This window comes from Faecalibacterium sp. OF04-11AC (assembly GCF_003460645.1).
GTDB lineage: Bacteria > Bacillota > Clostridia > Oscillospirales > Ruminococcaceae > Faecalibacterium > Faecalibacterium prausnitzii_I.
On sequence record NZ_QTVP01000023.1, the window covers coordinates 1 to 41076 of the forward strand.

Sequence of the window (41076 nt, forward strand, 5' to 3'; positions counted from 1 at the left end):
ATCAAACTCTTTATAAATGATATTTAATCACTTTAAAGTGCTTAAATCTTGTTCGCTCAGCACGCAATCGCTTGCGTCCTGTGTGAATTACTTTGTTTGGAATTGTTTACCGTGTTTTTCCAACACGAAAATAGGTTCCGTTACAAGTTTTTCGATATTGTTCAATTTTCAAGGTCCTGTTAGCGCCTCAGCCGACCGGCTGACGACTTGATTATTTTACCACAGAAGTGATTTTTTGTCAAGCTCTTTTTTTAGAAGCTTTTGAACTTTCTGAACTTGGATGTTTCAAAATCTCTCAAATCTCTTTGGGATTTCTTAACGTCTATTGGTTCTTTTCAATGGCTTCTCGCTGAGGCTTTGGAAGTCATTCTTTTGCCTCAGCGCTTGGCGCTCACATATAGTACCACATTCAAGAGGCTTTGGCAAGTGTTTTTTACAAGTTTTTTCGTTTTTCTCGTCATTTGTATACAACGGACAGTTTTTCTCCCCGTCATCTTCTCATTTTTGACAGGTATCTTTCTTATTATAAATATAGGGCTCCAGGCACGCTTTTGCAGCGCACCGGAGCCCTTATTCCGCCCTTAGAAATAGCACTTGATCTGGAAACGATCTTCCTCGTCCTTTTTCTTTTCCACCACGATCCGCTCATGGTTGAAATCAAAGTGGACCGGCGTGCACAGCTCGGTGTTGCGGGTCAGGCGGAGAAGCTCTTGCACCCGCTTTTTCTCCTCTGGCACATAGAATAAGTAGCTGACGCCCTCTTTTTTGGCGCGGCCCGTGCGTCCAATACGGTGAGTGTAGTGCTCGTTATCACCGGGGACGTCATAGTTGATGACCGCATCCACGTTCGAAACATCAATGCCGCGGGCGCCACATCGGTGGCGACCAGGATGGCCAGTTTGCCGTCCCGGAAGTTCTGCATGATCTGGTTCCGCTCTTTCTGGGAGAGGTCGCCATGCAGGCAATCCACTGAGAAGCCCAGACGCGCCAGCTGATTGGCCAGCGTGGCCGTGTTGAACTTGGTATCGCAGAAGACCATGACACGCTTGTAGCCCTCACCAATGATGATCTGGGCCAGGTCAGAGAGCTTGTTGCGGCCGGAGGTCTCCAGCATGTACTGCGTGATTTTGGGCTGGCTCTCCTCTTTGGGCTGGACAGTGATCTCCTCGGCGTTGTTCTGGTACAGCCAGCCGATGTCCATGACCTCGCGGCTGATGGTGGCCGAGAACATGGAAAGGGATTTGCGGTTCTTCATCATCTCGATGATATGCCGGACATCCTTGTAAAAGCCCATGTTCAGCATCTCATCGGCCTCATCGAGGACGATCTGCGTCACATGGCTCAGGTCAATGTTGTGGTGCTTGTAATGGTCCATGAGGCGGCCCGGGGTCGCCACGACGATCTGGCAGCCCTCTGCCAGGCGCTTTGCCTGTTTTTCCATGTTAGCGCCGCCGTAGACGCAGGCCACTTCCACTTCCGGCATAAAATAGGTCAGCGCGGTGAGCTCCTCTGCGATCTGCTGGGCCAGCTCCCGGGTAGGAGCCATGATAACGGCCTGCGGGGCCTTGAGGGCGGCATCAATATGCTCTGCCACCGGAATGCCAAAGGCACAGGTCTTGCCCGTGCCGGTGGGTGCTTTGGCGATGACATCGCGGCCTGCCAGCATGACAGGGATGGTCTTTTCCTGGATCTCGGTCATCTCCGCAAAGCCCATCCGCTCCACGGCCTTGTGGATGGCCTCACTGCACTGTAATTCGCTGTACTGCATAGGTTTTGATTACTCCGTTCTGTTTTGGATTCTGTTATCATCAGTATATCATGAAAACCGCCGCTTGTCAGCAAAAAAGAGCCGCCTCCCGCCAAATACGGAAAAGCAGCTCTCTCATGCTCGGATGCTGGTAGATCAGGCAGTCTCCTCGACGCTCTTGGCAGCCTTGCCCACTTCAAGCTTCTGCTTGAAACGGCCGCTGGCCTTGAAACCGGGGATGGAGGTGGACTCCAAACGGCTGGACACCTTCGTCTTGGGGTTGGTGTAAGCCTTCGGCTTGCGGGGACGCATCTCAAAACGGCCAAAACCGGCAATGGTCACTTTCTCGTCTGCACGCAGGCAGTCGGCGATCTGATCAAACAAAGCGTCCATCGTGGTCTCGACCTGAGCTTCCGTAAAGCCGGTCTTGCGTGCCACGGTCTCAATCATCTGGGAACGAGTCATGTATCAATATCCTCCTGGAACGTCCAAAAGTAACGTCTTTTGGCAAATTTTGCGTTGTTGAGTATAACAAATGCGGGCCCTCTTTACGAGAGATTGCGCACAAAAGGTGTCTTTTTGCGCACGGCCCGCATTTGTACAGTTTGAATTGTGTAAATTCCTGCTTAATTTTTATGATACAGCGTTGCAATATCCACCAGCGGGATGTTCTTCATGCTGTGGTCGCTGCGCAGGCAGTTGACCAGAGCGTTGGCGGTATCCACGGCAGTGACGCAGGGGATGCTCAGCTCCACGGCCTTGCGGCGCAGGCGGACAGAATCGCGCTTGGGGTCGCGGCCCTTGGCACTGGTGGAGAACACATAGTCCACCAGGCCGCTCTGCAGCAGGTCCACGATGTTGGGGGCCTCGCCGGACATATTGCGCACCTCGTTGCAGGGCACCATGTGCTTGTTGAGCCATGCGCAGGTGCCGGAGGTGCCATAGAGCTTGTAACCCATGCTCTTGAGCTTCCAGGCGATATCCACAAACTCGGGCTTATCGCTGTCTTTCACCGTGAAGATGCAGCAGGAAGCCGGGCCGGGGGTCTTAAAGGTATAGCCCGCGCCAATGAGGCCCTTGAGCAGGGCATCGTGGTAGTTGGGGGCAATGCCCAGCACCTCGCCCGTGGACTTCATCTCAGGGCCAAACTGGGTGTCCACGCCGTGCAGTTTCTCAAAACTGAACACAGGCACCTTGACGGCCACATAGGGTGCGTTGGGGTGCAGACCGGTACCGTAGCCCATATCGGTCAGTTTCTCACCCAGGCAGCAGCGGACAGCCAGATCGACCATGGGCACGCCGGTGACCTTGGAGATGTACGGAACGGTACGGGAGGAACGGGGGTTGACCTCGATGACGTAGACCTTGCCGTTGGACACCGCATACTGGACGTTGACCAGACCCGTGACATGCAGCTCACGGGCAAAGCGGCCCGTGTAGTCCACCATGGTGTCGATCTCGGCCTGGGTCAGGTGCTGTGCCGGGTAGACACAGATGGAGTCGCCGGAGTGGACGCCCGTGCGCTCCACCTGCTCCATGATGCCCGGGATCAGGAAGTTTTCGCCATCGCAGATGGCGTCCACCTCGCACTCGGTGCCCAGAATGTACTTATCCAGCAGGACCGGGTGGTCCATGTCCACATGCTCGGTGATGACGCCCATGTACTCAATGACATCCGCCTTGGTGTAGGCCACGATCATGTTCTGGCCACCCAGGACGTAGGAGGGGCGCATCAGCACCGGCAGGCCGATCTCATCGGCAGCGGCCAGCGCCTCGTCCAGATTGAAAACGGTGCGGCCCGGGGCACGGGGGATCTTGCAGCGCTCCAGCAGCTCGTCAAAGCGTTCGCGGTCCTCGGCCTCGTCGATGGCGTCCGCCGGGGTGCCCAGAATGGGCAGGCCGATCTCGTCCATATGCTTGGCCAGCTTGATGGCCGTCTGGCCGCCGAACTGGACCACGCAGGCATCCGGCTTTTCGGTGGCAATGATATTGTCCACGCTCTCCGGGTTCAGCGGATCGAAATACAGGCGGTCGCCGGTATCAAAGTCGGTGGAGACCGTCTCGGGGTTATTGTTGACCAGGATGGCCTCACAGCCGTGCTTTTTCAGCGTCCAGACGCAGTGGACCGAGCAGTAGTCAAACTCGATGCCCTGACCAATGCGGATGGGGCCGGAACCAAAGACCAGCACTTTCTTCTTTTTGGGCTCGCCATTTGCAGCGGCCTTGGCCTCTTTTTCGGCAATGAACTCAGCGGCTTCGTTGTCGCCGTCATAGGTCGAATAGAAGTAAGGCGTATTGGCGGAGAACTCTGCTGCGCAGGTATCCACCATCTTGAAGCCTGCCCGGTAATTTTCTACGGGCAGGGCGTCCACCTCGGCCAGGCGCTTGATGGTCTTATCCTGGAAGCCATACTTCTTGGCTTCCTTATACTGGGCCTCGGTGAGGGTGCCATGGCACTTTTTCAGGCCGTTTTCCAGGTCGGCCAGGTGCTGCATCTTATCCAGGAACCACCAGTCGATCTTGGTGATCTTATAGATGGTCTCATGGTCGATGCCGCGCTTGAGGGCCTCGTAGACGCAGAAGACGCGCTCGGCATCCTGCACATGCATGTGGGCCACGATCTCGTCGTCGTCCAGCTCCTCAAAGGGCTTGTGGGTCAAAGTGTCCATGCCCAGCTCAATGGAGGAGACAGCTTTCATCATGGCAGCCTCAAAGCTGTTGCCGATGCTCATGACCTCGCCGGTAGCCATCATCTGGGTGCCCAGGGACTTATCGGCGTAAACGAACTTATCAAAGGGCCACTTCGGGTACTTGACCACGATGTAGTCCAGAGCCGGCTCAAAGCAGGCGCAGGTCTTGCCCGTGACATCGTTGGTGATCTCGTCCAGCGTATAGCCGATGGCGATCTTGGTAGCCACCTTGGCGATGGGATAGCCTGTGGCCTTGGAAGCCAGTGCGGAAGAGCGGGACACACGGGGGTTGACCTCGATGACGGCATAATCAAAGCTGTCGGGCTTCAGGGCAAACTGGCAGTTGCAGCCGCCCTCAATGCCCAGCTCGGTGATGATATCCAGAGCAGCGGTGCGCAGCATCTGATACTCGTGGTCGCTCAGGGTCTGGGAGGGTGCCACGACGACGGAGTCGCCGGTGTGGATGCCCACGGGGTCCAGGTTCTCCATGTTGCAGACGGTGATGACATTGCCCTTGTGGTCACGCATCACCTCATACTCGATCTCTTTCCAGCCAGCAATGCACTTTTCCACCAGGATCTGGTGGATGGGCGACAGACGCAGACCGTTGGTGCCGATCTCGATCAGCTTCTTGCGGGTCTCGCAGATGCCGCCGCCGGTGCCGCCCATGGTAAAGGCCGGACGGACGATGACCGGGTAGCCGATGCGGTCGGCGCAGGCCAGGGCATCCTCCAGCGTCTCGACGACTTCAGAGGGGATGATGGGCTGGTGCAGCTTCTCCATGGTCTCCTTGAAGAGCTCACGGTCCTCGGCGCGGTCAATGGTCTCGGGCTTGCAGGCCAGCAGACGGATGCCCGTGCGGTCCAGGTAACCGGAGCGGGCCAGCTCCATGGAGAGGTTCAGGCCCATCTGGCCGCCCAGATTGGGCAGCACGGAGTCCGGCTTTTCAAGATCCAGGATGCGCTCCACGACTTCGAGGGTCATGGGCTCAATGTAAACATGGTCGGCCACATCGGGGTCGGTCATGATGGTAGCGGGGTTGGAGTTGAGCAGGACCGTTTCAATGCCCTCTGCTTTCAGCGCGCGGCACGCCTGCGTACCGGAGTAATCGAACTCAGCGGCCTGACCGATGATGATGGGGCCGGAGCCGATGACCAGTACCTTTTTGATTCTGGGGTCCTTAGGCATTTCAGCGTGCCTCCTTTGCTGCTTTGACGTTGTTCAGGAAGCGGTCGAACAGGAATTCGGTGTCCTTGGGGCCGCCGTTTGCTTCCGGGTGGAACTGGACGGTAAAGCAGTTCCACTTCTTGTACTTGATGCCCTCGCAGGTGCCGTCGTTGGCGTTCACCTGGGCCACCTCGCCCATCTCGGCGGGCAGCTCTTCGCCCACCACGGCATAGCCGTGGTTCTGGCTGGTGATAAAGGTGCGGCCGGACTCAAAATCCGTCACAGGCTGGTTGGCACCGCGGTGGCCGTATTTCAGCTTCATGGTCTTGGCACCAGCAGCCAGCGCGCTGAGCTGGTGGCCCAGGCAGATGCCGAACGTCGGGATGCCCAGCTCAAAAATATGCTTCAGGTTCTCAATGACCTCCACGGGCTCGGCAGGGTCGCCAGGGCCATTGGAGAGCATGATGCCGTCCGGGTTCAGGGCCTTGACCTGCTCAGCGGTGGCAAAGGCAGGCATGACCGTGACCTTGCAGCCCCGCTTGACCAGACAGCGGACGATGTTCCGCTTGCAGCCGTAGTGCATCAGCACAATGTGGGTCTCACCCTTTTCGTTGTAGACCTCGGGCTCTGCACAGGTCACGCTCTTGACGGCGTCGGTGACAGCATAGGCGCGGATGGTCTCCAAGAGCTTGTCCGTCTCCGCCTGATTGGCAGGGTCGGCAGGGTCAAAGGTCGTCAGGATGGCACCGTTCATCACGCCGCTCTCCCGGATGACGCGGGTCAGGTGGCGGGTGTCGATGCCCTCGATGCCGATGGTATTGTTTTTCTTCAAAAAGCTGTCCAGCGTTTCCTCACAGCGCCAGTTGGAGGGCGTCTTGCAGGCTTCGCGAACAATATAGCCTTTGGCCCAGACACGGTCGGACTCCATATCATCCTTGTTCATGCCGTAGTTGCCAATAAGGGGGTAAGTCTGGGTGATGATCTGGCCATAGTAGCTGGGGTCGGTCAGCGTTTCCTCAAAGCCCACCATACCGGTAGCAAAAACGACCTCGCCCACGGTGACGCCCTCAGCGCCCACCGACTCGCCGCAAGACCATGCCGTTTGCCAAAAGAAGATATGCGTTCATAGAGGTACTCCTTTGTGCTTACAGGGTCTGCTTGGCTTCCTGCTTCATCTTGCGGCTGCCCAGGTGCACCAGGGGCAGCTTGCCCTCCTTGCAGATGGGGCACTCTTCGGGTGCATAGTTGGGCAGGTCCAGCTTGAGGGCGCTTGCCACGATGGGGATGGGAGACGGAGCCTCAGGCTTGGTGCGGTCCACCACGCAGGTAATGCCCACGCAGATGCCGCCGTTTTCCTCGATGACACGCTTGGTCTCCAGAGAGGAGATGCCGGTGGTGACCACGTCCTCAGCGATGAGGCACTTCTCACCCGGGTGGATGGCAAAGCGCTTCAGGGTCATCACATTGTCCACGCGCTCGGTAAAGATGGCGCGCTTGCCGGTCTGGCGGGCCAGCTCATAGGCATAGACGATACCGCCCATGGCAGGTCCCACGATGACGTCCACGTCCATCTCCTTGATCTTTTCCGCCACAGCCTTCATCGCCTCGGCGCAGCGGTCCGGATACTGCTGCAGGTAAGCCATCTGGCAGTACGCACTGGAATGGCGGCCGGAGGAGAGCAGGAAATGGCCCTCCAGGAACGCGTCACAGCTCTTCAAGATCTCAATTGCTTCACTCATTGTACTTCTCCCTCTCTGTTTGTTCAATGTGTTGTATTCTACGGTATTGTACCACGCTTTTGGTCGAAACGCAAATTTATTCATCTTTTATTTTGCTAAGATGCATATTTGCAGTTTGTATGCGTGTAGTTGGTGTTTTATTCAGCGTTGCGGGCGCAGCCGCGGATCTCCTCCAGCGTCTTCACGCCATGGGCATCCATCCAGGCGGCCATCTCTTCCGCAATGGTCTCCATGGCGCGGGGGTTGGCAAAGTTTGCTGCACCCACCTGCACCGCCGTGGCACCTGCCATGATGAATTCCAGCGCGTCTTTGCCCGTGGCAATGCCGCCCAGGCCGACGACGGGGATGTTCACAGCCCCCACCGCCTGCCAGACCATCCGCAAAGCGATGGGGCGCACCGCCGGGCCGGACAGGCCCGCAAAGATGTTGTTGAAGACGGGCTTGCGCTTTTCCAGATCAATGGCGCAGGCCTGGAACGTATTGGTCAGGCTGATGGCGTCGGCACCGGCTGCCTCCACAGCCTTGCACATCTCGGGGATGTTCTCGGCCTGGGGGCTCAGTTTGACCATCAGGGGCTTTTGCAGGCGTCGCGGACCATCCGCACCACCTCACCGGCAGCCTCGGCCTTGACGCCGTAGGCCATGCCGCCCACCTTGACATTGGGGCAGGAGATGTTCAGCTCGACGATGTCCACGCCGCTCTCGCTCAGCATGGCCGCGCCCTCGACGTACTCTTCCTCACTGTGGCCGCCCAGGTTGGCGATGGCCACCGTGCCGTATTTCTGCTTGAGTTCCAGCATCTCGTTCAGCTCCACATCAATGAAGTGCTGGACGCCGGGGTTCTGCAGACCGATGCTGTTGATAAGGCCGGAGGGGGTCTCCCACAGCCGCTCGCCCTTGTTGCCGTACTGGCCGTGCAGGGTCAGGCCCTTGCCCGAGATGCCGCCGATCTTGCTAAAATCCGCCAGCTCCTCGTACTCCACGCCGTAGCCCACGGTGCCGGAAGCACCGATGATGGGGCTGTTCATGGAAAAGCCCAGCAGGTTCGTTTTCAGGTCTGCCATCAGAACACCTCCGTTGCATCAAACACCGGGCCGTTTTTGCACACGCTCTTGCCCTCGCCGCTCTTGGTCTCGCAGGTGCAGCCCAGGCAGGCCCCGATGCCGCAGGCCATCTTTTTCTCCAGGCTCACAAAGCAGGGGGTGTGTTTCTCGGCGCAGAGGCGGGCGGCGTTCTTCATCATGACCGTGGGGCCGCAGACCAGCACCGCGTCATAATCCGCCGGGTCATACAGCTGGGTCACAAAGCCATGGAAGCCCACAGCGCCCGTGTCGGTCGAGACTTTGACGAGGTTTGCAATGGAGCGGTACTCCTCCATGCAGTAGGGCTTGTCCCGGAAGCCGAAAAACACATCCGGTTTGCAGCCCGCCGCCGCCAGCTCCCGCGCCACCTGATACATGGGCGCGGTGCCGATGCCGCCGCCCACGACGGCGAATTTTTTGTAAGTTTTGGTCAGGCTTTCCACATCAAAGCCGTTGCCCATGGGGCCGGTCAGCTGGAAGCTGTCGCCCTCTTTCAGGGCTGCCAGCTTGTGGGTACCCTCACCGATGACCTGATACAGGAACTCCACCGTCTGGGTCTCGGGCTCCCACTTGTGGACGCTGATGGGCCGGGAGAGGAACGGAGCCTCGTCGGCACCCCAGGCCCGCAGGGTGAAGAACTGGCCCGCATGGGGCGCATGGTCGCGGTCCGGCCAGAGGACACGGAGCAGACGGATGTCGTCCGCGATCACCTCATGGCGCAGGACAGTGGCCTCACAGCAGGCTGCACGCATGGGCAATGGCCTCCTTCATGTTCACGCACTCATTGTAAGCAGCCTCGTCAAAGGCAGTGCCGGGCTGCTTCTTGTAAGCCAGCAGGATGCCGCGGCTGGAGTTGACCACGCCGCCGTTGCCCTTGCTCAGGTACTGGGCAATGTCCTCGGCCTTGCCGCCCTGGGCACCGTAGCCGGGGATGAGGAAGAAGCTGTCCTGATACTTGGCGCGGATCTCGGTGGCCTCCTCAATGTGGGTGCCGCCGATGACCAGACCGATGGAGGAGTAGCCATGCTCGCCCATGTAGTCCTTGCCCAGAGCGTTCAGCTTGTCACCCACCAGGTCATAAACGTGACGGCCATCGGCCAGCTTCTCGTACTCAAAGTCCTTGGCACCGCCGTTGGAAGTGCGGCAGAGCACGAACATGCCCTTGCCCTGCTTTTCGGCATAGGGCAGGTAGGGGCTGATGGAATCCAGGCCCATGTAGGGAGCCAGCGTCACGAAATCGGCCTCAAAGTCCCCGGTGAAGTGGCCCATGGCATACATCTCGGCCGTCTTGGCAATATCGCCGCGCTTGATATCCGCGATGACGGGGATGCCTGCCTCGCGGACAGCTTTCAGGGTCTCGGCGTAGGCTTTCAGGCCCTCCAGGCCCAGGGACTCGTAGTAAGCGATCTGCACTTTATAGCAGCCCGCTACCGCCTTGGTGGCGTCGATGAGCTTTTTGTTGAAGCGGACGATGTTCTCGCCCTTGGACAGGGTGCTATCCACAAAATCAGCGGGCAGGTAGCTGAAATCGGTATCCAGACCCACGCAGACCGGGCCCCGGGCCTCTACTGCCTCGTACAGCTTATCCATGTTCGTCATAATTGGTTCCTCCATACTCTTATATATAAATGAATCTACTAAACTGGGTCACTCCGCCTGATAGGTCAGCTTTCCGCCCTTGACGGTGGCGTACACCTTGCCGTACAGCTCGGCTCCATCAAACGGGGTGTTGTGGGATTTGGAGTGCAGCTTGTCCTTGTCCACCGTATAGGGGTGCTCCAGATCCACCAGCACAAAGTCGCCGTCGTAGCCCGGCTCCAGCTGACCCTTGGCCAGGCCCAGAATTTCTGCCGGGCGGGTGCTCATCAGGTGGACCAGCAGCTCCAGCGGCAGGCCCTCCTCTTTGCAGAGCTTGGTATAGCAGACGCCGAACGCCGTCTCGCTGCCCACCATACCGGCCATGCCTTTCAGCTTGTCCTCCTCGGAGTGGGGCGCGTGATCGGTGGAAATGGCGTCCACCACACCGGCCCGGATGGCGTCCACCAGTGCCTGCACATCGTCCGCCGTCCGGATAGGCGGGTTGACGCGGTAATCGCAGACATCGTTGGTGAACCACAGGTGGTGGGGCGTCACCTCGCAGGTAACGGGAGCGCCGTGCAGCTTTGCCATCTGGATGGCCTCGATGGCGCCCCGGGTGGAAACGTGGCACATGTGGAGCTTGGTCTGGTAATACTCGCTCAGCCAGCAGTTGCGGACCGTCTCCAGATCCTCGGCCAGTCGGTAGTCCCAGGGGCTGATCTCCATATCCTCGGCGTGGCTCATCACCGTGATGTCCCGCTGGGTGCAGATGGCGAATGCCCGGGCCATGGTGGCGTTGTCCTGCACGCCGTGGCCGTCCTCGGTGATGAACTTCACGCTGGCGGGCAGGGTCTTCAGGTGGTCCAGCGTCTTGCCGTCAAAGTCCTTGGTGATGGAGACGGTCTGGTTCACATCGCACAGGCCGATTTCGGCGGCTTTCTGTTCCACCATCTCAGCCTGTGCCGCCGAGGAGCAGACGGGCTTGGTGTTGGGCATCAGGTTCACGAACGTGTAACCGCCTGCCGCAGCCGCCCGGCTGCCGGTCTCGATGTCCTCTTTGTACTCAAAGCCCGGGGTGCGCCAGTGACAGTGCAGATCTACAAAGGCAGGCAGCACCGTCAGGCCGCCTGCATCGAGGACGGTCTCGCCCTCACCGGCCAGCGCGCTCAGATCCTGGCCGACGGCAGCGATCTTGCCGTCCCGAATGTAGATTTCGAGGGGGTGCCCCTCGGTGTTCACAGCATTGATGAGCAGCATCTCAATTTACCTCCCTGTTTCGGTTTCAATGGGCGGACTGCCCGCGGACGGGCAAAAAAAAAGAACTTTTCCACAGCGGAAAAGTTCAAAATGCGAAAAAAGGAAACAACGAACCCACAGCAAAAACGGCTGCAAACTGCTTTTTCAGTTTTGCGCGCATCATTTTAGCCTGCATCGTGTTTTCTCCTTTTAAGTTTGCGATTTATTTCGATATATTTTATCATAGAAACGCAAAATGTGTCAATGCTTCTGCGCTTTTTTCCTGTAAAAAGGTTTGCCGCTCATTGCCCGGATTTTTAGCTACTCTACCGAAAATCCACCACGCTCCCCCGCCGGGCAGGCAAACCGCAAAAAATCCGGTCTAATTCCTACCATTTCACTGTACATTAAAGTTCACCTGTGCTATTATAAAGGAGCACAAAAGAGAGGGCCGCCAAGAGACGGGCGGCGTTGCATTGGGAACATTGTATATAAAGGAGGGCTCTTCCATGAGCTTATTGGAGGACGCGCGCAACATCCAGCGCAAAGACCCCGCCGCGCGCAACGTGCTGGAGGTCATTCTGCTCTACCCCGGTTTCCATATTCTGGTGTATCACCGGGTAGCGCACTGGCTGTATGAGCACAAGCACTTTTTCCTGGCCCGGTGGGTCAGCCAGCATGGCCGCCACAAGACGGGCATTGAGATCCACCCTGGTGCCAAGATCGGCAAGTGCCTGTTCATCGACCACGGTATGGGCATCGTCTTTGGCGAGACCACCGAGATCGGCGACAACTGCACCATCTACCACGGTGTGACTCTGGGCGGCACCGGCAAGGACACCGGCAAGCGCCACCCCACCCTGGGCAACAACGTCCTCATCGGCGCGGGCACCAAGGTGCTGGGCCCCGTCTTCATCGGCGATAACGCCCGTGTGGGTGCCGGCAGCGTGGTGCTGCGCAACCTGCCCGCCAACTGCACCGCCGTGGGCGTCCCCGCCGAGGTGGTCCGCATCAACAACAAGGCCATCGTCCCCTCGGACGACCTCGACCAGCAGGATCTGCCCGATGTCACCGCCCAGCGCCTCACCGAGCTGGACCGCCGCATCAGCGCCATCGAGCGCGCCGCCCAGGGCGACACTCCCCCTACCGCCGAGCAGCTGGCCAAACGCCGGAAGAATTGACCCTTATTTTAAGATGCAAAAAGCAGGTACGTCTGAGTTTCCTCAAACGTACCTGCTTTTGTTGTTTCCGCTTATTTACAGCCTGTGGTGCACAGTTCTTTTACTTTTTGAGCCGCAGTCTGCACCAGCTGGCTGACGGGCCCCTCCGGCACGCCGACCACGAAGTTCTCGCAGTGGTTCACCGGGATGAGCACCCGCTTGGCGTCCGCCTGGCAGATGGCCGCCGCCATGGCGGGAGTGATCTCGCCCAGCAGGGCATCCGCAATGACGATACCGATGGGCCCCACGATGATGTCCGCGCGGCGGGCGTTGACCACCACGGCATTCTCGCCGGTAGCCGCCCGGGCGGCACCCGCCTTGAGCATGGCCGAAGCGGCCATGCTGTTGGTGCCCACGGCGGTCAGTTCCACCTCCGGGCAGAGGGCCGTGATGGCCGTCACCAGCTGACGGCCCAGCCCGCCGCCCTGTCCATCAATGACCAGCACCCGCATGGCTTAGAAGTCGATCTCTTCCAGCCGCAGCAGGGCCAGAATGTAGATCTTCAGGGCCTCCAGCAGCTTGTCGATGGGAGCGGACTCATTGGCACCGTGCATCGGGCCGCCGAACTCGGGGATGGGCAGCTCCGCGTGCTCCGGGCCAAAGCTGACGGCATAGGGGAAGTGGCGGGCATAGGTGCCGCCGCCCATGGTAAACGGGGTGGCGTGGTCGCCCGTCACCTCATTGTAGGTGTCGATGCAGGCCTTGATGGCGGGGGTGTCCGCCTCGATGTAGAACGGCTTGTTCACGCCGATGTCGGTCAGCTCAGCACCGCTGCCAATGGCAGCCTTGATCTGCTTCTCGATGGTCTCGCCGTCGGTACAGGTGGGGAAACGGCTGTCCAGCGTTTGGACGATGCGGCCATTCTCCATATAAACACGCCCGCCAATGATGGTCAGGGGGCCAAAGGGGCCATCAGCACACTGGATGCCCAGGCCCTCACCGGCCGTGGAGCTGTGCAGTTTCTGGATGGCTTTCAGGTACTCGCGCTCGGCGTCATTGCAGAGGTTATTGTCCAGCAGGTAGTTGACCACCAGCCCAATGGCGTTCACAGTACCCTCCGGCATAGCGGCGTGGCCGCTCTTGCCCCAGCCGCGGATACGGACGCCGTTGCCCTCCGGCTCCAGCGTGATGTTGGGGGCATTGCTCAGTTTGGTGATATCGGTCTCCACCAGAGCGCTGGCACGGTCCGGCACCGCGTTGTTGGCGACACCGCCCACAAACTCCTTGATCTCGCCATTGCACACCGGGCTGACCAGCTTGCCGTTGAACTGGCCTTTCTCACCGTTGCAGACGGGGAACTCCGCGTCCGGGGTAAAGCAGAAGACGGGAGCTTTGTAGTGCTCCAGATAGTAGTCCACATCGCGCATGTGGGTCTCTTCGTTGTCGCCGACGAGGGCGCGGATGGGATAGCGCAGGGAGACCCCCTCCTCCTTGAGGAACTTCAGGGCATACAGGGTCGCCACCATGGGGCCCTTATCGTCTGCCACGCCGCGGCCGATCATGTAGTTGTCCTTGATCTGCATGGTAAAGGGGTCTGCCGTCCAGCCATTGCCCTCAGGCACCACGTCCACATGGCAGATGGTTGCCAGATACTTTTCCGGGTCCGCGCCCGCCAGCTCGGCATAGCCGATGTGATTTTCACAGTTGCGGGTGGCAAAGCCCATGCCTGCCGCCAGCTCCAGGGTCTTATCCAGGGCTGCACGGGGGCCCACGCCGTAGGGAGCACCCTCCGCGGGCTCACCCTCCACGCTGTTGATGGCAACGAGGGCTGCAATGTCCTGCAAGATCTGTTCTTTGTTCGCCGCAATAAACGCGTCGATCTTCTGGTTCAATGCCTGATCCATGTTGGTTCGTCCTTTCTTTGTCGTAAGCGACACATCGTACTCATTCTAGCATATTTCATAGCAGATTGCTAGTCATTTCACTGCAAAAAGCGTGCTCACAGCTCCCAGCAGCCCGGCGCTGGCCAGACCCATGATGATGCCCGCCAGCAGCACGCCGCCCATGCAGGCAATGAGCACATCTTTAAACTTCATATCCAGGATGGAGCCCGCCAGCGTACCGGTCCAGGCACCGGTGCCCGGCAGCGGGATGCCCACAAACAGCAGCAGCGCCACCACCAGGCCACGCCCGGCCTTGGCTTCCAGCGCGCGGCCGCCCTTTTCTCCCTTGTTGATGCAGAAGCGGCAGAACGGCCCGATGACCGGCTTGTGATAGCCCCAAATGAGGAACTTGCGGGCAAACAGGTAGATGAACGGCACCGGGATCATGTTGCCCACCACGCAGACGAGGTAGGTGGGCAGGATGGGCAGGCCCAGCCCCAGTCCCACCGGGATGGCACCGCGCAGCTCGACGAGCGGGAACATCGAGATCAGGAAGGCCAGAATGTAATTCTTTATCATAAAAATACTCCTTGTTTACAGGTCAATGACCAGCTCCACCGGGCAGTGATCCGAGCCAAACACCTCGTTGTGAATCTCCGCCACTTTGATCTTATCGGCAACGCGGTTGGAGACAATAAAATAGTCGATCCGCCAGCCCGCGTTCTTCTCCCGGGCATGGAAACGGTAGCTCCACCAGCTGTACTTTACCTCGTCCGGGTGGAGGGCACGGAAACTGTCCGTAAAACCAGCCGCCAACAGCTCGGTCATCTTGGCCCGCTCCTGGTCGGTAAAGCCGGCGCTCATCCGGTTGGTCTTGGCGTTCTTGATATCAATTTCGGTATGAGCCACATTCAGGTCGCCGCAGAGGATGACCGGCTTTTTTGCGTCCAGCCCCAACAGGTAGGCCCGGAAATCGTCTTCCCACTGCATCCGGTAATCCAGCCGCTTGAGGCCGTCCTGGCTGTTGGGGGTGTAGCAGTTGACAAGATAGAACTCCGGATATTCCAGCGTCAGCACCCGGCCCTCGTGGTCATGCTGGTCGATGCCAATGCCCGTCGTCACGGCCAGCGGCTGGGTCCTGCACCAGCAGGCCGTGCCGCTGTAGCCCTTTTTCTCCGCCGAGTAAGTATATTCTGTGTAGCCTTCCGGCGCAAAATCCGCCTGGCCCGGCTGCATCTTGGTCTCCTGTACCGAAAAAACGTCGGCATCCAGCGCGGCAAAGCTTGCGGCGAAATCGTGGGTCAGGCAGGCCCGTAGGCCATTGACGTTCCAGCTGATGAGTTTCATGTCCGTTGCTCCAATCTGTAATTTTTCACGTTGTGGTTACGCAATGTATTTCGTTTTCCAGACGCCGCTGCGGAACCGCAGCACAAAGCAGACCACGCGGCAGACCCAGTCCACCACCATGGCGATCCAGACACCAATGGCACCCAGCCCCATATGCACGCCGATGAGGTAGCTGAAACCCAGCCGCCAGATGGCCATGCTGAAGATGGAGGTCACCATGGTAAATTTCACGTCGTTGGCGGCACGCAGGGCGTTTGGCAGCACAAACGAGGCCGGCCAGAGCAGGATCGCAAACCCGGCGTGGATCTGCACCAGCAGGATGGCCAGCTGCATCGTTGCACCGGACAGCGCATAGATGCTTACGATTTGCGGCAGGAACAGCAGAATGGCCCCGTTGAACACGCCCATGGCGATGTAGGCCCAGACCAGCAGCTTTTTGGTGTAGTACACGGCCTGCTCACTGTCGCCCGCACCGATGCAGCGGCCCACCACCGTGATCATGGCAAGCCCCAGGGCCTTGCCCGGGATGCAGCCCATGCCGTCCAGGTTGTTGGCCACAGCGTTGGCGGCGATCTGCACCGTGCCAAAGGTGGAGATCATGCTCACCACCAGGATGCGCCCGGCCTCGAACAGGCTGTTCTCAAAGGCAGACGGGATGCCGATGCCCAGGATGCGCTTTGCCATGCTGCCGTCCAGCCGGAGGGTCTTCGGCACGGTGAGGGCGTGGCCTTTCTGGTAGCAGCGGGCCAGAATGAGGGCCGCCGCCACCACGCGGGAAATGACGCTGGGCCAGGCAACACCGTCCACTCCCATTTTCAGGCCAAAGATGCAGACCGCGTTGCCCACGATATTGATGATGTTCATGAGCACACTGATCTGCATGGAAATTTTGGAGTTGCCCATACTGCGGAAGAGGGCCGCGCCCGCATTGTACAGCGCCAAAAAGGGGTAGCTCAGGGCCGTGATCTTTAAGTACAGCACGCCCGCGTCCAGCACGTCAGCTTCAATGGACCCATAGCAGAGCCGGAGCATGGGCCGGGCCAGCACAAAGCAGAACAGCGCCACACCCGCGCCCAGCAGTGCGCTGAGCAGGATGAGCTGGCCGGAGCTTGCGTCGGCCTTTTTCTGTTCCCGTGCTCCCAGATACTGGCTCACCACCACCGCGCCGCCGGTGGCCAGTGCCGCAAACAGCACGATGATGAGGTTGTTGATCATATCCACCAGGCTGACACCCGAGATGGCCGCCTCGCCGCAGCGGGACACCATCATGGTATCCGCCATGCCCACTGTCACTTCCAGCAGCTGCTCCACCAGCAGCGGCCCCACCAGCAGCAACAACTCCCGCTGGCTGAATAAAAGCTCTCGCCCGCCAAAGAGCGGCGCTTTTGTACTTTGTTTCGTTTTTTCCCCCATGGGTTTTGTTCCCTCTAAAATATGCTCTCTGATTTTATGCAATACAGGTTTATCTTAGCACAGCGCCCGGTGCTTGTAAAGCGCTGGATGCATCTTCCCACTGCAAAGCCCGCCCGGCTTTTGAGGTACATGGCTCCCCGCCGGGAGTGCTGTTCCCCACGCGCCGCTTTCCCCGGTCACTCTTTGCAACATTTTATGGAAAAGTGTGATTTTTCTACTTCTGTAAGAAAAATTTTTCAAAAACCTCTTGCATTTTTCCGTCAAGCGTGCTATTGTTGTATCCAACAGGACAGACTGTTGAACACAACGTTCCATCCCTGTTTCTGTGTTCTTTCTTCTTTCTTATATATTGCTATTTTCTTCATTTACCTTCTTATCATTTACCCTGTTGTCCCCCGTAGGGACAAAGAAAAGCGATGGCCTACCTGCAAGGGCCATCGCTTTTTCTTTTTGCATTTTTATTGGAAATAAAACCTCTCAGGCCGCGCTTTGGCGCGTCCAGCCGTCCTCCCTTTGTCGCTAGCGCGACATCTCCCTCCGGCCGGAGGGAGTCATTCCGATCAGGGGAGCCAAATTGCGGAATCACAAGTTTTCAAATGCCGTGCGCACGTCGCCGGAGAAGTAGAGGGTTCCCAGTGCACACACCGGGCCATCCCCGCCCAACGCCACGGCCCGGGCCACGCCTGCTTCAATGCTGGGAGCCGCCTCGGCTTTGCAGCCCCGGGCACGGATATGCCCGGCCAGCGTCTCGGCGGGCATCGCGCGGGGAGTGTGGGCCGCTACCGTTACAAACCGCTTTGCCAGCGGGGCCAGCAGGGCCAGCATCTCGTCCACATCCTTGTCTGCCATGATGCTCACCAGGAAGACGAACTTTTCGCCGGGGAAGCGGTCTTTCAGGCTCTGCACCGTGGCCCGCATCCCGTGGGCGTTGTGGCTGCCGTCCAGCAAAAACGGCGGGGTATGCCGCAGCAGCTCAAAGCGGCCCGGCCAGCTCACCGTTTCCAGACCCCTGCGGATGGCCTCTTCCGGGATGTTCCATCCCCTGCCCCGCAGCACCCGCAAGGCCGTGATGGCCACGGCCGCGTTCCGCGGCTGGTAGCTGCCGATGAGGGGCAGCTTCACGCCATCAAGGCCATCAAAATCAAAGGTCACGGCATCCAGATCACCGCCGTCGATCTTCAGCTTTCCAAAATCCACGACGGTCAGCGGAGCATTCTGCTCCCGCGCCACCCGGGCGATCACCGCATCGGCTTCCGGCACGCCGCCGTAGCTCACCACCGGGCTCCCCGGTTTGATGATGCCCGCCTTGGCCGCGGCAATGTCCGCGATGGTGGGGCCCAGCTCTTTCACATGGTCCATGCCCAGCGCCGTGATGACCGCGCACTCCGGCGGGTCAATGACATTGGTGGAGTCCAGCGTGCCGCCCAGACCCACCTCCAGCACCACGATGTCACAGTGCCGCTCGGCAAAGTAAAGCATTCCCAGTGCCGTGATGATCTCAAACTCGGTGGGCACATCGGCCATGGCATCAGCGGCTGGCTGGATCTTCTCCACCAGCCGCACCAACTCCTCGTCCGGGATCTGCTGGCCGTTGACCTGGATCCGCTCATTGAAGCGGTTGATGAACGGCGAGGTGTACAGGCCCACGCGGTACCCGGCCGCCTGCAAACAGGAGGCCAGCATGGCGGCAGTGCTGCCCTTGCCGTTGGTGCCCGCCACATGGATAAACCGGAGTTGTTTGTGCGGGTCGCCCAGCGCCGCCAGCAGAGTACGGGTACGGGTCAGACCGGGTTTGTGGCCCGCCCACTGCACCGCGTGGATGTATTCCAATGCCGATTCGTAATTCATACCATAAGCCTTCTTTACTTTTTCACTGCTGCCATCACAGCCTTATTCTCCATCAGCAGCCGGAGCAGCACGGTGTTCACCGCCGTCAGGATCAGCGCGTTGGGGACACGGGCTGCCAGCACGCTCCAGGCGTAGCCATAAAAAATGTGGAGCGCCAGCGAGTTGATCACGATAGAGCCCACCACATGGGCCGCCACCACACTGAGCAGGAGCCGCTGGCCAAGCCGCAGAGTGTGAGGCAGAGTCTGCCAGAGCCAGCCGCCTACCAGGCCGATGGAGGCCGCCCCCAGCGTGATGAGCGGGTTGATGGCGTAGCCCGCCAGGATACCGCCGATCATATCCGCCAGCGCACCCACGGCAAAACCTGCCCCGGGCCCGAACACGATGCCCGCCAGCAGCACGGGCAGGCTGCCCAGGTTGAACCGGACAAAGCCCGTTGAGATGCTCAGCACCCGGCTGAACACGATGCTCATGGCGATGAGCAGGGCCAGCACTGTCAGGGTGCGGGTTGAATTTTTTGTGCTTTTCATATCAATTGTCCTCCCTTAGTAAAAAGGAATCTTTCTGGAGAGGACGTTAAAAATAAAGCGCCCTCCCGTGTGACAAACCGCACAAAGGAGGGCGTGAATCCAACAAGTTTCACTTCCAGGCACTGAGCCGCAAGCGGCCCGCGCCTGCACCCAAGTCCATGCAGCAGCGGGATGCAGGCCATGCACCGCGGGTCGCCCTTCGTCCGCAGCACAACTCCCCGTTGATGCGGCACTTAACGCACATGGCCTTACTCTGTTGATACTGTTATTATATGCCTTTTTCCGTGGCTTTTCAACCACACGGTGCATCACATTTGCTAAAATGTATCGCACATTTTTAGCAGATGTGCTTAGTGGTCTTTCTTTTTCCCGCCAAACGTGATAAGATGGGACTAACATGTGATAAGAAAGGACGTTCTCTATGAAATTCAATGAGATGACCTATACCCGCCCCGACATCGACGCTTTGCTGGCCGAGTGCAAGCAGCTGGCCGCCAAGGCTGCTGCCGCTGACAGCGACGAAGCCATTGTCGAGACCTACTATGAGCAGAGCCGCGCCTTTGCCGATTACACCACGGCCTCCAACCTGGCCAACATCCACTACACCTGCGACACCCGTGACGCCTACTGGAAAGCCGAGCAGGATTTCTTTGACGCCAACGGGCCTGCTGTCTCCAACGCCAGCGTGGAGATCAGCCGCGCGTTCCTCTCCAACCCCCATGTGGACGCCCTGACCAAAGCTCTGGGCACTACCTGCGTGGCCGGTATGAAGAACGCCGTGCTGGGCATGGACGAGCGGACGCTGGACCTGCAGAAAGAGTACAACGCCCTCGTCAGCCAGTACCAGCAGATCTACGGCGGCGCTCTGGTGGAACTGGACGGCAAGCAGCTCACCATCCCCCAGCTGGGCCCCTACAAGGAGAGCCTGGACGCCAAGACCCGCCGGGCCGCCTATGAGGCTGAGGCCGGTTACTTCGACGCCCACCGCGCCGAGCTGGACGAGCTGTACACCAAGATCGTCAAAAACCTCAACGCTCAGGCCAAGCTCATGGGCTACCACGATTACAGTGAGCTCTCCTATGTGCGCATGAACCGCATTGGCTACAGCCCCGAGGAGATCCAGCGCTTCCGCGACCAGGTGGCCCACGACGTGGTCCCCGAGCTGCAGAAAGTGATTGCCCTCAAGGCCAAGCGGACGGGTATCGAGCACCCCACGTTCTGTGATCTGCCCGTCTCGTTCAAGGACGGCAACCCCAAGCCCATCGAGGGCTATGATGCCCGGATGGCCGCTGCCCGCACCATGTACCATGAGTTGAGCCCCGAGACGGCCGAGTTCATCGACTTCATGCAGGACAATGAGCTGTTTGACGTGGAGAGCCGCCCCGGCAAGATGAACGGCGGCTATATGACCAGCCTGCCCAGATACAAAGCCCCCTTTATCTTTGCCAACTGGAACGGCACCTCCGCTGATGTGGACGTGCTGACCCATGAGTGCGGCCACGCTTTTGAGGGCTACGTGGCCGAGCGGGACCCCCATGTCCCCGCCGACCTCGAGTGCCCCGGCATGGAGAGTGCTGAGATCCACTCCATGGCCATGGAGTTTCTCACCGCGCCCTGGCACAAGCTGCTGTTTGGCAAGGACGTGGATAAATACGCCCTGCAGCATGCAGAGGACAGCTTCCTCTTCCTGGCTTACGGCTGCATCGTGGACGAGTTCCAGCACAAGATGTACCAGAACCCGGACCTGACCCCCGACGAGCGGAACGCCGTCTGGCTGGAGCTGGAGCACAAATACCGCCCCTGGGTGGATTTTGACAACTTGCCGTTCTATGGCCGTGGTGCCGGCTGGCAGCGTCAGCTCCACATCTATGAGTGCCCGTTCTATTATATCGATTACTGCCTGTCCACCATGGCTGCCCTGCAGTTCTTCCTGCTCAGCCTCAAGGACCACAAGGATGCATGGCAGCGCTATCTCAAGCTGGTGCGCCGGGCCGGTCTGGCCAGCTACACCGAGCTGTGCGAGACTGCCGGCCTGAAAGTGCCGTTCACGGATGGCTCCATCAAGGCCATTGCCCAGGAGATGGGCCAGTGGATCGCCGCGCATCAGGTCTGATATTGACGCGCCGCTCCAAATCCGTTATTATAATAGGTAGAAAAACAGCCTACCGGGCGTAAAAGGAGCGGTATTGCTATGGCAGAAAAAGAAATCAAAGGCATCAAAAAGTTTCTGGAAGAATTCAAAGCCTTTGCCATGCGCGGCAACGTGCTGGACATGGCAGTTGGTGTGGTCATCGGCTCGGCGTTCACAGCCATCGTGAACTCTCTGGTCAATGATATCATCAACCCCGCCATCGGCCTGTTCTTCAATGCGGACTTCTCGAATGTCGGCATCCACATTGGCGATGTGACCATCGGCGTCGGCTCGTTCATCAACGCCATCATCAATTTCCTCATCGTGGCATTTGTGCTGTTCATGGTCATCAAGGCCGTCAACGCCCTGCACAAAAAGCCCGCCGAGCCCGAGGCCCCGGCAGAGCCCACCACCAAGGTGTGCCCCCTACTGCCAGAGCGAAATCGCCATCAAGGCAGTCCGCTGCCCCCACTGCACCACCAAGCTCGAGGGCTTCCCGGAGATCAACGACTGATTTCAACATGCAAAAAATCCGTTGTGGAAAACCACAACGGATTTTTTCTTTCTGCTTTTTTACTGGACGCTGGTCAGCTCCGCCAGCTTGTGATAGATCTCGGTGTTATCAAAGGCACCGCGGAATTTCTCAGAGCCAACACCCTTGGCATAGATGTTGACCGAAGCGCCGGTGTGGGCATAGGTGGTGTGGTCCATGCCCGCGCAAAGCTTTGGTAAAACTGGCGCGGCATTTTGCGGCCCAGTGTAAAGAACAGGAAAGGTGTGTAAAAAAACAGCCCCCGGAACTGGTTCCCGGGGGTTGTCATTTTATCTTATGATCTTACGCGTTGTACTTTTCTTCGTCGAGCAGACCCTCGCTCTTGGCCACACAGATGCAGGAAGTCGCGTCACCCACCACGTTCAGGGAGGTGACCAGCATCTCGATGGGACGGTTGATGGCCAGGATCAGGGAGTAGGCCAGCAGGGCCTTGTCATTGACGAAGCCCACACCGGACAGGATGGTGAAGAGGATGACAGCCCCCGCGCCGGGAGCGGCAGGCGTGCCCACCGAGGCCAGCAGAGCCAGCAGGGCGATGACCACCAGCTCCATGGGCGTGAGGTCGTAGCCCGCGCAGCCCGCGATGAAGACCGTGGCGATCACCTGCATGATGGCGGTGCCATCCATGTTGATGGTCATGCCCAGGGGCAGGACAAAGGAAGCAATGGAATCATCCACGCCCATGTCCTCGGTGCAGACTTTGATGCTCAGGGGCAGGGTGGCCGCACTGGAAGAAGTGGAGAAACCGAAGACCGCCACATTCGCGATCTTCTTGATGAACGTGAACGGGTTCAGCTTTGCGCCCACCGCCACGATGGTCGGGTAGCCCACCAGCAGGAACACGAACAGCAGGATCACGGTGGTCACCACATAGACCAGCGCCGGCTTGAGGTAATCCACGCCGTAGATGGCAAAGGTACGGGTCAGCAGCACAAAGACTGCAAACGGTGCAAACTTGGTGACGACGAAGTTCAGGAAAACGACCACCACGTCGTTCACTTCCCCCATCAGGCGGCGCATGGTGGCGGTACGGCTCTCGCCCAGCACATTCATGCTCAGGCCGGTGGCTATCGCCAGGAAAACGGAAGAAAGCACCGCGCCGTTGCTGCCAAAGGCCGTGATGATGTTGGAAGGAATGATGTTCAGCACCACATTCAGAGGGTTGGAGCCGGTAGAACCGGAGGCCTCGGCCAGGCCCTCGATGTGTGCATTGAACAGGCCCATGGAGAACGTGGTATAGCCCACAACGCCTGCCAGCAGCAGTGCCAGAAAAGAACTCAGCAGGAACCAGAAAAGGGTCTTGGAAGCAATACGTCCCATGGTACGGGTATCCGAGATGCTGCCAATGGCCAGCGAGATGGAGGTGAACACCATCGGGATGATGACCAGCTGCAGTGCCTTGATGAACAACTGCCCGATGATATAGAAGATGCCGAACGCCTGCTCGGCTCCCTCTGCCGTGATATCCTGGAACAGCAGATCGTTGATGGTCTTCCAGAGTGCACTGTTGCCGGAAGCATTCAGCTTCTCACGCAGCATCATGAACGCAAAGCCCGCGACAAGGCCGCAAACCAGCGACACTGCCATTTTCTTTGCCAGTGCCGCGCCGCTGTTATTCTTATTATTTTCCATACGTCTCCTCACTTGTTTCCTCATAAAATCGTGTGTTTCGTACGCATTCGATTCATGATACCACACGCCTTTGTTGGATGCAAGGCTGCAACGCAAGTTTTTGTTAAACTTTTTGAAATAGTATTACTTTTGTGTTTTCTTTCGTTCCGCTCTTTCCCCGAGGTACTTTGACTTTCTCGCGCGGGTCCTCGCAAAAAAGCAATTGACAGCCCGCCCGGAATCCGGTACACTGAGAACAGAATAGCGTCGTTTTGTGTCAAAGATAGCGTCGTTTTGTGTCAAAGCCGCCCCGTTCCCGTCTTGATCAAGGAGTGTGCCGCTTATGAAGTCCCGCTCGTTTGTTCTGCAAGCCTGTGCCGTGGGTGTTGTCACGGCCGCCCTCCTTCTGACCGCCTGCGGCGGCCTGGGCGGCGGGTATTCTTACCCGTATTATCCGCCGTACCAGCCCTCCCACTCTTCCGGCAGTGCTTCAGACAGCAGCGGCAGTTCCAGCAGCACGCCCGAGAGCTCCAGCTCGGAAAGCAGTTCTGAGGAGCCCAGCTCCCCGGCATCTTCGGAGCCGCCCGCGCCCTCGGAACCGGAGCTGACACCGGAACAGCGGCTGGCCCTCTACCGGAGCGAGGTACTGCAATTGCTCAACACCGGGCGCACCATTCCATTTTCCGCACCGGCTTCCACCCTGTCCGACGCCGCGCAAACCCGTGCAGAGGAGCTGCAGCAGACGGGCAGGCTCTCCCACAAACGCCCCAATGGCAAAGATTACACTTCTCTCCTGCCCGGGAGCAATCTTCCCGGCTTTGTTTCCAAGGAATTATACGCATCCGGCCAGTCCACCCCTGCCGAGTTCGTTTCACACTTGAAGACCTGCCGCAGCGGTGTTGACTGGGAAACGATCCTCGATACGCAGTACACACAGATCGGCATCGGCTACGCCGTGGATGCCGACGGCGTGCCCTATTGGGAGCTGCTGCTCCTCAATGGCTGATAAGCGCAAAAACTCCCCTCTGCTTCCTGCGAGAAGATTTGATATGCTCCCCCTAGAGTAGACAGAGTAAAAACAAAACTCTGAATACTCTGGGGGTATTTTCATATCAAAAAAGAACCAATCACTATCCCTACAAACAAAAAACAAACAAAAAAGCCGCTTACCCTTTCAGGTAAACGGCCTTACGTTTGGTGAAAAGGCACTCTGGCAAGCACTGTGTCCCCGGTAGACATTCCTACTGGTCTAGGACCCGCGGGCTAAGCAACAGCCCACTGGGCTGATTGCTTACGGTGCTTCGCACCGCCGCCCTGTTCGAGTCCCTAATTCTCCACGCACAGACTTACGAACGAGAATACAACAAAAAAGAGCCACCAACCAAAGTTGGTGACTCACGTTTGGTGGAGAATTAGGGACTCGAACCCCAGACCCCCTGCGTGTGATGCAGGTGCTCTAACCAGCTGAGCTAATCCTCCGAATCGGAACGTGATTATTATAGCATGAGCCATGCCAAATTGCAAGCCCTAATTTGTAATTTTTCCAAGTTTTTTTGTTTATAAAGCAAAACGCACTAAGCCACGCACTTTCTTTTTCGTTCTTTCCGGGAACGGCGCGCTTTTCCGGTGGATAACTTTGGGCAGATATGGTATACTTAGGGCAGTCTAACAGCAAAGAAATCTTTACCGGCGGTGGGCGTCTTTATGCCGCTGGTTTTAATAGCTCTGTTTTTGAAAGGATGTGCCGAGAATGGACCAGTTTATCGGCCAACTGCAGCAGAAAATGCAGGAGTTCAGGATCGGTGTGCTCCGCGTTGAGGATGTGGACGAAGCCAGCGGCAAGATCATCCTCACCGTCTCGGAGGCCGATGCCGCCATGTACCAGCAGAAAAAAATGCATCAGGGCAGCACTGCGTTTTGACTCAGACAACAAAAACCTCTCCCCGTTTCCTGTTGATTTTACAGGAACATCGGGAGAGGTTTTTCTGTTATTTCTCAGCGGGAAGCCGATGCTTCTCTGTCAACGGAACTCGGGGATTCCATTACGCCAACCTCCGATGCGGCCGTGGACGACGAAGCTGACTCTGCCGTCGTGGAACTGCTGCTCACTGCACTACTGGCCGAACCGCTGCCACCACCGCCAGGTTCATGCGAGGGTAAATCTTTTCCATAACTGAGATAGCACTGGTGCACCCCCTGATACAGGATATCCAGCGTTGTCTCATTGGTGGGCGCAATGGCGGAGAACCAGACTATTGCGCTCTCACCCGGCTTCAACGTTTTGGAAGAAGCAGGGTCCAGCACGGCAATGGACGTCACTGCACCTGCAGATGTTTTGGCTGTAATCGTTTTGGAGGAGCCAGCCAGTGCCCGGATCGCTTTCTCGACACCAACTTCCCTCTCTTTCTTGTCGTAGGTCTCAAAATCCAAAAGTCCATCCAGCGTGATATCCGATGCAGACAGATTTTTCACCTGAAATCCCTGGCACAGAACGTAACCATTCTGTGTTTCGGCCTGGTCATAGAAATTATCCATTGCAACAAAAGCCAGCTTTACCGGCGTCCCATTCCCACCGCCGCAGGCACCAGCAAACCGGAAGCCGTCACAACCGCCATGCCCTTTAGAAAATCCCGACGGGAAAATTCTTTTTGCATTTTTATCCCTCCACCCAAATATTTAAACTTAGAAAACGTTTTTGTCTTTTTAGCTTATCCAAGTCTAGCACACTATGCATTTTAAAACAAGCCATTTTTTGTATTTTGTATTCTTTTTAGTCCACACAATTTATATAAAGCTGGCATTTTCGTCTATACAATTAAGTATAATATAAACTGTATGGACGGAGTGAACGACATGGATTACGTTGGCATCGGAAAGCGAATCCGCGCACAGCGCTATAAACTGGATCTATCTCAGGAAGAGCTTGCTGAAATGGCAGGTATTTCACTTGTCCACATGAGTCACATCGAAACCGCCAATACAAAGCTCAGCCTCCCCGTCCTTGTGGATCTTGCCTGTGCACTGGGCGTCCGGACGGATGATTTGATTTTTGACAAAGATACCCTCGGCAAGGATGAGCTGCTGGAAGAGATCACTCTGGAGCTGGACGGCTGCTCCAAAGAGCAGCTGCTGACCCTGCGGCAGATTTTGTCCTCGTCTAAAGAAGCGATTCAGAAATATCTGGAACGGTAAAATAATCTTCCGCGGAAGACGCTGAACATTACCGATATTCGTTCCCCTCATTCTTTCACGCACAAGAAAAGCCGCCAGGCTCTCACCTGGCGGCTTTTCCTTATGATAGGAGGATCAAAAATGATCTTTTCCAAAAGTGCTGATCAGTTCAGGATGGTCTGCTCGGTCTCAATGTCGAACAGGTGGACCTTGTGCGGGTCGAATGCGACGCGGACGGTGTCTCCGTTGCGGGCCTTGGAAGTGGGAGCGACACGGGCGGTCATCTTGTTGCCCTTGTACTCCAGGTACAGGTAGATCTCAGCGCCCATCATCTCAGAGACATCGACCTGAGCATCCAGCTGGCAGTCGGTGTGCTTTGCCATAAACTCGGGCTCGTCGTCGATATCCTCGGGACGAATGCCCATCTTGATCTTCTTGCCGACGTAGGAATCCAGCTTGCCGTCCGCGGTCTTCTCCTTGGGCAGGGGGATCACGTCGCCGCCCAGGTCAATACCGTACAGATCGCCCTTCTTGATGAGGGTGCCGTCCAGGAAGTTCATCTGGGGGCTGCCGATGAAGCCTGCAACGAACATGTTGCAAGGCATATCGTACAGGTTCTGCGGGGTATCGACCTGCTGGATGATACCATCTTTCATGACGACGATGCGGTCGCCCATGGTCATAGCCTCGGTCTGGTCGTGGGTAACATAGATAAAGGTGGTAGCCAGTTTCTTGTGCAGCTTGATGATCTCGGTGCGCATGGAAGTACGCAGCTTTGCATCCAGGTTGGACAGGGGCTCGTCCAGCAGGAAGACAGCCGGGTTACGAACCATTGCACGGCCCAGAGCAACACGCTGGCGCTGGCCGCCGGACAGAGCCTTGGGCTTGCGGTCCAGCAGGTGCTCGATCTCCAGGATCTTGGCAGCCTCGTGGACGCGGCGGTCGATCTCGTCTTTCGGGGTCTTGCGCAGCTCCAGACCGAATGCGATGTTCTTGTAAACGGTCATGTGGGGGTACAGAGCGTAGCTCTGGAAGACCATGGCGATATCGCGGTCTTTCGGGGGGACGTCGTTGATCAGACGGCCGCCGATGTACATTTCGCCCTTGGAGATCTCCTCCAGGCCGGCGATCATACGCAGGGTGGTGGACTTGCCGCAGCCAGAGGGGCCGACGAAGATGATGAATTCCTTATCCTGGATCTCCAGGTTGAAGTCGGTGACAGAGGGAGCCGTAGCGCCCGGATAGATCTTGTAGATATGCTGGCAGCTGATCGAAGCCATAAGTCATTTGCCTCCATTTATTCTTCAGGTTCGCCCGCACTTGACGGCAGGCGGTTTCGTTGTTATTATAATAGCAGATTATTTTGTGATATAAAATAGCATTTTATTGATTTGAGGTGTCAGATATTGATTTTCGATTGGAGCGCCACCGCCGCCCTTGCCGCCGTGCAGAATACCCAGCCGGAAGCCCCTCTCACCCTGAGCGGTGAGGGGCTCTGGGTCTGTCTGGTCTCCAGCGGCACCTGCACCGCTTCCCTCGATGATATCGGCCCCAGCCCGGCGGGCAGTGCCTGATCCTGCCGCCCCAGAACGCCCCCGCCGGGCACCTCATCCTGAGCCGTTCGCCCTTGACCCTGACCCCTGCCGGGGCCTGTCACCTGCTCTGCTTACAACTCACCGGGCAGGCGGCGTTGCAGTTTCTGGCCGGGCTGCCGGAGCTGCCGTTCCTCGCCCGGGGCGAGACCTGCCCGGCCGCTGCCGAGCTGATGGGCCAGCTTGCCGCCGAGACAGACGACACGCCCCACAGCCGGGCCCGCAGCCAACTGGCCTTTGCCCTGCTCTGTGAGCTTTCCGGGGCCGACAGCGCCGCCCCCGCCCTGCCCCCGCTGGTGCAGGAGGCCATGGAGGACATCCGGGCAAACTATGCCGGCCTTTACGGCGTGGAAGAACTCAGTGAGCGGCTGGGTGTCTCCAAAAGCCATCTGGTACGGATGTTCACCGCCGCGCTGGGGATACCGCCGGGCCGCTACCTGACCAAGGTACGGGTGGAAGCCGCCATGCGCCTGCTCCTCCACCGGGAGTATACACTGGACGTGATTGCCAGCCTCTGCGGCTTTTCCGGGGCCAACTACCTCTGCCGGGTGTTCAAAAAAGAAACCGGCCACTCCCCCGCGCAGTGGCGGGCTATGGCCGGTCAGTCCCTCCGCCCCGGCCTCTCCCCAGAGGAGAGCCAGCGCGAGCAGGAGCTCTACATTTAAATCAATTCTTTCTCAGCGGGTCTGCGGTTTCGCGGGCCCGTTTCTTTGCGGTGTACATCTTGTCATCCGCCTCTTTCACGGCGTCGTTGATATTTTTAAGAGCCGTGTCAAACTCCGTGCAGCCGACGGACACCCGGGGCAGGATGGGCATTCCGGCACGGAAGTGCCGTAAAATCCCTATAAAGTGGACAAAGAACTCAGTCCGCCGCCCGTTTTCCCCGCAGCAGGAACAGCGTCAGCGCCACAGTCATGGCCTCCGAAGCCGGGAACGCCGCCCAGACGCCGTTCATCCCAAACAGTGCACTCAACACCAGCGAGCAGGCGACGATGGCTACCACACCCCGGCTGATGGAGGTGATGGAAGCCTCCGTCGGGCGGTTAACGGCGCTCAGGTAACCGGAGGACACAATATTAAAACCGGCAAACAGGTAGCCGATAAAATAGATGCGCATTCCGGTAAAAGCATACCGGGCCATCAGGGCGGAGTTTTCGCTGTTGAAGATGGCCACCAGCGCATCCGTAAAGCCGAACACGACCAGATACAGAGCCGCTGCCAGCGCCAGCGCCGTGCCGCTGCCCAGGCCCAGCAGCTTCCTGACACCAGCCCGGTCTCGCTTGCCGTAGCACTGGCTCACCAGCGGCTGCGCGCCCTGGGAGACGCCGTTGAAGATGGCCGTTGCCACCAGTGCAAAGTTTGCCACCACGCCATAGGCTGCCACAGCCACATTGCCTGCCAGCCGCAGGAGCAGCAGGTTGAAGACCGTCGTGGTCACGGCAGAGGACATCTCACCCACAAAGCCGGAGACGCCCAGCTGGCAGCTCTGGAGCAGCAGCCGCGCCGAAGGCCGCTGGCGCACGAACTGAACGCCATTGGTCGGTTTGCGGAAATGCAGGCTGCAGATGGAAATGCTGATGACGGGCGAAATGGCCGTTGCCAGCGCCGCGCCGGGCAGGCCCCAGCCATGGGGAAGATGAAGATATAGTCAAACACCACATTGAACAGGCTGCCGCTCAGGGTGGCCACCATGGCCAGCGAGGGGTCGCCGTCGTTCCGGGTAAAGGCCGAAACGATGTAGTTGCACATGAAGAACGGCGTGAACAGCAGGAAGATGCGGGTATACTGCAGGCCCAGCGCCACAATGGCTGCATCGCCGCCCATCAACCGGAGCACCGCATCCGGACAGAACGCCCCTACCAGCATAAACGGCACTGCAATCAAGATCGCGCACATCAGGCCGTTGGAGAAATAGCGGTGGGCCCGCTCATCGTTCTGCGCCTTGAGGATGGCATAGCGGGTGGCCGAGCCCAGGCCGATCATGGAGCCAAACGCAAAAATAAAATTATAAATGGGCAGGCAGAGGTTGAGCATCGCCACGCCGTCGGTGCCGGCGGCCTGCGCAATAAAATAGGTATCGGCCAGAATGTAGCAGGACGTGCCGATCAACCCGAAGATGTTCTGCGAGACATATTTAAAGTACTGCTTGGTGACGTTCATCGAATTTCCTTTCTGCGTGATAATAAAAAGAGAACGCCAGATGCCCCCTCCGCTCAAAGGCCTACGGAGGGAACACACCGCGTTCTTTTGCTTTCCACACGCCGCCTCTCCCCGGCTGTAGCCGCAGCGGTTCAAATCCGGGGTATTCTATCACAGTTTTTGTCGTTTTGTCAAGCAGTTTTCCGGATTTTATCGGATGGGTTTACACAAACACCCCGATGGGTGTATACTGTTTCTCGATTTGTTTTTCAAAAAACCGGGAACGACCAGAAAGGAGGAGTCCCATGTTCCAAAAGCACACCATCTACTGCCTGGGTGAGGTTTTGCTGGCACTGGACGCAGATGCCCCACTGGCTCACGCGGAAAGCTTTCGGCCTCGCCTCGGCGGGGATGCCGCCGTGCTGGCGCAGGCCTGTGCCGCGCAGGGCGGGTGCGCCTCTCTTCTGGCCCAGCTGGGAGAGGACCCATTCGGACACCGGGCCGCCTCCACGCTCGCCGCCGCGGGCGTGGATACCACACACGCGTCCTTTTCCCGCACACTGCCCACCGCTTTGCTGTTTGAGGCCGGCGGCGAGGCGCACTCTTACCGCGCGCGCACCGCCGGGCTGCAGTTTGCCCCGGAGCAGCTGGAGCCGGGGCTCTTCCAGCCCGGGGACGCCCTGCTCTTTGCCTCCTCCGGCCTATGCGACAGCCCGCTGCGGTACACCCATTTAGCAGCCCTCACCGCCGCCCGGGATGCCGGGGTTCTGACCTGCTTCGCGCCCTGCCTGGAGCCTGCCCTCTGGCCCCAGCCGGAAGGGGAAGCGGCCTCGCGGGAGGTCACGCGGCAGCTGCTCCCCCAGGCAGACATTGCCATTCTCACCACGGAAGAGCTGGAATTTTTGTTCGGCACGGCGGAGATGCGGGTGGCGCTTTTCCCTCTCCTGCGGGGGCACACCCAGCTGGTGCTTTTGGCCCGCGCCGAGGGCATCCACGCCTTTACCCGCACGAACCATGCGTTCTGGCCGGGGCTCTCCCTCCCTGCCCCGCGGCTGGCCGCCAAGGCGCTCTGTTGTTTGCTGCAAAAAAACAGCACGCCGGAAAAACTGCCCCGCCTCACCACCAGGCAGTTACAAACGATCTTATAAGAAACGCACAAAGCCCCCGCCGACCGGCGGGGGCTTTGCTTCGCAAGGTTTCCAATTAGGAGAAGATTGTGGGTTGTTTGGTTAGTGGATGAACACCGGACCCAGCGGGTTGGTGATGGGGCTGACGTAGCCGCCCAGCAGCTTGGGGATCGCCAGGCTGATGTCAGGCACAAAGGTCAGCAGCAGCAGTGCAATGAACATGCACAGATAGAACGGCAGGGTTGCCTTGACGACTTTCTCCATGGGGCGCTTTGCCACGGCAGAGCCGATGAACAGAACCGCGCCGACAGGGGGAGTCAGCAGACCGATGCCGCAGTTCAGGACCACGATGATACCGAACTGGATGGGGTCGATGCCGATGGACTGTGCAATGGGCAGCAGGATGGGGGTAGCGATCAGGATGATGGGAGCCATATCCATGATGCAGCCCAGCACCAGGATGATCAGGTCGATCAGCAGTGCGATGATGTAGGGGTTTTCGGTCACGCTGGTGATGGCATTGGCAGCCAGATCCGGCACATGCAGCATGGTCAGGCAGTTGCCGAAGACAGCGGAGGTAGCGATCAAGATCAGGACGATGGACAGGGTATTGACGCACTCGTCCAGAGCGTGCCAGACGCCTTTCCAATCCAGGCCCTTGTAGATAAACACGGACACGAACAGGGAGTAGATAACGGCGATAGCCGCGGACTCGGTTGCAGTGAACACGCCGCCGACCACGCCGAACACGACGATCACAACGGCTGCCAGTGCCCAGATGGAGGTGCCCAGCTGTTTGATAAAGCCCTTGATGCTGAACGGAGAGCCCTTGGGGTAATTCTCCTTAACAGAGATGATGTAGGAGCCGATCATCAGGACGATGGCCAGCAGAGCGCCGGGCAAGTAGCCAGCCAGGAACAGGCTGCCCACGGAAATGCCGCCGGCAGTGGTGGCGTAGATGACCATGTTGTGGCTCGGGGGAACCAGCAGGCCCTCGCAGGAGGAAGTAATGGTAACAGCGGTGGAGAAGTCGGCATCGTAGCCCTGATCGACCATCATGGGGATCATGATGGAGCCGATGGAAGCGGTATCAGCCGAAGCGGAACCGGAAATACCGCCGAAGAAGTAGGAAGCCACGATGTTGACCATAGCCATGCCGCCGCGCATCCAGCCGACGCAGGCATCCGCCAGCGCGATCAGCTTTTCGGAGATGCCGCCGGAGCCCATGAGCACGCCCATGGTGATGAAGAACGGCACAGCCATCAGGCTGAACGAGGAAATGCCTTTGACCATCAGGCGGCAGACATCCGTCAGGGCCTGGCCCTGCACCATCATACAGAACACGCTGGACAGACCAACGGCATAAGCGATGGGGAAACGCAGGAAGATCATTACAAAGAAGCTGACAAGAAGGACAATGATTGCCAGTGTCTGGGCTGTCATATTACACTTCCTCCTTTACAAAAATGCTCTTGATGTGGTTGTAGATGGCCTCGATTTCAAAGATGATCATCGCCACACCGGCCAGAGGCACGGGGAAATACATCCAGAAACGGCTCAGCCAGGGCATGGAGACATAGAAGCCGCGGCCGCCCAGGGTGGTGGCGTAGTTCCAGCCCACCACCAGCATAATGATGCCCAGGACACAGACAGCCAGATCGGCCAGAATGTCCAGCACCTTGACCACCATCTTGGGCAGGTAGACGTCAAACGCGGTCATACGGATGTGCGCGCCGCGGCGGATGGCCAGAGCCGCGCTCAGAACGGCCATATAGCTCATGCAGGTCAGCACGACCTCCTCGGACCAGGCGGGGTCCGGGATGAACGGAACGTAACGACCAATGACCGACATGGTGGTAATGATGATATCCGCGATCAGCAGCAGCTTGCAGATAAACAGAACCACTTTGTAGGTGATGTCGTACGCCGGTTTGATCTTATCCAATGTGGTAAAGATTTTCGGCATAGTCTTTCCTCCATATAAAAACCCGGCAGGTCCGCGGGCGTATTCCCGTAGTCCCCCGCCGGGCTTATGTACGATTTCAGAACAAGAGGCTTACTTTACAAGCTTAGCCTTTCATGTCCAGCAGCTTCTGATACAGCTCCGCCTGGTCAGAGGTGTTCTCGCTGATGACCTTAGCGCAGGCCTCCTGCCAGGGTGCCTTATCGGGCACATCCACAACATTGCAGCCGGAAGCTTTCAGCTCGTCCAGAACCTTGTTCTCAGCGGTCTCAGACAGCTCCGCGTTGAATGCCTGGGTATCCGCACCGGCCTCCATGATGGCCGCCTGCTGGTTCTCGGTCAGCTTGCCCCAAGCGTTGTCGGTGATGACAGCCTGGATAGCACCCAGGGTGTGGCCGTCGAGGATCAGGTTGTTTGCAACCTCGGGGAACGCGTTGGACTTGTAGTTTGCGATGGGCTGCTCAGCGCCATCCACAACGCCGGTCTGCAGCGCGCTGTACAGCTCACCGAACGAAACGACGGTGGGGTTCGCGCCCAGGCTCTCGACCATGCCGTTCATGACGGGGTCGTTGGACACGCGCAGCTTCAGGCCCTTGAAGTCCTCAATGCCAGCCACGGGCTTGACCGTGAAGAAGTGACGGAAGCCCTCCTCGCCGTAGAAGATACCACGGACGGGCAGGCCCAGCTCCTGGGGCTCGTTCAGGAACTCAGGTGCCAGATCGCTGTTGGCAAAGTTCCAGAAATGCGCGCGGTTCTCAAAGGTAAAGGGGATGGACAGCAGCTTGGACTTGTTGCAGCCGTAGCTGGTCAGTGCGAAAGCGGAGATACGGCTCATATCAATGGAAGTGGAGCCGCCCAGGATCGCGTCCAGAACGTCGTTCTCAGAGCCCAGAACACCGGAAGCCTGCACGTCGATGACGACGGAACCGCCAGTCAGTTCCTCGACCTTCTCCTTGAAGTGGGTAGCGGTCTGGCCAACGATGGTGTCCAGCGGGTTGACTTCAGCGTAGACCAGAGTCACCTTGGGATCGCTTGCAGCGGCGGCTGCATCACCAGCGGCAGCGGAAGCAGCGGTGGAAGCAGCCGGAGCAGTGGAAGCAGCGGTGCTGTTGGAAGAACCGCCACATGCGGTCAGTGCCAGAGCCGCGGCGGAAACGCCAGCAGCGGCCAGGAAGCTACGACGAGAAATCTTCTTCATAATAAGTTGTCCTCCTAAGTATTTCCTTCTATTCCGGCGGTGCACACTGCACGGGTGGCGCGCCGCCGTTCATTCACTGTTCACACTTTAGCAAATTTTCTAAGCCGAAACAAGGGCTTCTGAAAAATGTCCTGTTTTTCCAAAGAATGTGAAAATTTCTTTTGTACAACATGTCCAAGTTCTTGTCTTTCAGTTAAGCACAGTGCACAATCGCATGTATCCCAGCAGCCAAAAAGCTCCCTTTGAGAGGGAGCTTTTTGGGAACGCGGGACGGGTGGAGTCACGCTTCCTGTATTTGCCGGATGAGCTCTGCCTGTTCGGCAAACCGCTCATACATCGGGCGGACCGCCGCCCGGAATTTCTGCATCTCGGCCTCGGAAAGGGTGGTCACTTCCACACCCCAGGCCCTCATATCTTCTTCGGCCTGAGCTTCCCGCTCGGCCCAGAGGCGCCGCTCCACATTGGCGCTGTCCCGGGCGCAGCCCCGGACGATGCCCGGGAACGAGCTGTCCAGCCCGGCCAGCTTTTCCAGCGCGGCCCGGCTGGCGATCTGAATCTCCGGCACACGGGTATGCTCATTTTTCAAAAAGTAGGGTGCTACCTCATAGTGGCCCATGGCCTCGTAACTGGGCCAGTTGTTCTCTGCCCCGTCGATGCGGCCATTGTGCAGGGCCGCGTACACCTGGCTGTAGACCACCTGCACCGGCACCGCGCCCATATCCGACACCATCTCACTCATCATGTCCGATTCCTGCACCCGGATGACCTTGCCCTGCAGATCGACCAGTGTCGCGGCCTTTTCCCGGGTGTAAAAGCTGCGGACACCGGCATCGAACCACGAAAGCCCCACCAGGTCCACATTTTCCAGCGTGGAGAGGAACCCATCCCCGATGTTACCGTCCAGCACCCGCCACATCTGCTTGGCATCCTCGTAAAGGTAAGGCAGCTGCAGCACGCTCAGGTTCTCCAGCTGACCGGCCAGCTGGCTGAGGGAGACACGGGCAAAATCAATGCCGCCAAACTGCATCTGCTCAATGACGCTCAGCTCTCCCCCCAGCTCTCCGCCGCTGTACACCACCACTTTTACCCGGCCATCCGTCCGCTGGGCCACCATCTCGGCAAAGGCCAGCGCAGCCTTGGTGGTGGGGTAATCCTCCGGCTGGTTCTCCGCATAGCGGAGGATGAGCTCCGGCTGCGGCTCTGCCGCCGTGGGCTCCGGTGCCGTGCAGCCGGTCAGGGCCCCCAGTGCCGCACAGGCCGTGCCCACCAGCAGGCTGCGGCGGGAGATGCTTGTTTCCCGCTTCATAAATGGGCCTCCGCAGACTTTTTGCCCGCCTGCCGCCGGTACTGGGTGGGAGTCATTCCGGTGCGCTTTTTAAAGGCCCGGGCAAAATAGCTGGCGTCCTCGTAGCCTACCATGGAGGCCACCTCCGCCGAGGAACGGAACGGATCGGCCAGCAGCTCCTTGGCCGCGTTGATCCGCAGCTCCGTCAGGCAGTCCAAGAAGTTCATCTTTTGGTATTTTTTGAATTGGGCCGAGAGGTACGCCGGACTGATGTGCAAAATTTCGCCCACGCTGTCCAGTGAGAGATCGAACATATAGTTATCTTCGAGATACCGCCGCACCTGCGTCATGACCATAGCGGTCTGGCTGTTTTCGCCCTCAGGAGACTCTGCCTCCGGAGCGCCTTCTTCCGGGTTTTCCGGGACTTCAGGCGTTTCCGGCTCCGGGGACAGCTCGGTCGTTCGGGCCAGTTCTTCCAGCTTCCGCTCTGCCTCGATCTGCCGCATGGCCCGCCGGATGGAGGCTTCCAGCTCGTCGGGGTCCACAGGCTTAAGGAGGTAATCGCAGGCTCCCAGATGCACGGCCTCGTGGGCGTACTGGAACAGACTGTAGGCCGTGACAAAGATGACCCGGCAGGCAGGCCGCTGGGCCAGCACGGCCCGGGCCGCGTCCAGCCCACTCATGCCCGGCATCTCAATGTCCATCAGGATGAGGTCGGCTCCCCAGAGCACAGCCGTGTCCGCTGCCTTGCGGCCGTTCTCCGCCAGCTCCAGCACCACCTCATGCTCAAAGCGGCGGCTCACCATATCGGCCAGCGCTTCCCGCTCCAGCTTCTCGTCGTCAGCAATCAACAGTCGGATCATCGTCCAAGTCCTCCTCTTCCGGCTCAATCAGGGGCAGGTACAGCCGGATGGCCGTGCCCCGCCCGGGGTGCGAGCAGATCTCCAGATGGCTGCGCTCGTCCAGCAGCCGCAGCCGGGCCGCGACATTGTACACCCCAATATGTTCCCAGCGCTCCCCGGGCTTTGCCAGCGCGTTTTTCAGTTGTTCCAGCCGGGCCCGCTCAATGCCCACGCCGTTGTCACACACGCTGATGTAAAGCAGCCCTTTCTCCCGCAAAGGATTGACCCGGATACGGACCACGCCGCCCTCCTCCTTGGGGGAGATGCCGTGCTTGAACGCGTTTTCCACAATGGGCTGCAAAATAAACGAGGGTACCATGGTCTCCGTCAGGTCCAGCGAATCCGAGATGCGCCATTCCATCCGGATGCGGTCGCCAAATCGGACATGGTAGATCGAGTAATATTCATCCACGATCCGCACCTCCCGGGAGAGGGGCACCTGCTCGTCGTTGCTCATGAGGCTGTACCGCAGCAGATGGGCCAGTGCCGTGATGAGGGCCTGGGTGCGGTAGGCCTTTTCTGTGCCTGCCGTCTGCAAAATGACGTTGAGGGTGTTGAAAAGGAAATGCGGGTCGATCTGGCTGCGCAGCTGCTGCAGGCGGCTCCGCTCCATCCGGTTCTGCATCTCGAGTGCTTCGGTCTTCTGGCGGTGGAGCTCCCGCTCGATCTCATTTTTCTCCCGCAGGGTATTCACCTGCTCGGCCATGGAGTGTTTCATCCGGTTGAATGCATCGGCCAGCTGGCCCATCTCATCCTGCCGGGGCACCGGCACATCCGGCGTGTCGTAGCTGCCCTGGCTGATGTCTCTGGAGGCGCCGATCATCTGCTGCACCGGGGTCAGCAGATGCATGACCTCCCGGGCCATCAGGCTGCCCAGCGCCAGGCAGAGCGCCACCACGATGGTCTGCGCCCACTTGACCCGGTCGCTCAGGGCCGAAACGGTGGTATAGTCCCCCTGCCCGTCGGTGATGGCCTTGTTGAGCAGCTGCTGGGTATACTGGCGCAGATACCCGCCGCAGGGCGAGACTTTGTCATAATAGAGCTGGGCAGCGGCCGCGTCGCGCCCCATACTGACCTCTTCTTCCAGTTGGTCCAGCAGCTCCTTATAGCTGTCGTAGGTGGTGCAGACGGCGCTGTAAAGCAGATACTGCTCCTCGCTCACGGTACCAAGGTCGCCCTCGATCCGCCAGAGCCAGGCACTCATCACCGAACTGGAGGAATGCAGCTGATCCAGCAGCTCCCCCGCGTCGCCATACTCCCAGCGGTAACTTTCCAGCGCGTTCAGGCTCTGCTGCACGCCGTTCTGGAACCGGCTGATGGCGTTGAAGTTGCCCATCTGGTCGTCCAGTTCCCGCAGCACGGTGCCGGACTGGTAAAAGCTCAGAAAGATCTGGCCGCCAGCGCCATGAAAAGGCCGCCAGACACAGGCCGATCCGCTGTTTCAGGGTCATCTCTCGGTGCATGGCGTTTCCTCCTCTGGCCGTGGGCCATTTTTCGCTTTGAATCGCTTTATTCTACCACAGTTTATGGCAATTGCGCAAGTTTTTGCTTGCTTCTTCCCAAATAATATGTTACTATGCCTAAAAAGGAGTGTGTTTGCATGTCACAGCCCATTACCGTCTCGGTCACCATGGACGCGGCATCGTTCCGCCGTTTCCGCTGGTTCGACCTGCTTCAGCATAACCGCATCTGGAAACGTCCGCTGGTCTTTACGGCCATTCTGTTGGTCTTTGCCGGAGTCTGCCTCACCCAGCTGAACACCCGGCATGAGGCCGGACTGCTGGCCGGTGTGCTGGCCCTCGTGGCGCTGGGTCTGCCCGCCGTCTATTTCTGGAACTGTGCCCACGGCATCAAAATCTTTATCCAGAAGCTGGGCCTCGATAAAGCCGCCAAGCCGTTCTACCGGCTCCAGCTGGACGAAACCGGCCTTTCCATCTGGATGGCCGGTGAGCAGGACAAAGCTGCCCCCTCCCGCCAGTGCGACTGGCACCACATCCACCTGGCCTACCGGACAGAGAATGCCATCTACCTCTACGTCCATCAGACGCAGGCTTACTTATGGAACGACAGCCTCGACGCCGGATGGGAAGCCCTGAAAGCCCATCTTCCCGCCGACCGCCTGCGCGACCTGCGCTGACCTTTTCCCCAAAACACCAAAAGGCACGGAGCAAAACGTTCCGTGCCTTTTTTGCGCTTTGTTTCAAAAACGGGAAAACAAAAAGACAGGCAGCCACCGTGGAAAGGAGGAGAAAGCGGTGCTGCCTGTCTGTATGGTGAACTCCTAAACATTTGCGGCTGTCAGGAGGGGTTTGGTAGTCTGTCCGCCGCCTCTGGCTATTGCCTCGCATAGGTGGGGGACAGTGTTTTAAAGGGGCCGCGTTTGCGGCGATCATTCTTGCCTGCGTTTGCAGGTTTTTGGGAGGAGCTCTCTCGGAGCGGTCCTCCCTGACTGCACCCTTATTGTACCGGATAAAAATGGAGTTTCTTTGTGGGGATTTTGAACAAATTGCAAATAAAAAATAAGCTTTTTCTTTCAAATGATAAAAGGTTTGTTTGTGGTGGAGCATTGTCCACGGCAGCCGAACCTTCAAATCGTTTGCAGCACAGCGATACAGAGTTCCAGCGCTTTCCGCAAAGAACCCTTTCCCCAATCTCTCTCATCATGAGCATAAATATTCGCAAGAGAGTCGGCAGTGTAGAGAATCTGCCCGAAAGAAGCACCTCGCTTCCGGGCGCAAGCAGCCAATGCGGCACACTCCATCTCAACGGTTGTACATCCTTCTGCTCCGCGATACCGCACCATATCCTGTGTTTCCCGGAAGAACCCGTCCGTTGTCCATTCTTGAAAATTTTCTGCCCCATGGGACAGCTTCTTGTTGGGGCGTGCGGTGCCCCAAACCCTGCTTCATAATATCGATCATAACCGATCAACGACGGATTTATAGTAATTGCCAAAATCTGCAAGTGCATTGACGATTGGTAACATTTCCATTCCGAGATCAGTCAACCCATATTCTACTTTGGGAGGATTCTCATGATAATCACGGCGGTAGGCAAGTCCATCATCGATCATCTGTCTTAAGCTCTCGGTCAAAACTTTCTGCGAGATCCCGTCGATGCTTCTTTGCAACTCATTGAATCTCCATGGACGCTCTTTCAGATTGCGCAGAAGCAAGAGTTTCCATTTTCCGCCAATCAGGGATACTGCTGTTGCAACCGGACATTCCGGCAGTTCTTCTTTTGTACGCATATCAGTCACCTCTGTATAGAGTATAGCACATTCATTTTTGAGTGTACAGTTACAAAAAGGTGCGTACTTGTTTTTGAATGTGCGAGCTTTTATACTTAGCTCAGGCAATGAAAGATTGCGAATCAAAACGGAGGTGCTTACAATGGCAAGCTACACAAAAATGACAGTTGGAAAAGAGGATCGGACGGAGCTTCATGAAAAGCTCGCCCTGACTGGTGCGGAGATCAGCCTGAATACGCTTCCTGCGGGAGCAAATGTTCCGTTTGTTCACTCCCACAAGGCAAATGAGGAAATCTACGGTGTTCTTTCCGGCAAAGGCAAGGTCATTATCGATGGCGAAGAAATCAGCCTTGCAGCAGGCGACTGGCTGAAGATTTCTCCCGCGGCAAAGCGTCAGTTCTTTGCTGCAAGCAATTCTGAGATCACTTATATTTGTATTCAGGTCAAGGAGAATTCTCTCGAAAGCTATACTGCAACGGATGCTGTGATCTACTGATAAAACATATCAAAGCAAAAGGCAGGATACCACCGTCATGGTGATACCCTGCCTTTGCGATCACTATTTTATTTTGCTCTGACTTACGTTGTGCGAATGATAGAGACTTAACCGCAGTCATCCCGGTAGACATTCCTAATTCTCTAGAAACCGCAGGCTAAGCAACAGCCCACTGGCTGATTGCTTACGGCACTTCGTGCCGCCGCCCTGTTCGAGTCCTGTACCGCCCACCGAACCGC

41 protein-coding genes, 1 tRNA gene, 3 pseudogenes and 1 riboswitch are annotated in these 41076 nt (G+C 58.1%); of the genes and pseudogenes, 11 read left to right on the forward strand and 34 right to left on the reverse strand.

Annotation, left to right across the window (positions count from 1 at the left end; all coding sequences use genetic code 11):
* Positions 1–581 precede the first annotated feature (581 nt).
* The 10 genes and pseudogenes from DXA70_RS15130 to DXA70_RS10330 form a co-directional block, all read right to left on the reverse strand.
* Complete coding sequence (locus DXA70_RS15130) at positions 582–716, reverse strand: hypothetical protein (RefSeq protein WP_278321337.1); 135 nt, start codon at positions 714–716, stop codon at positions 582–584.
* Complete coding sequence (locus tag DXA70_RS10290; RefSeq protein WP_243001307.1) at positions 695–1768, reverse strand: DEAD/DEAH box helicase; 1074 nt, start codon at positions 1766–1768, stop codon at positions 695–697. The genes DXA70_RS15130 and DXA70_RS10290 overlap by 22 nt, the downstream gene beginning before the upstream one ends.
* A 135-nt stretch (positions 1769–1903) precedes the next feature.
* Complete coding sequence (locus tag DXA70_RS10295; protein ID WP_112115892.1) at positions 1904–2212, reverse strand: HU family DNA-binding protein; 309 nt, start codon at positions 2210–2212, stop codon at positions 1904–1906.
* A 161-nt stretch (positions 2213–2373) separates the two neighbouring features.
* Positions 2374–5625 carry a carbamoyl-phosphate synthase large subunit gene (gene carB, locus DXA70_RS10300; RefSeq protein WP_128118420.1) on the reverse strand — a complete coding sequence of 1084 codons (3252 nt, stop codon included), beginning with the start codon at positions 5623–5625 and terminating at the stop codon, positions 2374–2376.
* A gap of 1 nt (position 5626) precedes the next feature.
* A pseudogene (locus tag DXA70_RS10305) lies at positions 5627–6731 on the reverse strand (carbamoyl phosphate synthase small subunit).
* Positions 6732–6749: 18 nt separating this feature from the next.
* Entirely contained in the window at positions 6750–7343 is a 594-nt protein-coding gene (gene pyrE / locus DXA70_RS10310) for an orotate phosphoribosyltransferase (protein WP_128118421.1), read from the reverse strand.
* Positions 7344–7480: 137 nt separating this feature from the next.
* Positions 7481–8406, reverse strand: a pseudogene (locus tag DXA70_RS10315) (dihydroorotate dehydrogenase).
* Positions 8406–9176 (reverse strand): dihydroorotate dehydrogenase electron transfer subunit, encoded by a 771-nt coding sequence (locus DXA70_RS10320; RefSeq protein WP_112115895.1) that lies wholly within the window; start codon positions 9174–9176, stop codon positions 8406–8408. The pseudogene DXA70_RS10315 and the gene DXA70_RS10320 overlap by 1 nt, the downstream one beginning before the upstream one ends.
* Positions 9157–10023, reverse strand: a complete 867-nt coding sequence (pyrF, locus tag DXA70_RS10325) for an orotidine-5'-phosphate decarboxylase (RefSeq protein WP_128118422.1) — start codon at positions 10021–10023, stop codon at positions 9157–9159. The genes DXA70_RS10320 and pyrF overlap by 20 nt, the downstream gene beginning before the upstream one ends.
* 48 nt (positions 10024–10071) lie before the next feature.
* A complete protein-coding gene (locus DXA70_RS10330) occupies positions 10072–11259 on the reverse strand; it encodes a dihydroorotase (protein ID WP_128118423.1) in 1188 nt (395 codons plus the stop codon).
* Between the two features lie 488 nt (positions 11260–11747).
* Here DXA70_RS10330 and epsC point away from each other — a divergent pair, with 488 nt between their 5' ends.
* On the forward strand, positions 11748–12419 hold the full coding sequence (epsC, locus tag DXA70_RS10335) for a serine O-acetyltransferase EpsC (RefSeq protein ID WP_022257797.1): 672 nt from the start codon (positions 11748–11750) through the stop codon (positions 12417–12419).
* Positions 12420–12490: 71 nt separating this feature from the next.
* Here epsC and DXA70_RS10340 read toward each other — a convergent pair whose 3' ends face one another.
* The 7 genes from DXA70_RS10340 to DXA70_RS10370 all read right to left on the reverse strand — a co-directional run bounded on the left by DXA70_RS10340 (position 12491) and on the right by DXA70_RS10370 (position 19419).
* Positions 12491–12910, reverse strand: a complete 420-nt coding sequence (locus DXA70_RS10340; RefSeq protein ID WP_022257798.1) for a DUF3842 family protein — start codon at positions 12908–12910, stop codon at positions 12491–12493.
* Between the two features lie 3 nt (positions 12911–12913).
* Complete coding sequence (locus tag DXA70_RS10345; RefSeq protein ID WP_128118424.1) at positions 12914–14302, reverse strand: Sapep family Mn(2+)-dependent dipeptidase; 1389 nt, start codon at positions 14300–14302, stop codon at positions 12914–12916.
* A gap of 72 nt (positions 14303–14374) precedes the next feature.
* Complete coding sequence (locus tag DXA70_RS10350) at positions 14375–14860, reverse strand: small multi-drug export protein (protein ID WP_128118425.1); 486 nt, start codon at positions 14858–14860, stop codon at positions 14375–14377.
* Positions 14861–14875: 15 nt separating this feature from the next.
* Positions 14876–15628, reverse strand: a complete 753-nt coding sequence (locus tag DXA70_RS10355) for an exodeoxyribonuclease III (protein ID WP_128118426.1) — start codon at positions 15626–15628, stop codon at positions 14876–14878.
* Positions 15629–15664: 36 nt separating this feature from the next.
* Positions 15665–17041: an MATE family efflux transporter gene (locus tag DXA70_RS10360; RefSeq protein WP_128118427.1), complete on the reverse strand. Its 1377-nt coding sequence runs from the start codon at positions 17039–17041 to the stop codon at positions 15665–15667.
* 582 nt (positions 17042–17623) lie between these two features.
* Entirely contained in the window at positions 17624–18889 is a 1266-nt protein-coding gene (locus tag DXA70_RS10365; RefSeq protein ID WP_128118428.1) for a folylpolyglutamate synthase/dihydrofolate synthase family protein, read from the reverse strand.
* A gap of 14 nt (positions 18890–18903) precedes the next feature.
* Positions 18904–19419: a folate family ECF transporter S component gene (locus tag DXA70_RS10370; RefSeq protein WP_128118429.1), complete on the reverse strand. Its 516-nt coding sequence runs from the start codon at positions 19417–19419 to the stop codon at positions 18904–18906.
* A gap of 162 nt (positions 19420–19581) precedes the next feature.
* A riboswitch (THF riboswitch) is annotated at positions 19582–19677 on the reverse strand.
* Positions 19678–19840: 163 nt separating this feature from the next.
* Between DXA70_RS10370 and DXA70_RS10375 the strand changes: the two genes are divergently transcribed.
* Both DXA70_RS10375 and mscL read left to right on the forward strand, forming a co-directional pair.
* On the forward strand, positions 19841–21532 hold the full coding sequence (locus tag DXA70_RS10375; RefSeq protein ID WP_128118430.1) for a M3 family oligoendopeptidase: 1692 nt from the start codon (positions 19841–19843) through the stop codon (positions 21530–21532).
* A gap of 78 nt (positions 21533–21610) precedes the next feature.
* Positions 21611–22064, forward strand: a pseudogene (gene mscL, locus DXA70_RS10380) (large conductance mechanosensitive channel protein MscL).
* Positions 22065–22123: 59 nt separating this feature from the next.
* Here mscL and DXA70_RS10385 read toward each other — a convergent pair.
* Together DXA70_RS10385 and DXA70_RS10390 are read right to left on the reverse strand one after the other, a co-directional pair.
* On the reverse strand, positions 22124–22261 hold the full coding sequence (locus DXA70_RS10385; RefSeq protein ID WP_243001308.1) for an alkaline phosphatase: 138 nt from the start codon (positions 22259–22261) through the stop codon (positions 22124–22126).
* 124 nt (positions 22262–22385) lie between these two features.
* Positions 22386–23735, reverse strand: coding sequence for a dicarboxylate/amino acid:cation symporter (locus tag DXA70_RS10390; RefSeq protein WP_128118431.1), 1350 nt, complete (start codon positions 23733–23735; stop codon positions 22386–22388).
* Between the two features lie 322 nt (positions 23736–24057).
* Here DXA70_RS10390 and DXA70_RS10395 point away from each other — a divergent pair, with 322 nt between their 5' ends.
* Entirely contained in the window at positions 24058–24720 is a 663-nt protein-coding gene (locus DXA70_RS10395) for a CAP domain-containing protein (protein WP_128118432.1), read from the forward strand.
* Positions 24721–25116: 396 nt separating this feature from the next.
* Here the strand turns inward: DXA70_RS10395 and DXA70_RS10400 are convergent.
* Positions 25117–25193, reverse strand: a tRNA-Val gene (locus tag DXA70_RS10400).
* 271 nt (positions 25194–25464) lie between these two features.
* On the opposite strand from DXA70_RS10400, the gene DXA70_RS13655 reads away from it, so the two are divergent.
* On the forward strand, positions 25465–25635 hold the full coding sequence (locus DXA70_RS13655) for a hypothetical protein (RefSeq protein ID WP_158565160.1): 171 nt from the start codon (positions 25465–25467) through the stop codon (positions 25633–25635).
* 74 nt (positions 25636–25709) lie between these two features.
* On the opposite strand, the gene DXA70_RS10405 is transcribed toward DXA70_RS13655, so the two are convergent.
* Together DXA70_RS10405 and DXA70_RS10410 are read right to left on the reverse strand one after the other, a co-directional pair.
* Positions 25710–26249 carry a hypothetical protein gene (locus tag DXA70_RS10405; protein ID WP_128118433.1) on the reverse strand — a complete coding sequence of 180 codons (540 nt, stop codon included), beginning with the start codon at positions 26247–26249 and terminating at the stop codon, positions 25710–25712.
* A 17-nt stretch (positions 26250–26266) separates the two neighbouring features.
* Entirely contained in the window at positions 26267–26368 is a 102-nt protein-coding gene (locus DXA70_RS10410; protein WP_128118434.1) for a twin-arginine translocation signal domain-containing protein, read from the reverse strand.
* Between the two features lie 199 nt (positions 26369–26567).
* Between DXA70_RS10410 and DXA70_RS10415 the strand changes: the two genes are divergently transcribed.
* Entirely contained in the window at positions 26568–26906 is a 339-nt protein-coding gene (locus DXA70_RS10415; protein WP_158565161.1) for a helix-turn-helix transcriptional regulator, read from the forward strand.
* A gap of 143 nt (positions 26907–27049) precedes the next feature.
* On the opposite strand, the gene ugpC is transcribed toward DXA70_RS10415, so the two are convergent.
* Positions 27050–28165, reverse strand: coding sequence for a sn-glycerol-3-phosphate ABC transporter ATP-binding protein UgpC (ugpC, locus tag DXA70_RS10420; protein WP_112115949.1), 1116 nt, complete (start codon positions 28163–28165; stop codon positions 27050–27052).
* 126 nt (positions 28166–28291) lie between these two features.
* Here ugpC and DXA70_RS14585 point away from each other — a divergent pair, with 126 nt between their 5' ends.
* Positions 28292–28459, forward strand: coding sequence for a hypothetical protein (locus tag DXA70_RS14585; RefSeq protein ID WP_243001309.1), 168 nt, complete (start codon positions 28292–28294; stop codon positions 28457–28459).
* A gap of 53 nt (positions 28460–28512) precedes the next feature.
* Complete coding sequence (locus tag DXA70_RS10425; RefSeq protein ID WP_243001310.1) at positions 28513–29142, forward strand: AraC family transcriptional regulator; 630 nt, start codon at positions 28513–28515, stop codon at positions 29140–29142.
* 1 nt (position 29143) lies between these two features.
* Here DXA70_RS10425 and DXA70_RS13660 read toward each other — a convergent pair whose 3' ends face one another.
* From DXA70_RS13660 to DXA70_RS15505, 3 genes are read right to left on the reverse strand one after another with little or no spacing between them, the layout of a single operon-like run.
* A complete protein-coding gene (locus DXA70_RS13660; protein WP_158565162.1) occupies positions 29144–29293 on the reverse strand; it encodes a hypothetical protein in 150 nt (49 codons plus the stop codon).
* A 46-nt stretch (positions 29294–29339) separates the two neighbouring features.
* A complete protein-coding gene (locus tag DXA70_RS15500) occupies positions 29340–29999 on the reverse strand; it encodes an MATE family efflux transporter (protein ID WP_347553546.1) in 660 nt (219 codons plus the stop codon).
* On the reverse strand, positions 29912–30637 hold the full coding sequence (locus DXA70_RS15505; RefSeq protein ID WP_347553547.1) for an MATE family efflux transporter: 726 nt from the start codon (positions 30635–30637) through the stop codon (positions 29912–29914). Before DXA70_RS15505 ends, DXA70_RS15500 begins: the two co-directional genes overlap by 88 nt.
* Before the next feature lie 284 nt (positions 30638–30921).
* On the opposite strand from DXA70_RS15505, the gene DXA70_RS10435 reads away from it, so the two are divergent.
* Positions 30922–31764, forward strand: a complete 843-nt coding sequence (locus tag DXA70_RS10435; protein WP_158565163.1) for a PfkB family carbohydrate kinase — start codon at positions 30922–30924, stop codon at positions 31762–31764.
* Positions 31765–31845: 81 nt separating this feature from the next.
* On the opposite strand, the gene DXA70_RS10440 is transcribed toward DXA70_RS10435, so the two are convergent.
* The 6 genes from DXA70_RS10440 to DXA70_RS10465 form a co-directional block, all read right to left on the reverse strand.
* On the reverse strand, positions 31846–33186 hold the full coding sequence (locus tag DXA70_RS10440; RefSeq protein ID WP_128118436.1) for a TRAP transporter large permease: 1341 nt from the start codon (positions 33184–33186) through the stop codon (positions 31846–31848).
* 1 nt (position 33187) lies between these two features.
* Entirely contained in the window at positions 33188–33709 is a 522-nt protein-coding gene (locus DXA70_RS10445; RefSeq protein WP_022256128.1) for a TRAP transporter small permease, read from the reverse strand.
* A 103-nt stretch (positions 33710–33812) separates the two neighbouring features.
* Positions 33813–34904: a TRAP transporter substrate-binding protein gene (locus tag DXA70_RS10450; RefSeq protein WP_128118437.1), complete on the reverse strand. Its 1092-nt coding sequence runs from the start codon at positions 34902–34904 to the stop codon at positions 33813–33815.
* Positions 34905–35184: 280 nt separating this feature from the next.
* The gene (locus tag DXA70_RS10455) at positions 35185–36210 is read right to left on the reverse strand and encodes a TRAP transporter substrate-binding protein (protein ID WP_128118438.1); all 1026 of its coding nucleotides are present in this window, start codon (positions 36208–36210) and stop codon (positions 35185–35187) included.
* A complete protein-coding gene (locus tag DXA70_RS10460) occupies positions 36207–37052 on the reverse strand; it encodes a helix-turn-helix domain-containing protein (protein WP_112149198.1) in 846 nt (281 codons plus the stop codon). Before DXA70_RS10460 ends, DXA70_RS10455 begins: the two co-directional genes overlap by 4 nt.
* Entirely contained in the window at positions 37030–38451 is a 1422-nt protein-coding gene (locus tag DXA70_RS10465; protein ID WP_243001311.1) for a sensor histidine kinase, read from the reverse strand. The genes DXA70_RS10460 and DXA70_RS10465 overlap by 23 nt, the downstream gene beginning before the upstream one ends.
* 240 nt (positions 38452–38691) lie before the next feature.
* Between DXA70_RS10465 and DXA70_RS10470 the strand changes: the two genes are divergently transcribed.
* Positions 38692–39228 carry a YcxB family protein gene (locus DXA70_RS10470; RefSeq protein WP_112115957.1) on the forward strand — a complete coding sequence of 179 codons (537 nt, stop codon included), beginning with the start codon at positions 38692–38694 and terminating at the stop codon, positions 39226–39228.
* A 450-nt stretch (positions 39229–39678) separates the two neighbouring features.
* Here the strand turns inward: DXA70_RS10470 and DXA70_RS10475 are convergent, their stop codons facing one another.
* Positions 39679–39894 carry a hypothetical protein gene (locus DXA70_RS10475; protein WP_243001312.1) on the reverse strand — a complete coding sequence of 72 codons (216 nt, stop codon included), beginning with the start codon at positions 39892–39894 and terminating at the stop codon, positions 39679–39681.
* Between the two features lie 114 nt (positions 39895–40008).
* On the reverse strand, positions 40009–40341 hold the full coding sequence (locus DXA70_RS10480) for a helix-turn-helix domain-containing protein (protein ID WP_128118439.1): 333 nt from the start codon (positions 40339–40341) through the stop codon (positions 40009–40011).
* Positions 40342–40483: 142 nt separating this feature from the next.
* On the opposite strand from DXA70_RS10480, the gene DXA70_RS10485 reads away from it, so the two are divergent.
* The gene (locus DXA70_RS10485; protein WP_128118440.1) at positions 40484–40837 is read left to right on the forward strand and encodes a cupin domain-containing protein; all 354 of its coding nucleotides are present in this window, start codon (positions 40484–40486) and stop codon (positions 40835–40837) included.
* Positions 40838–41076 lie beyond the last annotated feature (239 nt).

What these genes read in the sequence shown, in the direction of transcription:
- DXA70_RS10290 (WP_243001307.1), bottom strand. Translation starts at nt 1,768, where the DNA reads ATGCAGTACAGCGAATTACAGTGCAGTGAGGCCATCCACAAGGCCGTG.
- DXA70_RS10295 (WP_112115892.1), bottom strand. Translation starts at nt 2,212, where the DNA reads ATGACTCGTTCCCAGATGATTGAGACCGTGGCACGCAAGACCGGCTTT.
- carB (WP_128118420.1), bottom strand. Translation starts at nt 5,625, where the DNA reads ATGCCTAAGGACCCCAGAATCAAAAAGGTACTGGTCATCGGCTCCGGC.
- pyrE (WP_128118421.1), bottom strand. Translation starts at nt 7,343, where the DNA reads ATGAGTGAAGCAATTGAGATCTTGAAGAGCTGTGACGCGTTCCTGGAG.
- DXA70_RS10320 (WP_112115895.1), bottom strand. Translation starts at nt 9,176, where the DNA reads ATGCGTGCAGCCTGCTGTGAGGCCACTGTCCTGCGCCATGAGGTGATC.
- pyrF (WP_128118422.1), bottom strand. Translation starts at nt 10,023, where the DNA reads ATGACGAACATGGATAAGCTGTACGAGGCAGTAGAGGCCCGGGGCCCG.
- DXA70_RS10330 (WP_128118423.1), bottom strand. Translation starts at nt 11,259, where the DNA reads ATGCTGCTCATCAATGCTGTGAACACCGAGGGGCACCCCCTCGAAATC.
- epsC (WP_022257797.1), top strand. Translation starts at nt 11,748, where the DNA reads ATGAGCTTATTGGAGGACGCGCGCAACATCCAGCGCAAAGACCCCGCC.
- DXA70_RS10340 (WP_022257798.1), bottom strand. Translation starts at nt 12,910, where the DNA reads ATGCGGGTGCTGGTCATTGATGGACAGGGCGGCGGGCTGGGCCGTCAG.
- DXA70_RS10345 (WP_128118424.1), bottom strand. Translation starts at nt 14,302, where the DNA reads ATGGATCAGGCATTGAACCAGAAGATCGACGCGTTTATTGCGGCGAAC.
- DXA70_RS10350 (WP_128118425.1), bottom strand. Translation starts at nt 14,860, where the DNA reads ATGATAAAGAATTACATTCTGGCCTTCCTGATCTCGATGTTCCCGCTC.
- DXA70_RS10355 (WP_128118426.1), bottom strand. Translation starts at nt 15,628, where the DNA reads ATGAAACTCATCAGCTGGAACGTCAATGGCCTACGGGCCTGCCTGACC.
- DXA70_RS10360 (WP_128118427.1), bottom strand. Translation starts at nt 17,041, where the DNA reads ATGGGGGAAAAAACGAAACAAAGTACAAAAGCGCCGCTCTTTGGCGGG.
- DXA70_RS10365 (WP_128118428.1), bottom strand. Translation starts at nt 18,889, where the DNA reads ATGAATTACGAATCGGCATTGGAATACATCCACGCGGTGCAGTGGGCG.
- DXA70_RS10370 (WP_128118429.1), bottom strand. Translation starts at nt 19,419, where the DNA reads ATGAAAAGCACAAAAAATTCAACCCGCACCCTGACAGTGCTGGCCCTG.
- DXA70_RS10375 (WP_128118430.1), top strand. Translation starts at nt 19,841, where the DNA reads ATGAAATTCAATGAGATGACCTATACCCGCCCCGACATCGACGCTTTG.
- DXA70_RS10385 (WP_243001308.1), bottom strand. Translation starts at nt 22,261, where the DNA reads ATGGACCACACCACCTATGCCCACACCGGCGCTTCGGTCAACATCTAT.
- DXA70_RS10390 (WP_128118431.1), bottom strand. Translation starts at nt 23,735, where the DNA reads ATGGAAAATAATAAGAATAACAGCGGCGCGGCACTGGCAAAGAAAATG.
- DXA70_RS10395 (WP_128118432.1), top strand. Translation starts at nt 24,058, where the DNA reads ATGAAGTCCCGCTCGTTTGTTCTGCAAGCCTGTGCCGTGGGTGTTGTC.
- DXA70_RS13655 (WP_158565160.1), top strand. Translation starts at nt 25,465, where the DNA reads ATGGACCAGTTTATCGGCCAACTGCAGCAGAAAATGCAGGAGTTCAGG.
- DXA70_RS10405 (WP_128118433.1), bottom strand. Translation starts at nt 26,249, where the DNA reads ATGGATAATTTCTATGACCAGGCCGAAACACAGAATGGTTACGTTCTG.
- DXA70_RS10410 (WP_128118434.1), bottom strand. Translation starts at nt 26,368, where the DNA reads ATGCAAAAAGAATTTTCCCGTCGGGATTTTCTAAAGGGCATGGCGGTT.
- DXA70_RS10415 (WP_158565161.1), top strand. Translation starts at nt 26,568, where the DNA reads ATGGATTACGTTGGCATCGGAAAGCGAATCCGCGCACAGCGCTATAAA.
- ugpC (WP_112115949.1), bottom strand. Translation starts at nt 28,165, where the DNA reads ATGGCTTCGATCAGCTGCCAGCATATCTACAAGATCTATCCGGGCGCT.
- DXA70_RS13660 (WP_158565162.1), bottom strand. Translation starts at nt 29,293, where the DNA reads ATGCCCATCCTGCCCCGGGTGTCCGTCGGCTGCACGGAGTTTGACACG.
- DXA70_RS15505 (WP_347553547.1), bottom strand. Translation starts at nt 30,637, where the DNA reads ATGAACGTCACCAAGCAGTACTTTAAATATGTCTCGCAGAACATCTTC.
- DXA70_RS10435 (WP_158565163.1), top strand. Translation starts at nt 30,922, where the DNA reads ATGTTCCAAAAGCACACCATCTACTGCCTGGGTGAGGTTTTGCTGGCA.
- DXA70_RS10440 (WP_128118436.1), bottom strand. Translation starts at nt 33,186, where the DNA reads ATGACAGCCCAGACACTGGCAATCATTGTCCTTCTTGTCAGCTTCTTT.
- DXA70_RS10445 (WP_022256128.1), bottom strand. Translation starts at nt 33,709, where the DNA reads ATGCCGAAAATCTTTACCACATTGGATAAGATCAAACCGGCGTACGAC.
- DXA70_RS10450 (WP_128118437.1), bottom strand. Translation starts at nt 34,904, where the DNA reads ATGAAGAAGATTTCTCGTCGTAGCTTCCTGGCCGCTGCTGGCGTTTCC.
- DXA70_RS10455 (WP_128118438.1), bottom strand. Translation starts at nt 36,210, where the DNA reads ATGAAGCGGGAAACAAGCATCTCCCGCCGCAGCCTGCTGGTGGGCACG.
- DXA70_RS10460 (WP_112149198.1), bottom strand. Translation starts at nt 37,052, where the DNA reads ATGATCCGACTGTTGATTGCTGACGACGAGAAGCTGGAGCGGGAAGCG.
- DXA70_RS10470 (WP_112115957.1), top strand. Translation starts at nt 38,692, where the DNA reads ATGTCACAGCCCATTACCGTCTCGGTCACCATGGACGCGGCATCGTTC.
- DXA70_RS10475 (WP_243001312.1), bottom strand. Translation starts at nt 39,894, where the DNA reads ATGGTGCGGTATCGCGGAGCAGAAGGATGTACAACCGTTGAGATGGAG.
- DXA70_RS10480 (WP_128118439.1), bottom strand. Translation starts at nt 40,341, where the DNA reads ATGCGTACAAAAGAAGAACTGCCGGAATGTCCGGTTGCAACAGCAGTA.
- DXA70_RS10485 (WP_128118440.1), top strand. Translation starts at nt 40,484, where the DNA reads ATGGCAAGCTACACAAAAATGACAGTTGGAAAAGAGGATCGGACGGAG.